Below are 57671 nucleotides of genomic sequence, written 5' to 3'. Positions count from 1 at the left end.
GACAGCACTGGGTCTTGCGTCATGGCATCAAAGAAACCGCCACGCTGGTCGAAACCTTCTGGTTCGCGCCCGAGAATAGTGCCCAAATCGAAGCGAAAACCGTCGATATGCATCGATTCCGCCCAGTAGCGCAGTGAATCCATCACCATCTGCAACACGCGTGGATGCGAGGTGTTCACGGTGTTGCCAGTACCGGTATCGTTGATGTAGTAGCGATGCTGATCCGGCAAGGTGCGGTAATAGGAGAAGTTATCGATGCCTTTGAACGACAGCGTCGGACCCAGTTCATTACCTTCCGCCGTATGGTTGTAAACCACATCGAGGATTACTTCGATACCGGCGTCGTGGAAGGCACGGACCATATCGCGAAAGCCCTGAATGCCACGCGGGCCAAAGTAGCGTGAGGCCGGGGCAAAAAACGCCAGTGAGTTATAGCCCCAGAAGTTTTTCAGCCCTTTATCAAGCAAATGCTGATCGTCCGGGAACCAGTGCACCGGTAGCAACTCAACCGACGTGACACCGAGGCTTTTAATGTACTCGACGGTGGCTTTGTTGCTCATGCCATCGTAAGTGCCGCGCATTTCAGGGGGCACTGCCGGGTTCAACTGGCTGAAGCCCTTAACGTGTGTCTCATAGATAACGGTCTGTGACCACGGGATAACGGGACGGTTACGGTCCTGCCAGTCAAATTCGTTGGGATCGATCACCCGGCATTTTGGCGTAAAGGGCGCGCTGTCACGTTCATCGAAAGTCAGGTCTTTATCTTCATGCAGCAGGTCATAAGCAAAATGCGCATCGTTCCACTGGATGTCGCCGCGCAGCTCACGAGCATAGGGGTCGAGCAGCAGTTTGTTGGCGTTGAATCGATGGCCGTTTTCCGGTTCAAACGGACCATGCACCCGGTAGCCGTAAAGTGCACCGGGCTGCAGGCCGGGAATGAAGCCATGCCAGACTTCATGGGTATTTTCCGGCAGATCAAAACGCGCGATTTCGTGCTGACCGCTCTCGTCGTAAAGACACAATTCCACACGCTCGGCGAACGCTGAAAACAGGGCAAAATTGACGCCCTCGCCATCATAATTTGCGCCAAGCGTTTGACCCGAACCCGCGATAATTTCTAAAGGCTTTGCGTTAGACATTCATTCCTCTCCATCCGATGAACAGAAATACAGGCTTGTTATTAACTGGCAATCAGCACCAGTGGCGCGTAAGGCGGTAAGTTATCTAAAGAAAGTTGTTCGTTAAGCGTTAAGGTTGCACCACTTAACAGATTGCGATAGTGCCGGTGGGCCAGCGACTCAGGTAAGGGAATGGACGTTTCAGCCCAGGAAGTGCCCTCCAGCATTAAACGAGGCGCCACAACGATGAGGCTGTTTTCACTGTCCTGTCGCGCATAGGCAATCAGGTGCTCTGGATGCGCGCCTGTGGCGTACAACGGTTGATAATCGCCGAAACGGAATAGCTGCGGCTTATCCAGGCGCAGGTGTAATAAGCATGCGATGACCTGCTGTTTGAGTTTGCCACTGCGCCAGTCAGAGGGCTGAGTGAAATCAGGACGGCTGCGATCAACAAGTTGCGCCTCCAGCACGGCGTAATCGGGCTCACGGCGGTTATCGGGATCGACGAGGCTGAAGTCAAGCGCTTCACTACCCTGATAAATATCCGGGACGCCTGGTGCGGTGAGCTTAATCACGGTCTGTGACAGGCTGTTAACCAGGCCGGTATCAACGAAAGGTTGAATGGCTGTGACAAAGTCCGTCAGGAATGCTGGATTTTCTGCGGAAAGCAGATGTTTTGCATATTCCAGCACCGCCTGTTCGTAGGCTTCATCGCCATCCGCCCAGTCAGTACGAAGCTTGGCTTCACGCAGCGCTTTCTCCACAAACGGTAAAAAACGTGCCTCAAGGGTACGCAACCCGTCGTGGTCATCTGGTCGTAAGGTCGTGGGCCACGCACCGGCCAGCGCCTGATACAGCATCCATTCTACCGCCGGTTCGGGGGCCGGGCCTTCGTTCAGGGTGAGCACTTTGGATTGATTCAGCTCCCGCCAGCGCGTGACGTTCTCTGCCCAGAGTGCGGGTGCTTCGCTCAGTGAATAGAGTCGGGCACGGGCATCTTCCCCACGTTTGGTATCGTGGGTCGACGTCGTCGAAAGTGCGTCGGGTTGATGATGCAACCGGGTTTGCATCTGCTGGTGGAAGTGTTCCACAGAGAAGGGATGCGGCAGCGGTTCCGCGCCGACTTCGTTGATGGCAAGGATGGCGTGATTACGAAAGAACAGTGTGTCCTCAACGGATTTTGCCATCAACGGGCCGGTGAGCTGCTGGAAGCGCGTGCGGAAATCAGCGGCATCCGGTTCACTTTGTTCCGAGACCGCACCGAGTAATATGGCCTGCAGGAAACTGAGTGCAGCGGGAAACGCACTGAACTTCACCGCTTCCAATACCTGTTGCAGAAGTGCCTCACCCGCCAATGGCATGCCCGCCGGGCGACCATAGGTGCGGTAAACCGGGAAGGCGATCAGCATCTCGCGCAGGGCGACATGCAACTCAGCTTCGCCAAAATTGCGCTGTTCTAAATGTGCCACCCCGGTCGCTATCGCCAGCAGACGTGAAAATTCACCGGCGAAGTTACGGTCAACCATCAATTCACGGGCGGCGCGCAGACCAGCACTGACATCATTCCGCTCTTCGGTGACGGCTTCATAGGCCAGATGCAACGCATCAATCTGGGTATCGTCGATCAACGCATGTGAAAGCGCGGCGATAAACTCATAGCCGGTGGTGCCGGAGATCGGCCATTCAGGCGGGATCTGCTCCTCTTCCGCCAGAATCTTCTCCACCGTGATATAGCAATCCTCACCTGCGGCTCTGCGCAAACGCTGAAGATAACCCTGCGGATCGGCCAGACCATCAATGTGATCAACGCGTAAACCACTGACTGCACCGCTGTGCACCAGATCCAGAATCAACGCGTGCGAGGCGTTAAATACCGCTTCATCTTCAACACGCACGCCAACCAGACCGGTGATTTCAAAGAAGCGTCGGTAGGAAAGGTCTTTACGCGCATCGCGCCAGTTGATCAACTGCCAGGGCTGCTGTTGATGCAATTCGGCAATCGCTGCGCGATCGTTAATGGCCAGCACCTCATCGGCACGACCTTGCCAACTGGCCGGCGTTAGCGGATAGAAGCTGTCGTAGTAAGCCAGCGCCGGATGGCCAGTTTGCGGATGGGGCTTAATGCTCAATTCGTCGTTTTGCAGCACGCGTTCAAAATCATCGCCGAGGAATGGCAACGTCAGGCGACGCGACCAATCAATATCGAAATAGCGCGCATACTGACTGTTTTCGCCATGCTCAATCACATCGCGCCACCAGGCATTTTCCAGTGATGCCGCCATATGGTTTGGCACGATATCCAGAATTAAACCGAGGCTGGCCTGCTGTAATGCCGCCGACAGTCGGTTAAAACCGTCACGTCCGCCCAGCGCAGGATCGATTTCATTGGCATCAGTGACATCGTAGCCGTGCGTGGAGTCCGTGGTGGCAGTGAAGATAGGTGAGGCGTAAAGATGGCTGATACCGAGCCGCTGTAAATAAGGCAGCAAAGCGATGGCGCGATCGAAGGTCATACCGTTGCGGAATTGAAGACGGTAGGTCGCTGAAGGAATCGTCATGCTTTTTCTCCCTGTGCCAGACGTACCACTATGGCATGTTGCGGCAACACATCGTTCTCCTGCGGCCAGGCAAAAAGGGTTTTGCCTGCCATGGTGGGTAAGGGTTGGGCCTGCTTACTGATATTCAGCGCCAATGAGAGTTCGCCCTGCGGGAACTGCCAACTCACCGCGATAAAACCTTTGGCCGTTTTCAGCACTTTGCCACTGTGACCGCCCGCCGTGGCGAGCAGCGGCACAATGTGGCGCTGACGCAATGCCAACAATTGCTGAGTGAACGCCAGCCAGGCTTTGCCTTTCTCACTTTCCAGTTTGCTCCAGTCGAGTTTCGAGCGGTTAAACGTCTCTTCCGCATTGGGATCGGGCACACTGTCGTCGTGGCCCGCATGGCCGGTAAACTCGCGGGCGCGTCCTTCACGTACCGCTTTAGCCAAATCACCATGAAAATCGGTGAAGAACAGGAACGGGTTGGTTTCGCCATACTCCTCGCCCATAAACAGCAGCGGGATATGCGGTGACAGTAACAGCGTGGCCAGCAGCACTTTGGTGCGGTCGGTGCCTGCCAGCGTGATTAAGCGGTCACCCTGCGCACGATTGCCGACCTGATCGTGGTTCTGGATAAAATCAACAAAGGCAATCGGAGGCTGTGCCGCACTGGGCACGCCGCGCCGTTGACCACTCTGAGGCGAGATTTCCCCCTGATAGGCAAAACCTTCAGTCAGAATGCGTGCAATCAGCTTTTCAGGAACTTCAGCGAAATCCTGGTAGTAGGCATGGGTTTCACCAGTGGCAAACACATGTATGGCGTTGTGGAAATCGTCATTCCATTCGCCGGTAAACAGCGGCGCATGGCCCTGTTTGTCACGCGGGTGCAGGAAGGTGACATTGCGCGAATCTTCCGTGGTGAGATGGATAGGGCGATCCGTGATCTCACGGCGGATGCGTTCAGCAATTTCAATCAACGCATGTTTGCTGGAGGTATCTTCGATCTGATCGATGGCATCAAAGCGCAAGCCATCAAGATGGTACTCCTGCAACCAGTAGAGTGGCGCTTCCACGATGTAACGACGTGCGGCATCAACATCATATGCGATGCCCGCGCCCCAGGGTGTCATGCGCTCTTTGTGGAAGAAATCAGGGGCCAGCAGCGGCAGATAGTTACCTTCCGGACCAAAGTGATTGAGCACAATATCGAGCACCACCGACAGGCCGTGTCCATGTGCAGCATCCACAAAGGCTTTGAAATCATCCGGCGCGCCGTAAGCAGAATGCGGCGCATACAACAGCACGCCATCGTAACCCCAACCGCGATTGCCCCCAAACTGCGACACCGGCAACACCTCAATCATGGTAATGCCAAGTGCTTTTAAATAGGGCAAGCGGGTAATCGCGGCCTGGAAAGTGCCTTCGGAGGTAAAGGTACCGATATGCAGTTCGTACACCACGGTTTCTTGCCAGGCGTGTCCATGCCAATCCGTGTGCTGCCATGCATAATGACGAGGATCGACTACCACGGAAGGGCCATTGACCCCGGATTGTTGCGCGCGAGCGGCGGGATCGGGCACCACCGTGCCATCCGCCAGTACAAAGTTGTAAGTCGCACCAGGTTGTATGCCGCCCAGTTGCCGTTGATACCAGCCATCGTCCGAGGCTGACATAAGATGATCGCCATCGGCGAGACGCAAGGTAATCTGTTGCTGACCCGGTGCCCACAAGCGGAATAGCACGCTGCCATCCGCCTGAATCTCAGCTCCCCAGGATTTCTTAAATGATCTGAATTCCATTCAATTGCCTCGTTTAACCCTCGCAAGGGCAATGGACGACATCAAGCGGTACACGTTCCGTTTAAAGATGCTGGCTGAGTACGATATACAGTGGGACGACACGAAAAGACTGAGAACAGATCATAGTCGATATTTTGCGCTTTTCTGGCGCGAACAGATGGGTTTAGGAAATTATCGACGCCTTACGCTTCGCTAATCAGGGAGGTGAATAGAAGAAAGGCGACCTGATGGTCGCCCCGAAGATTATGCTGGTTTGTGTTGCTGGACCTTGCGGCCGCGTTGCTTACGTAATTTATCAATCAGCTTATGCGCCTCCGCTTTGGTGGCGACAGCAGGTGAAGAGCCTTTCAGCGGTTTACGCGCGGTTTCACTCAACGTTAGCACGGTAATCAAGCCGACAATCCCGGCGCCCATCATGTAATAAGCGGGCATCATCGCATTGTGCGTGGTATCCACCAGCCATGCAGTGATTAACGGCGTAGTGCCGCCAAACAGTGACACGGAGAGGTTAAAGCCAATCGCTAATGCACTGTAGCGAATATCGGTGACAAACAGGGCCGGTAATGTGGCGGGCATGGTGCCGCTAAAGCAGGTATGCAATAAACCTAATATCGCCAGACCGGCAAATACCAACATCATATTGCCAGAACCAATCAGCATATAGCTGGGAATAGCCAGCAATATTAAGCCCAGAGCCCCTAAGCCAATGACCGGCTTACGGCCCATACGGTCGGTTAAATGTCCCCACATCAACGTCAATGGCATCATAATAAACATAATAACCATCACTAACATGAGCCCGGATAATTCACTCATACCCAATACGCCGGTTAAATAGCTAGGCATATAAGCAGTCAACATATAATTGGATACGTTAAATAACAGCACCAGGCCAATACATTTCAACAGCGGTTTACTCTGTACACGCAGCATCTGCAGCAAGGTCAGTTGAGGCTTATTGTGCTCAAGCTCTTCGCGCTTGTCCATGTGCTCTTTAAATGCCGGCGTCTCTTCCAGTTTCAGGCGAATATAGAGACCAAATAATCCCAGAGGTGCGGCCAGGAAAAAGGGAATACGCCAGCCCCAATCCATCATGGCTTGATGCGGTAATAGTGCAATCATGCCGGTGACCAGACTGGCACCGAGCAGATAACCCGCCAGTGTGCCGAATTCCAGGAAGCTGCCCATAAAGCCACGGCGCTTATCGGTGGAGTATTCCGCGATAAAGGTCGCTGCGCCACCGTATTCGCCGCCGGTGGAGAAACCCTGCACCAGACGTGCCACCAGCAACAGGATCGGGGCGGCAATGCCAATACTGGCATAACTGGGAATCAGGCCGATGCAGAAGGTGCCAATCGACATCATGATCATGGTGAAGGCGAGCACTTTCTGCCGCCCAAAGCGATCACCTAACGGCCCAAATACCATTCCCCCGATTGGGCGAACTAAAAACGCAGCGGCAAAGGTGCCAAAAGAGGCGATTAACTGCGCAGTGTTACTGGCACCAGGAAAAAAGACCTGGCCGATAATCACGGCGAGATAGCTATATACGCCAAAATCAAACCATTCCATGGTGTTGCCTAACGCAGCAGCACTCACAGCGCGTTTTAATAATTTTTTATCGATGACCGTAATATCATCAACGGTTAAGTCAGATTGTTTAGAAATCGTTCCGGCGCTCATAAACCTCCATGAGTAAAATTAGAGCGATCTTATAGCTTTCGCAGCCGAACAATTCACCTATGGAAATGAAAGCTATAAGAGGCTGAAAGGCGGACACCTTAGGTAAACTCTTTAAGATGTGCAAGTTTGTGACATATTTCCTTGCATTAAAGCGTAGCGATGAAGGTATATTCTGTCAAAGTGCCCTCAAGGTGAAATAATTGATTGTGTCGTGGTGGAGGGGGTGGGTTTTATTCAGCACTATATTATGCGGTGACACTATGCTAATGAGTTAATTATGCTACATTCATTCACGCTGCATAAGATTCAGCGGCACAAGGCGGGTGAAGGAAAATCATTTGAACAGCGCATTCACGATGGAGGTAAATACTGACCCTGTAACGAAAGCATGATGAGTAATATTGTCTTGATTTTGGACATCCGCTAACCGCTTTAACGCCGCTTCTGGCGTCGCTGCTTCGACCTCTTCATCTAACTTTTTATAGCCTTGTGAAATGAGTAAGACAGCGCTTTCAACATCAGAGCGTTCCAGTGTCGCAACGATTTGTTCTTTGCGATAAAAAATGAATTCTGGCATAGCACTTTCCCGGTTCAACCTGCGTGGCCCCTATTATAGTGCCGAATAGACATAAAATGTATCCGTGCACGCCGCCTGGCTAAGCCATCACTCATTTTACAGAAACATTGTCATCGCGTTTAATCACATCCAATCTTTAATTAGCTTCTCATAAAGATTTTCAGCGTCAGCCAACCGACTCAGCAGACAATATTCATCGGTTTGATGTGCCATCGTGGGTTCACCTGGACCGAGAATCATACACGGCGGATTGCCGAGTGCGGGCAGCAATAGCGACGCATCCGTAAAGTAAGGCACGACTTTGGCATCAAGTGGCCGATCAAACAGCGGTTGGCAATGGCGGTAAACGGATTGTACCCATTGGTTTTCTTCAGAACTCAACACCGCCGGCAGATCGACCAGGGTGGTGATCGTGACAGCCTCACCCAAGAGAGAAGCCAACTGCTGTCGTACTGTAGCGTGTTGCAAATTCGGTGCACTGCGAATGTCGACATCAAAAGCGGTGCGATCCGGAACGGAATTGATATTGAGCCCGCCCTCAATACGCCCAACATTCAACGTAGGCTGCTTCATTAATGGATGCGGTGCGCCGGGAGAAAAGTGGCGAATTTTCCCCAGCGCATCTGCGGCCAGATAAATGGCATTGATACCCAGTTCTGGCATTGCGCCGTGTGCCGTTTTACCGTGAGTTTCACAGCGCAGCCACAGTGCACCTTTATGGCCAATGACCGGATAGTTAGCCGTGGGCTCCCCAACAATCAATGCGCCGATTTCAGGCAAGTTGCCCGCTTCTATCAATGCCCGCGCACCATCACAGCCGGTTTCTTCCCCACCCGTAATCATCAACACCACGCCGCGGCCCGCTTGAATCGCCGCTTTGTGCTGCACGCAGGCGATGGCGAAAGCGGCTACCGCTGCTTTCATATCGCTGGCGCCACGGCCATACAGGCGATCGCCGTCGATATCGCGACCAAAAGGGTCGAATTGCCATGGCTGATTGCCCAGCGGGACGGTGTCGAGATGACCGGTAAACGCGAGCGGTTTTCCTGCGGAGGTTCCCGCTATACTGGCAATCAGGTTGAGCCGGTCCGAACCAAATTGCGTGAGCGCGATGTCAAAACCTTGCTCCGCGAGCCAGTCTGCCAGGAAATGCATGCAGTCGGCTTCATTGCCAGGCGGATTGATGGTGTTAAAGCCCAGCAGTTGCTGGGCGAGTTCAAGCGACTTTGGTGGCATATCAAGGGCGCTCCGTCAGCCAATCGAGGCAGTTCAGCCACAGTTGGCGATACCCTTTCCATTGGGAAAACGCTTCTGGTAACCAATGGGCGGACATATCGCTGGTCCAAACCAGAGAACGGCCATTTTGATACTCTCGGACTGCCAGCAAAGGATGAGCCGTACCCGCAACGGTGGCGATCAGTGTGCCTTCAGGCTGCATCTCCACCTCGTTATATCCCAGCAACCAGGGCCAATCGCCTGGAATATCCGCCAGCACTTTGTGTGACGTTGTCACCTCGGCGTAGCTGCCCTCCGGCGTTTCAATACGGTCATCCCAGGCGAGGCAGCGCACCGGCAGCACTTTTTCCACCAGCGTATTACGGTAACGAGCACCGCCATTGATGCCCTGGAAACTGTAATAGCCGCCAATCATCATCAGAGCCCCACCTGCTGCTACATAATCGTGGATTAGCTTAAGACGATTGGGCGTACGACGGCTTTTCAGCCACGTATCCGGATGCAAAAGCAAAGTATTGGCGCCAATATCAGAGAGGATGATCGCATCCCACTGCTGTAAGGCTTCAAGCTCCAGAGGAAACTCAGTGGCCGCCGCGTGGGCAGGCATATGTGTAATGGCATAATCGCTATCTTGTAATGCCGCCATAAAATCGACGGCGCCGCTATGCCAGGTGGCGGTGGCGAACTGATCAAAGCCTTTCACATGGGTCGAGGTACTGGTCCAGGATTCTCCAACCAGCAAAACGTTCTTCTGCATAACGCGTCTCCGTTTATCCGCCAAATACTCGCTGCGGATTACCAATCATTAAGGTTTCAAGTTGTTCACCGCTAACGCCATGACGTTTCAGGCGCGGGACGAAATGTTTGAGAATGTAGCCATAACCGTGGCCACCGTAACGCGTCAGCATGGTTTTCAGGAACACATCCTGCGACATCAAAATCTGCTGGATATAGCCGTCCTCTATCAGTTCGCAGATGGCGCGTGCGTTCTCTTCATCGGATGGCGATTGGGCAGATTCGTCGGCGTAGTAATAACTCATGCCAATCATGTCGTACTCCAGAAAAACGCCGCGTTTAGCCAGTTCTCGCTGGTAGGGTTTGTCCGCAAAGCTGGGGTTCATATGGCACAGCACGGTATGACGCAAATCAGCCCCTTCCTGCTCAAGAATATCCAGCACCTTATGACCGAGCCGCTCCCAGCCAGGTAAGTGCACCTGGATGGGGACGCCGGTTGCTGCGCTGGCGCGACCGGCAGCACGCAGTGACTTCTCTTCATCGGGGGTGAAGCGACTGGAAATACCGATTTCGCCGATCAAACCGGCAATGACGTCAGGTTTTTCATCTGCTCCACCGAGGTCATAGATGAGCTTGTCAGTCAGCTGCTCAACGCTGATGCTTTTGACCCATTCGGGATGTGAAGGCTCCAGATAAAGTCCAGTGCCCATCACGATGTTTAAACCCGTTAAGCGCGCAATTCGCTGTAATCCTTTGGGATCACGTCCAATACCGATATTGGTAGGATCCACCACCGTTTCACCGCCCAGTGCGCGGTACTTCATTAATTCTTCGATGGCGGTGTCAGTATCGAACAACTGGCAATTATCGCGGCTCATCAACGGATTCATCGACAGTTCGCCGAGGTTCTCCATCTTCACTGGCATTTCGGCAATGTGACGATCGCTGCAACAGCAGGGAGGCACCCATTTGCCAGAAGCATCCAGCAATATGTGCTCATGCATTAAGGTGACGCCCATTTTTGCCACTGGCATCGGACCGAGCACCGTCATCACCTGGCCGCTGCGTATGCCCACAGGAAGGGGATCTGCATGACGAAAAATTGATCCTTTCATTGGCTATCCTTTTGCGGGTGAACGAGCAGGGTTGAGGATGCGAGTATTGAGCCAAATCGCCAGTAAGATGATGGTGCCGGTCGCGATCTGCGTATAAAACGGCGAGATATGCGACAAGATCAGCCCATTCTGGATAATGGCAATCGACAATGCGCCCAACAGCGTGCCAATGATAGTGCCAAATCCGCCAAATAAACTGGTGCTGCCAAGGACTACCGCCGCAATCACCTGCAGTTCAAATCCCTCACCCTGATTGGACGATCCGCTGCCGAGACGCGCCGTGATAATCATGCCTGCCAGCGCGGCCGCCATACCGCTGAGGATATACACCTTCATGGTTACCGCTTTGGTATTAATGCCGCTACGGCGCGCGCCTTCTGCGTTGGCTCCGATGGCCGTAACATAGCGACCAAAACGCATGTGATTCAGCAAGACGTGCCCGGCCAACAGAATCACAATGCCGATTAGCGCAGGCATGGGAATGCCCAGCACCCAGGCGCGGCCCATAAAGGTGAACAGGCTGTCGGCGGGAACCGGAATCGAATACCCCTGGGTAACCAGCAGCGCAATACCGCGCACCACGGCCAGCGTGGCTAGTGTGACAATAAAAGCGGGTATCCCTTCAAACGCGATAAAGAAGCCGTTGATGGCTCCGACCAAACCGCCCAATAGCAGTCCACCGATCAACACCACAGGCCACGGTAGTCCCCAATTGTTGAGTGCAATGGCAGAAAGCGCGCCGACCAGCGCCAGTGTCGACCCTACAGACAAATCAATACCGCCAGTGGTGATCACCAACGTCATTGCCGTTGCGACTATCAGCAGCGGGGCGCTTTGCCGAATGATATTTAGCCAGTTAGTGCTGGTGAGAAAGTTACTGGTGATCAGCGAAAACACCACGCAGCAAAAGATAAAAAACAGCGCAATGCTCACCACGCCTGAGTGGTTATGCAGCAGGCGGCGGGGCAGCGAGTGTTGGATCATGCGTGAACTGCTTAGATTCATGATACTCATCCTGTTTCCTCAATGTGCTGCTGAATGCGCAGTGAATTTTTCACCCACGATCAGGTTAACGATGTCGCTGAGGCTGGTATCCGCCACGCGGCGATCGGCCACGTTGGTGCCTTCGTACATCACCATAATGCGGTCACACACCAGGAACAGATCCTGTAAACGGTGGGTAATCAGGATCACGCTCACCCCGCGCGCTGAAACACGACGTATCAGTTCCAGCACCGCCTCCACTTCAGCTACAGCGAGAGCGGCGGTAGGTTCATCCATGATCAGCACTTTGGGTTCGAACGCCGCCGCGCGGGCAATAGCAATAGCCTGCCGCTGCCCGCCTGAAAGATTGCGTACCAGCAGGCGCGTATCGGGAATGGAAATCCCAAGGCCTTTCAGCATTTCGCGTGCTTCTGCATGCATTTTGGTTTGATCGAGAAAGGGAATACCGAGCACGGATTTCATCGGCTCGCGGCCCATGAATAAATTCCCCGCCACATCAACCGTGTCGCACAGGGATAGATCCTGATAGACCATCTCAATATGACAGCGGCGTGAATCGGCAGGGTTACTGAAGTGCTGTTGTTCACCGTCGATGCGAATGGTGCCGCTGGTGGGGATTACGGCACCGGACAACACTTTGGTGAGCGTCGATTTGCCGGCACCGTTATCGCCAACCAAACCGAGTACTTCCCCTGGCGCAAGCTGAAGATTTACCCCGCGCAAAGAGCGAATCGAACCGTAGGTTTTGGTGATATTAACCATTTCAACCCGGGCCGGAAGAGCTTGTAATTGCTGCATTGGACAACTCCCATCAACACTTGTGGGAAATGTTTGCCCTGTTGGGAAAAGTGCATATCCGGCACGATCTACAATCTAGTAAACCGGTTTACCTACCAGATAAGTCTTTTGTTTTAACCAACAGAGCAAACGCTACAATGATATTTACTCGCCAGTGATGACATTGCAGCATCCATGCCAGCCTGCGTTGCAGGCACTTCACTTTCGGCTAACTTGTTGTAAATCATCACGAGTTTCGTGAACATCAAGTAAACCGGTTTACTCACTATAACGCGATTAAAAAAATCAGCTCACTTTTTGCGCCATTATTGTGCGCTTTTGCATCATTTTGGGACGCCGTTAACAAATCCAATAGAATCACGCCCAATCCATTCCACGGGCAAACGGGTTTCGTTCGGGATGCCGGTTTCATCATTGAGCAGGCGCAGCATAATATTCACCGCCGTATGTCCCAATTCGCGAGCAGGTTGGCGGATTGTGGAGATCCGTGGATGTGTCAGGTCGGTGTAATTGGCATCGTCAAAGCCCACCAGGGAGAGGGCGGCGGGAGCCTGCAAGCCGCTGGCGCGTAGACCATCTAGCAATCCCAGCACCAGATAATCACTGGCGGCAAACACGGCAGTGGGGCGTTGTGCACAGCTGAAAAGTTGTTTGAGCGCCTGCTGGCCAAATTCGCGCGCATAGTTGCCATACATCACCCATTCAGGAGGAATGGCTAACCCGGACTGTTGCATCGCGGAGCAAAAACCCTGATAGCGCTCGCGTACGCTCATCAGTTGTTCTGGCCCGCCGATGAAAGCGATCTGGGTGTGTCCGGCAGCAATCAATTGTTCCGTTGCCATACGTCCACCTTGCACATTGTCGGCAAACACTTTGGGCACCGTACTGCCGGGAATATCTTCATCCAGTAACACCACATGGCGCTGGCGCTGAATTTCCTGCCGTAGTACGCCGTTATCGGGACGGTTAGTGGTGAACAGCAGGCCATCAACCTGACGCGTATCCAGCCAGCGGATAAACTGCGCCTCCTTTTCCGGATTATTACGCGTGATACAAAGCACCAGACTATAGCCTCGCGCCGATGCTGCCTCTTCAGCCGCATCAGCCAGTTCAGCAAAGAATGGGTTGGTGATATCCGGCAATACCAATCCCAGGGTTTCACTCCCACCTTTACTCAGACGACGTGCCAGGCTATTGCCACGATAATCAAGGGTGTGAATCGCGCTTTCGATGCGATCAATGGTCTCCTGAGGCAGCACAATACTTTGGTTCATGTAGCGGGATACCGTGGCTTTTGACAGTCCCGCCAGTTTCGCGACATCCGATAACAATACGCGTTTTGTACTCATGAATTCCGCTCTCAATCCCCAGGTGGCTTATCTGTAACACAGTTAAGCGTGACTGATACAGTGCTTTCCTTTTTGCGTGGATGGATAAATAAACACTTGACAAAAAAATCGACTGGGAGAATTGTATAAACCGTTTACCGCAGTACCGGGAATAACTTCCCAACCTGATTCACACTATTTCACCCCGTACTCCCAGCGGATGGGATACCGAAATAGTTGAACCGGGTGGCATCAAAAACACAGCGTCAGGCCTGTGTTCTGTTTTATTTCATCGATATTTGCCAGCCAACATAACCTCTCAGCGCGAAAGCGCTGTGAAACGCTGATTATTATTTATTCCCGACGAGGAAAACATGATGTCATCTTTCACCGGAAAACTGCGTTCAATGGTTCTGGCCACAGCATTACTTTCATCAGGTTCGCTTTTTACATTAGCCCATGCCGCGCCCACTTATGCGTTAGTACAAATTAACCAACAGGCTCTGTTTTTTAATCTGATGAACCAGGGGGCTCAGGAAGCGGCTAAAGCCAGTGGTAAAGATCTGGTGATTTATAACGCAAACGATAATCCTGTGGCACAAAACGATGCCATTGAAAACTATATTCAACAAGGCGTGAAAGGCATCTTAGTCGATGCCATCGATGTTAACGGCATTATGCCGGCGATTAAAGAAGCAGCCGCAGCGAAAATCCCGGTGATTGCGATTGATGCTGTATTACCAGCAGGCCCGCAAGCGTCGCAGGTTGGGGTGGATAACCTTGAAGGCGGTAAAATCCTCGGTAAATATTTTGTCGATTACGTGGCAAAAGAGATGGGGGGTAAGGCGCGCTTAGGCATTGTTGGTGCATTGAACTCAGCGATTCAAAACCAGCGTCAGAAAGGGTTTGAAGACACCATTAAAAGTAACAGCAAAATTACTGTTGCTGATGTGGTAGATGGTCAGAACATTCAGGATAACGCGATGACAGCGGCGGAAAACCTGATCACCGGTAATCCAGACCTCACCGCGATTTACGCCACCGGCGAACCGGCACTGCTTGGTGCCATTGCGGCGGTGGAAAACCAGGGACGCCAGAAAGATATCAAGGTGTTTGGTTGGGATCTGACCGCGAAAGCCATCAGCGGGATTGACGGCGGCTATGTGACGGCGGTGCTGCAACAGGATCCGAAAAAGATGGGCGAAGAGGCGCTGAAAGCACTTAACGCCATCAATGAAGGAAAAGCTGTCAATAAAACGATTCTGGTGCCTGCCACCGTGGTAACCAAAGCGAACGTGGATACTTACCGTCCGCTGTTTAAATAAGTGCGTTGTTGCGAGAGGTGGCCGGAAGGCCACCGTTAAAGACCCACGGCCAGCAGTGCTCTGAGTTCACACTCAGTTGGAAAGGCTTTCAGTGTTCCGGTACGGCTCACGGTAATGGCGGCCGCCGCGCTGGCATGCTGCAGCGCGAGGGCATCGGGCGCGACACCGCGCAGTAAGGCCGAAGCAAGTAGCACCGCCAGGAACGTATCGCCTGCTCCGGTGCTATCTACGACCTGAATCGGTGTTGCCGGGCAAAAATGGTGTTGGGCATCGGTGATCAGTTCAGCACCTGCGGCGCCCTGAGTAATAACCAGAGTGGGGATACCAACAGGCTGCAGCAGTTCGGCTTCATGTTGATTGACCACGGCAATATCGACCAGCGGCCACAAATCGGCAAAGTCTGGGTTGGCGGGGGAAGGATTAAATACGGTGATGAGCCCATGATTTTTTGCCCAGCTAAAGAGGGCACGGGTCTTATCAACGGAGAAATTACCTTGCTGCAACAGAATATCGCCGGCTGAGGCATCCGCTAAATGCGCCAGGATAATATCCAGCGTTAGCGCTTCGGCTGCTGCCATGGTGGTAATAATCGCATTGTCGCCGTCGTGACTGGTAAAAATGATTGAGGCGTCACTATGTTCAGAAATACTATTTTGAGGATTTAACGTTAATTTTTCGCTTTGCATGCAATCGCGAATCCACTGGCCGTTAATATCGTTACCGGTGGCGGCTATTAATTGTGTATCGATACCGCAGCGGGAAATGACAATCGCCTGATTAGCGCCTTTTCCGCCGATATCTTGCGATGATTTTACGCCATGAATGGATACGCCTTTTTGTGGCAATTCATGAATGGACCAGGTTTCATCAACCACAATATTACCTGCAACATAGACACGCATAGGTTTCTCGTTAATAAGGTGAAAGAGATGGCTTCTATATCAGCAGAAAAAAGTAACGCGATACAAGATATTTTTTCACGTAAGAAAGCGGTGATTGGTGTTATTCATTGTGATGCCTTTCCCGGTGCGCCGAAATATCGCGGTAAACCTGTGAGAGATATTATCGATCGCGCCCTGCGTGACGCGGAAAACTACCTTTCAGGGGGCGTACATGGATTGATCGTTGAAAATCATGGCGATATTCCTTTTGCGAAACCTGAAGATATTGGTCCGGAAACAGCAGCATTCCTTGCGGTTATCACAGAAAAAATTCGCGAACGCTTTGGCGCACCGCTTGGCATTAACGTATTAGCCAATGCCGCTATTCCCGCAATTGCAACAGCATTGGCGGGGGGCGCGAGTTTTGTGCGTGTTAACCAGTGGGCGAATGCCTACATCGCTAACGAAGGCTTTATTGAAGGTGCGGCGGCCAAAGCGCTGCGCTATCGCAATCAACTACGTGCCGACCACATTCGTGTCTTCGCTGACAGCCATGTCAAACACGGCAGCCATGCCATTGTGGCCGACCGTTCCATCCAGGAACTGACGCGAGATGTCGACTTTTTTGAAGCCGATGCGGTGATCGCCACCGGACAGCGCACCGGCGACAGCGCCACGCTGAGTGAAATTGATGAAATCCGTGCTGCTACTGAATTGCCGCTGCTGGTGGGCTCGGGCGTTACCCCGGCTAACGTCTGCCAGATATTAGGGCGTACGCAAGGCGTGATTGTTGCCAGCACCATGAAAGTGGATGGCGTGTGGTGGAACGAGGTGGAGTTAGCGCGGGTAAAACACTTTATGTCCGTGGCGCAGGCCGCGCTGGAGGAGGCGTGATGCTCAGTTTTACCGATCAACTTCTCGAACAGCATCAGCAGGTGTGGCAAGAGATGCAGCAGCATCGATTTGTGCGGGATATCGAACAGGATCAACTGCCCGACAGCGTATTCAACCGCTATCTGGTGTTTGAAGGCAACTTTGTCGCCACCGCGATTGCCATCTTTGCGTTGGCTGTCAGTAAAGCGCCCGATATTCGGCAACAGCGCTGGTTGATTGGCGTACTCAACGCGTTGGTAGACACCCAGATTGCCTGGTTCGAAACGGTGCTGGCCAGGCGCGATATCCACCCCGAGGATTATCCCGATGACTTACCGGGCGTCACCACGTTTCGTGATGGCATGTTGCAAGTGGCGCAGCAGGGCAGCTATGCCGAGATCATTACGCTGATGTTTGGCGCCGAGTGGATGTACTACCACTGGTGCAAACGCGTCAGCGAGCAAAGTCAGCAGGATGCCGACGTCCGTCGCTGGGTCGATATGCACGCCGAAGAGGAGTTTCATCAACAGGCGTTGTGGCTCAAAGCCGAGCTGGATGCGTGTGCATCAATCCTCAGCATCGAGGAGAAACAGCGGCTCTCCACGCTTTACGGCACTGTGCTGCAATGGGAAATCGACTTCCACACTGCGGCCTATCAGGAGGGCGAAGATGAATAGCTGCTTCATTGAAGCGCGCAATATCTGTAAGCGATTTGGTGCATTAACTGCGCTAAGCCAGGTCAATTTATCGATCCATCGCGGCGAAGTGCTGGCGCTGCTCGGTGATAACGGTGCGGGGAAATCCACCTTCACCAAGGTGCTGTCGGGGGCCTATAGCGCCAGCGAGGGTGAACTGTGGATCGAGGGTAAAGCGGTGAAATTCACCTCGCCTCGTCAGGCTGCGGAACACGGCATCGCCACCATTTATCAGGAGCTGGCACTGGCGGAGAACCTGTCGATTGCTGAGAACGTGTTTCTCGGACGCGAACTCAAGCGCCGGGTACTGGGTATCCCTTTCCTGAAACGCCGCGCGATGCGGGAACAGGTCGATCAGCTATTGAAAGATCTGGATGCACACATCTCCGATGCCGACGCAGCGGTAGGTAGCTTGTCGGGCGGTCAGCGCCAGGCGGTGGCGATCTGCCGTGCGCTTAATCTCAACGCACAGTTAGTGATCATGGATGAGCCCACCGCGGCGTTGGCGGTGGCCGAAACGCAGAAGGTGCTGCAACTCACGCGTCGTCTGGCAGAACGCGGCTGCGCGGTGGTGCTGATCAGCCACAACATCAGCGATGTGTTTGCCGTGGCGGATCGCATGGTGGTGTTTCGTCGTGGTCGGAAAATTGCCGAACGCCGCCATGTCGACACCACGCCTGACGAAATCGTTTCACTCATTACTGGCGCGCATCCTGATGCGCGCGTCTTTGAAAACACCTAACACCAGGGGAAATTATCATGCGTCGAATTGCTACGGCTGTTTGTTCTCTGTCACTGCTGGTCTCGGGTTGTGCACTGGCGGCGGAAAAAGTCGCCTTTGTGCCGCAAATCATCGGCATTCCCTATTTCCAGGCCATGGAAGCGGGCGGTAAGCGTGCGGCAAAAGAGTTGGGCGTCGAGTTTGTCTACAGCGGGCCGGTAGACACCAACCCAATGGATCAACTGCAAATTGTGCAAAACCTGATTGCACAGAAAGTTAACGCCATTGGTATCAGCGTGCTGGATGCTTCCAGTATTGCGCCGGTAATGGCGCAAGCGAAATCCAGCAATGTGCATCTTTTCACCAGCGATAGCGACGCACCTGATAGCGGACGTCCGGTTTACGTCGCGCAGGCTACCGATGAAGGACTGGGTGACAGCATCATTGATGAGATGGTGAAGCGAGTGGGAGATAAAGGAAAAATCGGCATCGTCTCCGGGGAAGCCACTGCATCCAACCTTAATAGCTGGATCGGGTACATGCAGCAACGCGTGAAGAACAAATATCCCCACATCACGCTGCTTAAACCGCAGTATGCCGGCGGCTCTGCCAGTCGTGCGGCACAAATCACCACCGATTTGATGTCAGCGAATCCAGATATCAAAGGGGTGATCGCCATGGCTTCCACGACCTGTCCTGGAGTGGCGCAAGCCATCGAAAGCGCCGGTAAAAACGGCAAAGTGATCGGCAGTGGATTCTGCAGCCCGAACACTGCGCGGGCCTATCTGAAGAGCGGGGCGTTTGGCTACACCGTACTTTGGGATCCAGAAAAACTCGGTTATCTGACGGTGTGGGCAGGTAAGCAGTTGATCGATGGCAAAGCGTTTGCGGCAGAGAACAAAGTGCCCAGCTTTGCGGAACCGGTAAAGTTTGACAGTAAAACGGGGGTACTGCTGCTAGGCAGTCCGGCCGTGTTTACCAAAGAGAACGTCGATCAGTTCAATTTTTGACGGGGACACACATGCACATGACTTCACGGGAGATCGCCTTATTGGCGATCGCCTTGCTGGCTGTTGGCTGTTTCTCCTGGTTTTCGCCATGGTTTGCCACCGCGGACAACCTGCTCACCATCTTACGCAATAGCAGCGAACTGTTGCTGATCGCGCTGGGGATGACGTTGGTGATTGCCATGGGCGGGGTGGATGTGTCTGTGGGCGTAGTCATGGGGGTTGCAGCATGGGGCGTTGGGCAACTGCTGATGCTGCAGTTGCCCTGGCTGGCTGCGCTGGCGGGGCCGCTGATAGGCCTGCTTGCCGGTCTGCTCACCGCGCTGGTGGTGGTAATTGGGCGCATCCCGGCGATTGTGGGTACGTTGGGATTGTTTGGCGTCTGGCGCACGGCTTTGTTTGTGCTGCTCGGCGGGCAATGGTTATCCGGACTGCCCGATGATCTGACCCGTGGGCTAATGCACACGCTATTTGGTGTTCCGGTTATGGCATGGATGATCATGCTGGTCTGGGCGCTGGTTTGGCTAGCACTGCGCCATACGCCTTATGGATTATGGTTACTGGCAGCGGGGAATTCAGAAGAGAAAGCCAGGCTGGCAGGCATCCCGGTCACCCAGGTACGCATCGCCACTTTCCTGATTAGCGGTGTGCTTTGTGGCTTAGCCGCCACCTGCTATATCGCGACTTATCGCAATGTGGAAATGACGGTGGGCGGCAGCCTGGCACTGGAGGCAATCGCGGCAGTGGTGCTGGGCGGTACGCGCATTACTGGCGGTTCATGCAGTCTGCTCGGAACCTTGTTGGGCGTTTTGCTGCTGCGCATTCTGCAGAACGGTTTGCTATTGGTGGGTGTGCCCTCTTTATGGCAAACGGTCGTCACCGGCACCGTATTGCTGCTGGTGTTAAGCAGCGAGGCCGCCAGCGGTCGTGTACTGACATTCAGGAGGATGGCATGAAAATCATGCATAAATCGCCTGACCTCACCTTACTCGTCGCATTGTGGCTGCTACTCGGCATCGGGATTGTCTTCGCACTGCCGCAGATGTTGGCTTTATGGTCCATCACCTCAATCCTGCAGTTCGCTACGCTGCTTGCTCTGGTGGCATTGGGCCAATCGCTGGTGGTCATGGCGGGCGGTGGCGGTATTGATCTCTCGGTCGGGGGCAATGTGTCTCTCTCCGCTGTTATCGGCATGCTGGCGCTGCAACAGGGAATCAATCCGGCACTGCTTCCTGTGATTTGCATGTTGAGCGGAAGCGCCGCCGGAGCACTGAATGGCCTGCTGGTGGCGCGACTACGGTTATGGCCATTAATTGTCACGCTGGGCAGTTTTTACCTGTTTTCTGGCCTGGCATTGGCTTTAACCGGTGGTGCGGCTATCTCAGGCGTTCCGGTAGAACTGACGCAATGGGGCCGAGGGGCAAACTTCGCGATTCCTCTGCCGTTCCTGACCTGTGTCATCCCTGCCTTTTTTATAGCCTGGTTAATTCTGAGCAAAAGCGCATGGGGGAAATGGGTTTACGCCTGTGGTTTCAATGAGCATGCAACACGTCTGGTTGGCATACCCGTGGATCGTCTGCGCCTGCTGGTTTACTGCCTGAGTGGGCTGTTAGCAGGCTGCGCCGGATTCATCTCACTCAGTTGGTTAGGCAGCGCACGACCGGAAATCGGCGTCAACTTAGAACTGGAATCGCTCACTGCAGCGTTGCTCGGCGGTGTCGCCATTTTCGGCGGGCGCGGCAGCGTGGTCGGGGTATTGGCGGCGGCGCTGATGCTGGTGACCATTAAAACCTGCATGTTACAGCTGGGACTGAACAGCGTCTGGCAGCTCGGTGTGGTGGGCTTGTTATTGATCATCGTGTTAATGGCACAACGACTTTTCATCTATCGGAGGTAATTCATGAGCCTGACTGAAAAAATTGGCGCACACGTTGATGCCAGCGCCGAGCGCATCGCGCAGACGTTGTGCGACCTGATCGCTTTCCCCTCAATCGTCAAAGTTGACCCGCGTGAAGCTGGGCCGGGAGAGCGCGACTGCCAGCTTTACTTACAGCAGCGCCTCATCGCATTGGGTATGACCACCGACTTATGGGATCCCGATGGTCCGGCCTTGTATGCCCAATATGAAGGACGTCCCGGTGCGAATAAAGGTCGCACATTTGAGGGGCGTCCGAATCTTGGAGGCACGCTAGTTGGCGCGGGCGCCGGTAAATCACTGATGCTCACCGGGCATATTGATGTGGTTCCGCCGGGTCCGGCGGAGCACTGGCACAGCGACCCTTTCCTGCCGGTGATCAAAAACAACGCAGTCTACGGGCGTGGTGCGGTCGATATGAAAGGTGGCGTTGCCTGCATGTTGATGGCGGTGGAGTTATTGCAGGACCTCGGTATACGCCTCGCAGGAGACGTGGTCTTCACCACGGTGGTGGATGAGGAGATTGGTGGCATGGGTTCACTGGCGATGGTGGATCGCGGCTTCAAAGCCGATGCCGGTATTATGACCGAGCCGACAGCTAACCGCATTTCACCTATCTGTCACGGCATTCTCTGGGCTCGCATTATTCTTGATGGCATTGGCGGGCATGCCGAACTCACACCTAACAGCTGGGACAGCAGCGGGCCGGTCGATGCAGTGATGCTGTGTCGTCAGATGCTGGATGGGCTTGATGTTCTCAACCGTCGCTGGCAAACGCAGCCCGATAAAAATCATCCGCTGATGGAGATGCCGAACCAGATCATCGTTACGCAATTGAAAGTGGGCGAGCATCCAGCATCGATTGCCGGTCGGGCGGAGATCGTCATCGATGTGCAATATCTCCCTGCCGAAAAAGATGAGATGGGATTGGGCGGCAAGGTGAAACGCGAAATTGAAGAGCACGTGGCCAAAGTGTGTGCGCTCGATCCTTATCTGGCGAAGCACCCGGCAAAAGTGGAGTGGATTCTGGACGCGGACTGCGCGGAGATTCCTGCGGACCATCCTTTTGTTGAGGCTTTTCAGCATGGCGTCAATGATGCCGCGCTCAATCCGCAGCTGGCGGGATTTGGTGCGCATAGTGACATTGGTCTACCAAGCACACTAGGACAGACGCCCACCGTCAACTTTGGACCGGGCGATCCTGCCATGTCACACCAGCCAAATGAGCATGTAGCTATTGCCGATTTGGTGGCCTGCACCAAAGCCATAGCGCTGACGCTGGTGCGCTGGTGTGGTGTAGCCGAAAGCCAATAGTATTTTCCGCCCGTCTCCGTATTAATGACCTGCTTAGCATCCTAAGGGAGCGAAGCAGGTTTTTTCGTTTTAAAGACCTGTCTTCGATCACAATTCAATCTACAGTCACTGGCGATTTTGTGATTGGCTCCGCATCCCCAATCACAGGACAGTTTGCTTCGCAGCGTTTCTGATAGTTTATATTGTACAACCTGGTTTTACACAATAAAACAAAGCATCTTCTCCTGATAACCATAATCAGACCCTGCGAGGAAAGAATGACTGAACAAACCCTGAAACAGACGGCGGTCTCGGCGCTGGAACGCGAAACCATGCGTCGCGTGATCTGGCGCATCCTGCCGTTCCTGGTGGTGAGCTATCTGGTGTCTATTATCGATCGCGGCAATATCGGCATGGCCGCTCTCCAGATGAACGAGGATCTTGGTCTGAGCAAGGCCGCCTTTGGTTTCGCCAGCAGTCTGTACTTCGTGGCGTATTTCCTGTTTGAGGTGCCCAGTAATCTGGCGATGCAGAAGGTCGGCGCGCGCTTGTGGATCCCGCGCATCATGATCAGCTGGGGCATAGTTTCAATGTGTATGGCACTGGTGGAAACCTCTTCGTCTTTATATGTGCTGCGTTTTTTACTTGGTGCGGCTGAAGCCGGCTTCTTCCCTGGCGTGGTGTTGTATCTGACCTGGTGGATCCCTGCGCGTTATCGCGCGCGTATTATTGCCTCGTTTATGGTGGCGATCCCGCTGGCGAACTTTATCGGCTCACCGCTTTCTGGCTTGATACTCACACTCGACGGATGGATGGGACTGCGCGGCTGGCATCTGCTGTTCATTATTGAAGGATTGCCTGCCGTATTGCTCGGTATTGCCGCCTATTTTGTCCTGAGCAATCGCCCACACGAAGCGCGCTGGCTTAGCGGTGAGCAGAAGCAGTGGCTGGAATCCACGCTGCAGGCCGAGCGTCAGCAGCAAAAAAACATCGGTCATATCTCTACCTGGCAATTACTGAAGCACAAGCATATCTGGCTGATGGCGCTGATCTATTCTGGCGCATCATCAGCTGGCACCACCCTCAGCGTCTGGTCACCTCAACTGCTGAAATCATTCCATCTTGATAATCTCACCACCGGAATGCTCAATGCGATTCCTTATGGTTTGGCGTCGATATTGATGATTGTGTGGGGACGAAGCTCAGACCGCACAGGCGAACGACGCTGGCACACAGCATTAACGTTGTTCATGATCGCTGGAGGGATTTTCGCCGCGTTTGTCAGCCTTTCGTTACCGGCAACCATTATTATCATGTGCCTGATTCTGGTCGGCGCTTATTCCATGAAAGGGCCATTCTGGGCACTGGCAGCGGGCTGGATGAACAGTCAATCCGCTGCGGCAGGGCTGGCGGCGATAGGGGCGATCGCCAACCTGATTGGTGGCGCGGTGATGGTCAATGCTTACGGCATCATCGATGAAAAGACCGGTAGTCACACTTTGGCACTGTTGCCTCTGGCTGCGCTTTGCCTGGCAGGGGGGATTGCAGTAGTGCTGATGGGGCGTAATCTTTCGCAAGGCCAGAAGGCGGAAGGTCGCTTGTCGAGTCACTCATCCTGAACTGACTCAGTGTGAGACTTCCGGGCACACTGTGGTGAGCCCGGAAGCTATCTGACACAACGATCAGTTATCGGTTGTCAGTGCGTCTTCACCGTATTGCGCACTGCAAAACGGCTTTGATGCACCCAGTTTTAAAGAGAGTCGTGCGGCACTCTGGCTCATTTGCTGCGTCAGGCCATCATCACGGCGCGATTCCACCAGGCGCGAGGCCGGGCCGGTTAACGCTAAGGCAGCAATCAATTTATCGTTCACGCCAAATACCGGCATCGCGAAGGCGGCGGTGTGCGGATCACGTGCGCCTGAGGTATATAACGGCAGGCGTGGATGCTTATCAAACAGGGCTTCATTGAGCCCCCAGAAGCGCAGCACCTGACTAATCGCAGACTGATCGAGCGGGAAAATCGTGCCGGGCAAACGGCTGTGTCGTAATCCTTCCGAAGCCTCGGCGCGGAATAAGCACATGCGCTGGCCGCCTTCAATCACATACCAACTAGCACTCTCATGGGTAGCCAGCGCCAGTTGTTGCAGCTCGGGCTGTACCACGCTGGCCAGATGAAAAGATTGCTCATACAACTTGCCCAGATACAGCAAGCGTGGTCCCAGTCCATAGCTCCCATTTTCATGGCGCACCACGTAGTTCATTCGTTCGAGAGAATTCATCAGGCGATAAACCGTGGTTTTGTGGTAACCCGACGCCTGCGACAACGCAGTCAGCGTCAGGCTATCGTCGCCTGGACGGAAACAGTCCAGTAGCGCTAGCGCCTTCTCCACCGCAATAACGCCTTCATTTCCCATGCATTCCTCCTGTTTTGAACGACAACGAGTGTACCTGAATTTTTGTGAGTCACCTCGTGTTTACGTCACAAACGCCGTTAAGGCTATGGCTAAATCTGCCTCGCCCTGGCTATAGTTGTTTTATATTGTACACACATGTTTTACAGAGTAAAACAAAGCGAGGAAGAGATGAGCATTCACACTACTGCAATGATCCAACGAAATATCAGCCGCGTGACCCCGGAAGAAGTGCAACAAGCGGCTGAGTATCAGGCGGCGATCCTGGCTGATGTTGCCGGTCGTCGCGGTACGCTGCACGGCAGAATCAAACCGCTTTCACCAGAGATGAAAGTGGCGGGTCCAGCCATCACCGTTGAGGTACGTCCGGGTGACAATCTGGCCATTCATGCTGCACTGGCGATTGCCCAACCGGGCGATGTGATTGTGGTGGATGGCAAGGGCGACCTCAGTTGCGCGTTGCTGGGGGAGATTATGGCGACCCAGGCAGAGGCTTCCGGCATCGCGGGCATCATCATTGATGGCGCAGTGCGAGATGCCGATATGCTGAGCAAGCAGTCATATCCGGTGTTTGCTGCGGGATTGAATCCTTGTGGCCCCACCAAACTGATTCCGGGGCGCGTTAATCATCCTATTTCCATTGCCGGAGCTCAGATTCAGGCCGGTGATTTGGTGGTGGGTGATGTTGATGGCGTGGTGGTGATACCGCGTAATGAAGTACAGGCCATCATTGCCTTAGCGAAGAAAAAACTGGACGGCGAAACCCAGCGCATTGCCGCTATCCGAGCTGGCGATACGCGCGCGCCATGGCTTGAGAACGCACTGCGCCAGGCAGGTATGCTGGCAGAAGGGGAGACACTGTGATGGCTAAAGCCCCTGTCATTCTGATTACCGGCAGCGATCTGGCTGCCGACGCGGTAGCCATACTTCGTGAGTTTGAGTTGGTCTTTGCGGGAAAACAACCCACTGAGACGCAGTTGATTGACCTGTGCCACCAGCACAATCCGGTGGGGATTCTGGTGCGTTACGGCAAAATCAACGCCGCCGTGATGGATGCCGCACCGGCCTTGCGGGTTATCTCCAAACACGGCAGTGGTATTGATGTCATTGACCAGCAAGCCGCCGCCGCACGCCAGATTCGTGTCTGTTCTGCACCGGGAGCTAATGCCGCGGCTGTGGCGGAACATACCTGGGCAATGATATTGACCTGCGCCAAATCAGTGTTGCCGCTCGATGCGCGCCTGCGTGCAGGATTCTGGGATAAATCGACACACAAATCGATTGAGCTGGAAGGACGTGTATTAGGGTTAATTGGCTTAGGTGCGATCGGCAGTCGCGTCGCTCGGATCGGAAATGCATTGGGCATGCGGGTCGTGGCTTATGATCCTTTCGCGCGTGAATTACCACCGGCCTGTGAATCGGTTAATAGCCTTGAATCACTGCTGGCACAGGCTGATGTGGTGTCGCTGCACTGCCCACTGACAGAGTCCAATCGTGAAATGATCAATGCCGACACGCTGGCGAACTGCAAGCCCGGCGCAATTCTGGTTAACACCGCGCGCGGCGGGTTAATCAACGAGGCGGCACTCGCTGATGCGCTGCAATCCGGCAAGTTACATTGGGCAGCATTGGACAGTTTCAGCACTGAGCCGCTGACCGCGCCGCATCGCTGGCAGGGCATCAGTAACGTGATCCTTTCTCCGCATATTGGTGGCGTGAGTGATGCTTCGTACATCCGCATGGGAACGGTGGCGGCACAGAATATTTTGCAGACGCTGGCAGATACGCCGCTGGAAGAGGGTGTGTCCCCATGATCAGTCTGACTCAACCGGAAATCCGCCAGGCCGAGGTGTTCAGCCGCTTGCCCGACCGATTCAGAAAACCCGATCCGGCGAATGCCTGGTCAGCCGCCAATCGCGGTGGTCAGGCTGTTGACTCCTTCCTGGAAGGGCCTGTCTGGCATCCTTCTGGCTGCCTTTACGTCACCGATATCCCATACGGCAGAATCTTTCGGGTGGATAGGCAGGGCGAGTGGGAGTTGATCGTTCAGTATCAGGGCGAGCCCAACGGCATGAAGTTGCTGGATGAGGACACGTTGCTGATCACCGATTACCAAAACGGCTTGATGAAACTCTCCCTTAAGGACCGAAGCGTCACGCCATGGCTAACGCGTCGCAACAGTGAGAGTTTTAAAGGCGTCAACGATCTGACGTTTGACCGTCAGGGCAATCTCTATTTCACCGATCAGGGGCAAACGGGTTTGCACGATCCGACGGGACGCGTATACCGCTTATCGGTGGATGGGCGTCTCGATTTGTTGCTGGATAATTGCCCTAGCCCAAACGGGCTGGTGCTATCGCCGGATGAGAGTCTGCTGTATGTAGCGATGACGCGCGGAAATTGTATCTGGCGCGTACCGCTGCAAAAGGACGGTTCGGTGAGTAAGGTCGGGCAGTTTTTCACTTCACACGGCCCAAGCGGACCCGATGGACTCGCCATCAACACCGAAGGCGAATTGCTGATTGCCAATCCCGGATTAGGCCGTCTGTGGTTATTGAATGCGATGGCGGAACCCATCCAAATCATTATCAGCCCAGCGGGTCGCTCAACCACCAATGTCTGTTATGGCGGAGCCGAGCGCCGGCGACTGTTTATCACCGAGTCGGTCACTGGCTCAATCCTGACCTGCGACATGGCTGTTCCCGGTGCCGCGCTGTCAGCTCGTTCCACTCCAGCAAGCTAACAACAACAGGTGCCACAGAGCACCATGGAGCATCGCATGACCCTGCATACCTTACCTGACGCCATGCCAGGCGCGCCCGCTGCGCCTGAGAACACCTTGAATCCTCAAGAGTTGGATCGCAGCGAACACGCGGCGGCTAAAGCATTCAGGCGAATCCTGCCTTTCATCTTTATCTGTTACGTGATCAGTTATCTGGACAGGACCAATGTCAGCTTTGCCGCGCTGGGTATGAATGCCGATCTAGGGATAACGGCGGAGCAGTTTGGTTTTGGCGCAGGGATGTTCTTTATCGGTTATTTCCTGTTTGAGATCCCCAGTAATTTGATTATGCAGAAAACCGGGGCACGCATCTGGATTGCGCGCATCATGATTTCATGGGGATTGATTTCGATGGCGACGGCGTTCGTGACGGGGCCGATCAGCTTTGCCGTCGCGCGTTTTTGTCTCGGCATGGCTGAAGCAGGCTTTACGCCAGGCATCTATCTGTTTTTCACTTACTGGTTTCCCGGCACCTGGCGAGCAAAAATCACTGCTGCGTTTTTGGTGGGCATCCCGGTGGCAAACATCATCGGTGCCCCTATTTCGGGGGCGCTGATGCAGATCACCAGCCATGAACACATCCGTAACTGGCAGTGGTTGCTCTTGATTGAGGGCGTGCCAGCCGTGTTGCTTGGCATCGCGTGTTTGTTCTTCCTCGACGATAAACCGGCTAAGGCGAAATGGCTGACTGACGATGAAAAAAGCCTGTTGCAACGCAGATTGGATGAAGAACAACAGCGCATCGCCGCCAAACATGGCGACAGCATGCGGCACGCGATGCTTAATCCGCTGCTGTGGCTGCTGGCATTGATCAATTTTTGTGGGATAGTCGGTTCGATTGGTGTCGGCTTGTGGATGCCACAGATCATCGAACAGATGGGCGTCAGTCACACAGCGACGGGTTTTCTCACTGCTTTACCGTATGTTTGCGGGGCACTCAGTATGTTGTTCTGGGCACGAAGAGCAAACCTTTCACCACATCGCATTCGTTGGATCAGTGGAGCATTAGTGATGGCTGCCATTGCGTTATCTTGCAGCGCGGTGGTGTCAGAGCCGGTGCTAAAAATGCTGGCACTTTGCATCACTGTCAGCGGCATCCTGGCCTTTCAGGCATCGTTTTGGGCGCTGCCATCGGGTTTTCTAACCGGCAATGCCGCAGCGGCTGGGTTGGCCGTGATTGTTTCAGTGGGCAATCTGGGCGGTTTCTTTGGCCCTTCACTGATTGGATACGTTAAACAGATGTCAGGCGGCTTTATGTGGGCACTGTTAGCAGTATCGGCAATATTGCTATTCGGCGCACTGGCGGTGGCTCAGGTTCGCGATCCTTACAAAAACGCCTCATGAATGACACAAGATTGCCGCACCCATCAGGGCGCGGCAAGGTAACTTAGGTGCCGGTATGGCTCTGATATCCCACCGGGTTACCGTTGTCGTCAAACACCTCATAAGTCACGCTCTCACCCACCTGAACCGGTTGCGCTATTGGGAGAGTGACCGAACCAAACGGCGCCACCAGCACATCATCCACTTTAAGCTTATTGGCCATCTGTAATCTTAAGCTCATATACCACGCCGTTGGATTCTCTAGTGTTAGCTGGCGTTCGTGCACGATAAAACGCAGCTTCTGCACATCTTCAGGCTGAGGCACGCCCAGCGCCGCCGGTCGGATAAAAACCTTAAGCCGCAATCGCAACGGCAACAGGATTTTTTGTTCGGCGCTGCCTGTTTGCCTGCTCAGCGCGGGAATCTGATAAATATTCAGCCAGTAAAGGCTCTCACGATCCTCCGGCAACGACTGGCGTGAGGTGAGCACCAGACGAATTGCACGCTGCTCATCAGGTGCGAGTTTCATCATCGGCGGCATGGCAAAAATGGGTGCACTGCTCAATTCCGGGGACTGCATCAAATCACCGTCATCGCTCCAGATTTGCACCACAGATGGGGATTCCGCGCCATTTTTGAGGTTCAGAGTCTGGCTGCTTTCACCGGCATTGAAAACGAGGCGTGTTCTATCCACATTCACCACGGCCATGGCGTGAGCAGCGAATAACAGGCTGCTCAATGCCAATGTGTTACTGAAAACTGACCACCACTTGCAACTGCGCATTGACTGTCCCTGCTGTTACTGTTTGTCCACTTATGGCTTCGAGCGAAGCCAAAAAATCACCGCTGTAAATATTGCTGCTACCGGAAGAGACCAGCGAGGTGAGATCCGTATAGGCATACCAGCCGCGCGTATTCCCGGTGCCGGTGCTGGCGAGGTTAGGTAATAAGTTAATGGCAGAACCACTGGCGTTATAAATTTTGATGCCCACACCCGAGGCCACGCCGCTGCTGCCATATTGATTATCCAGCAGCCAGGTCAATCCGCCGCCGCTGGTGGTCAAACCCAACTGTGTCGCCTGTGACACCGCATTGGGCTGATTCACCAGCAAGCCCATCGCGACATTGGCGGCAGTGCTGGTGGATGTGCTGGTGCTGGACCGCGCGCCCGATTCGCACTGCAGCGAGATCGAAAACGGTACCTGACTGCTACCGCCTGCTTTGAGCGCGTTCACGCTGATGGTTGGCAGCAGCACCACAGAGGGGTAGTTCTGGACTTCACACAACGCGCCCCGCACATAGGTCACGTTGCGATACGTACTCCAGGCGGCGGGCCAGTTGCCGTAAAACCCGTACCAATAGCTGGCGCTGTCCTGGCCTACTGCCAGACTGTTGGTGTCCAGACCTGGGCCTTTAAAAGCAGTATAGCCGCGCGGCTGCGTCCAAAGATCGCTATAGCGGTTATCGCCATTGGCGTAATAGCTGGTTGAACTGATTTTGAACATCTCGTACAGCACGTTGCTAAACGCGCTGGCCGGAATATAAAGGTAGGTGCCGTCAGAGTACCAACTGTCGGCGGTAAACTGGCGTGACTTCCAGTAGCGGCTGTAATACTCACCGGTGGTCAGATTGGTCATGCGCACTGCCACGTTTTTCGCCACATCGTAATAAGCGCCGCTAACCTCGCTGCTGGCATACATGCCAGCATAGGCGCTGTCACCGTTGGTGGCGTACATCTCATACAAACTGCCCGCATCTGCCACCGCACAGCGGTAGAGGATCTGATTCGGGCTGTAAGCGGTGTTGCTGGCGGAGGTGAGAAACGAACCGACTGAACTGGCCAGCAAAGAGCCTGCGGGCTGAAAGGATGTGCCGCTGTTGATGCTGATCACCGATGGCAAACCCAGGTTGCCTGAACAGGTATCACAGGCACCCGTCCAGGACGATGCGGTATAGCCGGCTGCCAGAGCGGCGGCTGAAAGCGATGAGGTGCTGGTGACTTTGATGCAGTTTGCCCATAACGTCAGCGGCAGCATCAGCAGCACAACGAGGAGATATTTAATTTTCACGAGTTATAGCGTCCTGCAAATACCATTGAGGAGGATAAGCGCCTGTTGCGTCTTTCCGGTGATTTGATAATTGACGGCGCAGCGTTGGGTTTTGCCATCCCAGCTGATTTGCAGACTGCCGGAGTCATGCGGAACGCGTGCGTAAAGCTGGTTTCCCTGACCGACAACACCAATCACAGTGTTGGAGGCATCACGCACTTCGGCGCCCATCGGCGGTGCCATCCCCTCGGTGGTATTCAGTGAAATCAACACCGCGGTGCCGCGTAAGGTGGCAAAACTCACCTGACTCACGGCACCGGCATAAGGAACCACACGCTGGCTTCCGCCGTTTAACTCAGCATCGGCGCGCATGTGCAACGTATCGAGGCTGACCGTGTTTTCACGATAAGGGGTGAGCGAGGGCAGCAGCGCATAACCGTTGTAGTCAATGACGGCTCCTTGTCCGTTTTGTACCGCTGCACCTTGGGCGCCCTCGGCATGGATCAACGCGAACGTATCGCTGGTGTAAGGCCCCGCAGTGAGACCGCCACGATGCAGCAGTAAAGTGCCAGACGTACCTAAACCGACCTGCCGATAGTGATCTCCCTGGCCGTAGTTGGCGCGGACTGCGCCAAAACGGGTGTTTTGCTGCAGGTTGCCCCCAAAGGAGCTCGCTTCTCCGTTGACGCCATTGCGGTAATGCTCAGTTCCTCCGTAGAGCGAATAGGAGAAATCGCGCTGTTCGCCTGCCGAACCTGTTAGTGTCGCCATCGAAGACTGGCTCTGTTTTGACTGGTTGTAGTTGTAGGCCACAGATGAAAGACCCGCACCCCAGTTAAGCGGTACTGAAATATTCACTGAAAGGGTATTTTCGCTGTATCGCTGCTGGCGGCTGCTGTCGAGGTTGTCGTTGACGCTCAGGTTAAATTGCTGGGTATTCCACCAGGTGCGTTGACGCGCCACATTGATACCGTAACTGATATTGCGCCAGCTGTTGCTATAGCCGAACTGCAACTGGGTGATGCGTGACTGGTTGTTGTAATAATCGGCGGTGCTGGCGCTTAAACTGACCAGGCCATACGCATCCATTGACTGGCTGAGTGTCGCCGATAAGCGATTACGCTGGTTGAGCGAGTCTGAGTAGTAGTTGATGTCCGCTTGTTGCTGGCGTCGAACCCCTAAAACATCCTGAAGGTCGCGAAATCCACGAGTCGAATATCGATAAGCGGCCAGCACCAGGTTGGTGCCAGTTTGAAAGGTTTTGCTATAACTCAACTCGGCACGCCAGCCGGAGGTGCGCTGGTCATTTTCGGCCTTAGCCTGGGAAAACGTGGTGTTCAGACCCATCGCACCGATTCCGGTTGCCCAGACACCTCCCAGAAGCCACGCCTGGTAATCTTCCGCCAGCCGTGAACCGACGGTTGCCGTCAAACTATTACTGACGCCGCGCTGCATCACGCCCTCAAAAAAAGCGTTATTCACAGCGTAATATTGGCGCACACGACCCAGCGCCAGCGAGTAATGCCAGTTGCCCGGACGCACCGAATCAGGAACCGAGGAGTAGGGCACCGTGAAGGTAGCGATTTTACCGTTGGCTTCAATCACCTCTACTTCAAAATCTCCCTGACTGCGGGTGTTGTTCAAATCATCAATGATAAACGGGCCAGGCGGCACCACGGTTTCATAGATCACCTTGTTCAACTGTTTTACAATCACACGGGCGTTAGATGAGGCGATGCCTCGAATTTCAGGGGCATAACCGCGTCTGCCTTGCGGCCACATACGTTCGTCAGTGGCGAGTTTTACGCCATTAAACGGCAGGCTGCCAAACAGCGAGCTGTCTGTGTAGCTATCGCCAAGGGAAAGCTGGCTATTGATCGACGTCAGTGGCCGTTGCACCCAGGTTCGTACCTTGTTGTAGCGATAGCTGCTGCCACCCACACTGCTGCTGAGATAGCGAAGATTGCCCTGATGACGCAGCTGCCAGTTGGCGACATTGGTGCCTGCGGTGATCCCGCTCCACAGATATTGATAGCGGTAGGCGGCCGCGCTGTTTTCCGTCCAGGTGTAATTGGTGTTGTGGCGCAGGAATAACGCGGTCATCCCGCCATCCCACTGTTCGGGCGGAATATAACCACGCGGCGTGCGCTTAAGCGCTGACAGGGGCAGCGTGATATTCAGGCGTAACGCGGCGGCATCAAAAGCCCAGCTCCCTTGTGGCGTCCAGTCAGCAAGCGGGGCGCACTCGCGATCGATTGGCTCTGCTGGAACCTTTTTTAACGGCAACATTTTCACCAGCGAAAAGGGCAAGCATGGCTCGACCTCTTTTCCTTGTGCCGGGGGCAAAAATTCCAGCTTCACGCTGGATGACAAGAGGGCATTATTGACATAAACATCGACCAGATAATGCCCCGCGGGCAACTCGCTTTGGTTGAATTGCGCGATGTTCTGACCGAAGGCTGAGCCTTTAAACAGCGACGGATCGAAATAATATTCTTCACTGTGCACGGCTGTTGAGAAATAGAATGAAACGGTCAGAAAGAATAAGGGGAATTTCAATTCATTGGGAGTTGATGGGGTAATTTTCACTTATTCTGGCTCCCTGATCGTTAATCGCGTCGAGTCTGACGCTGCCTACACCCTGTAAGCGTTGTTTGGTATGACTGAACCAGCAGGTATGCATAGAGAACGGGGCAACCATTACAGGTTCACACTCAAAATTTTTTCCCGCGATACGCAGGGAAATAGCGACGAATGAAGCATGCCAGGGCTGCGCATTATCGATCTGTAATCCGCTGCCTTTTTGGGGATCGATTAGAGTGCGGACTTTAATACCCGATAAAATATTGCCCGGTTTGCCTATTGCCGCCGGGCGATAAAACAATTTCACCCGATTGCGCAGCATGACCGTCATGGCATTCTTATCGGCGGCAGCCTGTGATGCGGGCGGAATTTGCAGCATGTTAAACCAGTAAACGGACTCTCGATCCTGAGGCAGTTTGTCTGGCTGGCTGACGACAATACGCGCGACCTGCCCTGATTTCGGCTGAATACGAAACACCGGCGGCGTAGTGATAAAGGGCACGCGATTAATCTGCTGTGGTTTGGCATCCATATCACCATCATCAAACCAGGTCTGAATAACATAGGGAATGCTATCGTCGTTTTTAAATTGAATATTGATGGAGCTGACCGGTGCCGGATAAATGATCCGACTGCCCAGCAGCGTGACGCTTGCTGCTGCCGAGGCTGACATCACGCTGATAAATAACGCGCCCAGGGCATTGCGTAAATACATACAGACAATCTCATGGCATGCAGCGCACGCCCGGATATCCGAACGTACGCTGATTAATTATTACTGGTAAGTCACCGCGTATTGTAATGAAGCAGCCACGGTTCCGGCAGCGGCGACACCATTGGCATAATATTGCGCGTTATAAGTGGCCGAGGATTCGGTCTCATCGGCGGCAAGCGTCAGGTCGCCATCACCGGTATAGCCGCCCGTCAGGTTAATCACCGCGTCTTTACTGTCCACCAGTTGGACCTCCACATTTTTTGCGGTGCCGGTGTTCGTCAGGTTGCCATTGGCCGTCACGTTATTGCCGACAAATACCGTTGAAATTTTTGTTGAGGAAGCTGAGTTGCCGGTACAACCGGTCAAACCTACGGTAAAGGCGGTTTGTCCGGCGACATCACCGCTGGCAGCCAGATCGGATTTACTCACAGTTGGCATCAGCACCACCGGTGAGGCCGCATTGCCATTCACCGAGATGGAACAGGTTTCATCAGCCACTTCACCCTGGAAATTAATGGTGTTATCGGACGCTGCAACGGCAGAAGTCGAGAAAAGGGCACCGGTGATAACCAGTGAAAGCAGTGTTTTATGTGTTTGCGTCATTTCGTGTAATCCTTTTACTTAGTGACCCGAGATCAGCTGATTAAGGCTGGTACCGGTCTTTCGTCGAATCGAATCTTTGATGTTGTAAATTTTTTTCATCTCATGGTTCATTGCTATCGAAATGGCAGAAAGTGAATTCCCTTTTAAGGCTAAATCCAGAAAGGTTACTTCCTCATTCGACAGTGCATTAACTCTCCTTGTTGCGCCTCCTTTTAAACCATAATAGGTACTGTTAATCACCTTCTTGATATCCTCTAACCGGTCTTCACAATAAATAACGGAGTGGATTCCCTCTCTCTTTATCCAGTGTGCAGCCAGAGCGGCCAGCGGTCGATCGGAGACCAAAACGATCGTCAGCCCGGTGGATTTCAGATAATCAATCCAGTTTTTATTGGTGAGATAACGTAAGTTTTCTCGCGAAAAATCAACGAATATACATCCCCGGCAAAACACACTTTCATAGCGGCCAGCGACTAATGAAAGTACACCTTTAATCAGGAAATGATTGTTCCCCGGCCAAATCGCAATTTTTTGTATTGGACAGCGATTAAGAATGTCGTTGTTTCGGTTCGTCAGCTGGCAGCCATATTTGCAACTGGCACAGCGTAAGTCCTCTCGTGTGGTATTTTTCATAACAAACTCATCCGCTCCTGTAAGAGCTGCGGATATCCTGGCAGGATAATTGTTTTTATTCAACGAGTTAAGAAAATCAGTCATTTCTTACCCTCAGAAAAGTCTTAGGTTGTACGGGATGGTGATTTTTAAAATTCCATTGTCTTTTCTCAACTTGGCATGATCGTCATCGTTTCATACCCCTATAGAGTTAAGAACTTTCTAAATCCCCCAGGATTAATGGTGAAAATCGGCTTTTGGGATCAAAATTTAGATAGCATTAATTGCTAAATAATTGAATGTTCGTCAGTGTTGAGCCTGATTATCTTTGGTGTGAAAAGTGAGATTCCAGGATTTTTAATTTTTATTTGATGTAATGAAAACTGCCTCTGGTCTGTGGGTTGTGATGCGGCGAGGTAATTGAGTAATGAAGTTCACCTTACGGAAGGGGATATTTATTTCTCTTAGGATTATTCTTACACCTAATGCAGGGTGGATTTGATCTTAAAATGTCCGCGCGGAGAAGATTTTTACATATCATTAGCAATCTTGTGACCGCTTTGATTAGTACGCTTAATCAAAGCGGATGAGGGTTCAGCTTACTGGCTATGATTTATCTACGGAATATTTTATTCGGCTAAATCAATTGTTAATGTCTGGTGTTTATTTAATTGATAAAAAACGACTGTGCATTTAGGAAGACCAGGCGACAAATATTGTCTGGTTGAGGTTACGTTGTGAATTAACGCTGAATTATGAGTCGGGCCAGCGACATTCGTCACTCATGGTTTGTGCCAGTGCGGCGGCAGCATGGGAGAGCTGGTGCTGTTTCAATCGCAAAATGCCCACTCGCCGCTCAATCTGCGGCGAGACCAGCGGCACGCATACCGCGCCGAGTTCTCGCATCTGCTGAATACAAAGAGCAGGCACCGCGCTGGCTCCCAAACCGCTGGCGACCATTTTGCCCACGGTGACCAATTGATGACTTTCGTAAGCGACGTCGAGTCTTCTGCCGGCCTGTGCCAGTGACTGCTCAAGCAGCAGACGCACCGCTGATGGACGCTGCAAGGTAATGAAATCCAGATGCAGCAGTTCTCGCCAGCTCAGCTGTGGCTTATCCGCTAACGGGCTATCAGCGGGCACCACGGCAACAAAGCGGTCGCTACCCAGCGGGGTGAAGTGCAGCGCATCGGCCAGTTCGGGTTCAAAGGCGACACCCATCTCCACGCGCCCCTCCTGCACCATCTCCAGCACGGTTTCATTGATCACGTCATGCACCGCGATATTGACGCCTGGATAGCGCTGACGAAAAGCCTTCAGCACCGCAGGCAGCAAGTTGCCAGCAAAAGAGGGCATGGCGGCAATCGACACTTTCCCCAGTTGCAGCGTAAAACGCAGATGCATCGCCTCTTCGGCATTTTCCCAATCCGCCAGCAGCCGTCGCGCCATCGGAAAAAAGATCTCGCCTTCCGGCGTCAGTGATACGTGGCGGGTGGTGCGCATAAACAACGGTCCGCCCAACGCTTCTTCTAATCCGCTGATCGCCAGGCTCAGCGCCGGTTGCGAAATCGCCAGACGTTCGCTGGCCTGGGCAAAACTCAAAGTGTGAGCGACCGCTAAGAACGCGCGTAACTGCTTGATAGTCATTTTCATTTTGCTTTTTGTTAACTTTATGTAAAACAACGATTAACAGAATATTAATAAGAAAAGTAAATGAAAGGCCAATAAAAACAAAATTAACAAATCATTTTTGTGACGCGAGGATGGCTTTATTCGGTGAGCTGAGGAGATGTACAGCAATGGCAGGATTAGACAAACGCGTCACCAGTTATCAGCAGGCGCTGGCTGGATTGCAAGACGACATGACGCTGCTGGCGGGGGGATTTGGCCTGTGCGGCATTCCAGAAAATCTCATCGCCGAAATTCGTCAGCAGGGCATTAAGGGGCTGACCGTGGTCTCGAATAACTGCGGGGTCGATGGTTTTGGCCTCGGGCTGCTGCTGGAGAATCGGCAAATCAAAACCATGATCGCCTCTTACGTCGGTGAGAACGCGCTGTTCGAGCAGCAAATGCTGAGCGGTGAGCTGGAAGTGATTCTCACGCCGCAGGGGACGCTGGCGGAAAAAGTGCGCGCAGGCGGCGCGGGTATCCCCGCATTTTATACGGCCACCGGCTATGGCACGCCCGTGGCAGAAGGCAAAGAAGTCAGAGAATTCGATGGGCGCCACTACATTCTGGAACAGGCGATTCGTGGTGACTTCGCCATCGTCAAAGGCTGGAAAGCGGACTGGTACGGCAATGTGATCTATCGCCACACCGCGCAGAATTTTAACCCACTGATGGCGATGGCTGCCCGTGTCACTGTGGTAGAAGTTGAAGAAATTGTGGCACCGGGTGAGCTGGATCCGGCGGCGATCCATACACCGGGTATTTATGTCGATCGCCTGATTCAGGGGAACTTCGAGAAACGCATTGAGAAACGCACCCTGAGTGAAGGAGGCGCACATGCTCACGCGTGAACAGATGGCGCAGCGCGTGGCACAGGAGCTACGCGATGGTGATTACGTCAATCTCGGCATTGGTATGCCGACGCTGGTGGCCAACTACGTACCTGAGGGCATGGACGTGATGATGCAGTCGGAAAACGGTTTGTTGGGCATGGGGGCGTTTCCCACCGAAGCCGAACTGGATGCCGACATGATCAATGCCGGCAAACAGACGGTGACCGCAAGAAAGGGTGCGGCAATCTTCGATTCGGCACAGTCTTTCGCCATGATCCGCGGCGGCCATGTTGATCTTACCGTGCTGGGCGCGCTGGAAGTGGACGTCAGCGGCAACATCGCGTCGTGGATGATCCCCGGAAAAATGGTCAAGGGCATGGGCGGCGCGATGGATCTGGTGGCGGGTGCGGAAAACATCATCGTGATGATGACGCACGCATCAAAGCATGGCGAATCAAAACTGCTGTCCGAATGCACTTTGCCGCTTACCGGCGTCGGCTGTATTCGTAAAGTGATCACTGAACTCGGCTGGCTGGAGATTGAAAAGGGCGCTTTTGTGCTGCGTGAGTATGCGCCGGGCGTCACGCTGGATGAGATCCGTGCAAAGACAGCCGGGCAATTACGCATCGCCGATGATGTCCGTGAAATGCGTTTTTCCCAGGAGGCATCATGAACGAATGTGTAATTGTGGCAGCCACCCGCACGCCCATCGGCCGTTTTCACGGTGCGCTGGCGTCTCTGACTGCAGCGGAGCTGGGCCAGCAGGTGATCGCCACACTGCTGAAACAAACCGCGCTCGATCCTGTGCTAATCGATGAGGTCATTATGGGGCAGGTACTCACCGCCGGATGCGGGCAAAACCCTGCGCGCCAGGCGGCTGTGGCGGCGGGTGTGCCTTACAGCGTGCCAGCCAGCACGCTGAACATGGTGTGTGGCTCGGGGCTGAAAGCGGTAATTCAGGCCGCGCAAGCCATTCAAAGCGGTGCCGCCGAGATCATTATCGCGGGCGGTCAGGAGAGTATGAGCCAATCCCCTTATTTGCTGCCGGATGCGCGTAGCGGCTGTCGTTTGGGTCACAGTCAACTGATGGACAGCGTGATCCACGATGGTTTGTGGGATGCGTTTAACGACTACCACATGGGGATCACTGCCGAGAATCTGGCCGACGAATACCACATTAGCCGTGCCGATCAGGATGCCTTTGCCTTGCAATCCCAACAGAAAGCGGTGGCGGCACAGCAGCAGGGCGCCTTCCGCGCCGAAATCACGCCCGTCACGGTGGCGCAGGCTAAAGGCGAGACATTGGTGATCGGTGAAGATGAACAGCCACGCGCGGACAGTTCAGCAGAGCGGCTGGCGCGTTTGCATCCCGCCTTTAAAAAGGACGGCAGCGTGACCGCAGGTAATGCTTCCAGCCTGAATGATGGCGCGGCCGCCGTGCTGTTGATGTCAGCATCACGCGCCGCTGCTCTAGGGTTGCCGGTGCTGGCGCGATTGACCGGGAGCGGCATGGCCGGTGTGGATCCGGCGGTGATGGGTATTGGCCCGGTGGCTGCCACCAACAAAGCCCTGAAACAGGCTGGTTGGACGCTGGATCAAGTGGATTTGATCGAAGCTAATGAAGCCTTTGCCGCGCAGGCTTTGGCGGTAGGCAAAGCGCTTAACTGGCAGCCGGAACGGGTCAATGTCAACGGCGGTGCCATTGCGCTGGGGCATCCGATTGGTGCCTCCGGCTGCCGCATTCTGGTGACGCTCATTCATGCCTTGCAGCAGCGTGAGCTGAATCGCGGTTTGGCAACGCTGTGTGTGGGCGGCGGCATGGGCGTCGCGCTGGCGGTTGAACGCCCGGATTGAGGCGGACCGATTCAAATTTTTGGCAATGTCTTTACCTTCAACCCTACAAAATAATAAGGAAGCAACATGAGTGTCGTTATTGCCCTCGCTGCGCTTGGGTTGCTGATGTTAGCCGCCTATCGCGGCTATAGCGTAATTTTGTTCGCCCCGATTGCCGCGCTGTTAGCGGTGCTGTTAACCGAACCGGCTGCGGTCGCGCCGGTGTTCAGCGGTCTGTTTATGGAAAAGATGGTGGGCTTTGTGAAGCTCTACTTCCCGGTGTTTCTGCTGGGTGCCATCTTTGGCAAGTTGATTGAGCTATCCGGCTTCTCACGCTCGATCGTCACGGCGGCCATTGCGCTGCTGGGGCGTCGCCATGCCATCCCGGTGATTGTACTGGTGTGCGCACTGCTGACGTACGGCGGCGTGTCGCTGTTTGTGGTGGCCTTTGCCGTTTATCCGTTTATCCGTTTGCCGCAGAACTGTTTCGTCAGAGCAATATCCCTAAGCGCTTGATTCCGGCAACGGTGGCTCTGGGTGCGTTCTCCTTCACCATGGATGCACTGCCCGGCACGCCACAAATCCAGAACATCATTCCCGGCAGTTTCTTCGGCACTAACGCCTGGGCTGCGCCATGGTTGGGGTTGATCGGTTCACTCTTCATTATTGTGGTGGGCTTACTGTGGCTGGATCGGCAACGCCGTCGGGCACAGGCCAACCAGGAACCCTATGGCACTAACCTGAAGAATGAGCCAGAAACGGCAGAAGATGTTCGCTTGCCGCATCCGCTGATCGCCATTCTGCCGCTGATTCTGGTCGGGGTGCTCAATCTCTGCTTCACCTGGTGGATCCCGTCGTGGTACGGCGCGCAGAGCAGCGTCACGCTACCGGGAAATCCCACGCCGATTCTCACCGATATTAAGAAAACCACCGCGATTTGGGCAGTACAGGCGGCGCTACTCAGCGGCATTCTGGTGGTGCTGATTTTTGGCTGGCGCAACATTCGCGGTCGTCTGGCAGAAGGCAGTCGTACGGCGGTCGCCGGTGCGTTACTGGCGGCGATGAATACCGCCTCCGAGTACGGTTTTGGTGCGGTAATCGCTGCGTTGCCGGGCTTTGTCGTGCTGTCTGGCGTGCTGCAGGCGATTCCCAACCCGCTGCTCAATGAAGCGATCAGTATTACCGTGCTGGCGGGGATCACCGGTTCGGCATCGGGCGGGATGAGTATTGCGCTGGCAGCGATGGCAGAACACTTCGTGCAGGCGGCGCAGGCCACGGGGATTCCGATGGAAGTGCTGCACCGCGTGGCGGCGATGGCCAGCGGCGGGATGGACACACTGCCGCACAACGGCGCAGTGATCACCTTGCTGGCGATCACGGGGTTAACGCATAAAGAAGCGTATGGTGGCATCTTCGCCATCACCATTATCAAAAGTCTGGCCGTGCTGTTTGTGATTGGGGTGTTTTACCTCACCGGCATTGTCTGAAGGAGGATGAATCGATGCAATTAACGGGAAAAGTGGCACTGGTGACCGGGTCTACCAGCGGTATCGGATTAGGTATCGCGGAGCAACTGGCACTAGCGGGCGCCACGGTGATACTCAACGGTTTTGGCGAAGTGGAACACGCGAAAGCGATTATCACGGCCACCGGGGCAACAGTGGACTATCACGCGGCAGACATGTCCGATCCGCACCAAATCGCCGCGATGATTGAGTGGGCAGAGGCGCACTATGGTGCGATAGATATTCTGGTGAACAACGCCGGTATTCAGTACACCGCGCCGGTGGAATCTTTCCCGGTAGAGAAGTGGGATGCGATTATTGCCATCAATCTCTCTTCGGTGTTCCACACCAGTCGCGCCGTTTTACCCGGTATGCAGGCACGTCACTGGGGGCGCATCATTAATATCGCCTCTGTGCATGGCCTGGTGGCATCGAAAGAGAAAGCCGCCTATGTCGCTGCGAAGCATGGGGTGGTAGGGCTGACAAAAGTGATTGCGCTGGAGAACGCGCAATCACCGATCACCTGCAACGCCATCTGTCCGGGCTGGGTGCTAACGCCGCTGGTGCAGCAGCAGATCGATAAACGCATTGCAGCCGGCGAGGATGCCGAAACCGCGCGCCTGGCGTTATTGTCAGAAAAACAACCTGCTCAGGCGTTTGTTACACCTGAGCAGTTGGGAGCATTGGTGCTGTTTCTGTGCAGTGAGGGCGGTGCGCAGGTGCGCGGCGCGGCCTGGAACATGGATGGCGGCTGGCTGGCGCAGTAATGCATCACGGCTTTATCCACGCGGCAATACACTCTTTCATCACGCGCAGGCGCTCATCCAGCGCCGCTTTGGCACTGAGATCCTGCTGGTAGATAATCGACAGTGTTGACTGATTGATCAGATAGAAAAAGCCCAGCGCGGAGATATTGATGTTGAGTTGCATCACATCGATATCCTCGCGCACGTTTCCTTCGGCGCGTCCTCGTTGCAGCAATTGCTGGGTGATACTGCTCCAGCTCTGATTAATCTGCACGGTGATGTCAGAATCTTTGAGATGCCGCGCCTTGAGCTGATTTTCACTGTTGAGCAGGCGAATGAACTCGGGGTTTTTCAGGTAATAGTGCCAGGTAAACTCCACCAGCTGCAAAATTGCCTGATCGGCGGGGAGGTGATCGAGCATTAAGGCTGCTTCCTGCTCGCGAATGTCACGATAGGCTTCTTCCAGCACGCGGGTAAACAGAATGTCTTTGTTAGTGAAGTAGTAGTAAATCAGTTGCTTATTGGCATGAGCGCGTTCGGCGATGCTATCAACGCGTGCACCGTCGAATCCTTTCTCAGCGAACTCTGCGCGCGCGGCCATCAGTATCCGCACCTGCTTATCCGTGACATCCTCAATGTTACTCGCAACACGATCAACCAAAGCAGAATCCCCACATATCACTGTTTTACTGAGCATTATAGTGCCTCTTTTTGCGCATAAAACAAGGGCAAAAGATTTTCAACTAACTAGTTGGTTATGTGAATTCGATCAAAGTCAGGTCTCTTTCTGCCCATTATAGTGACGTCATCAACCAGTTAGTTGATTGATTATGAATCAGCGAACGGCGGAGCGTTGAAATAGATGTTGAACGTGTTACTTCCATCACAAACGACTTTGAGGTGAATACATGGCGCAGATTCCAGTGGGCATCATCATGCACGGCGTGACCGGGCGAATGGGTAAAAATCAACATCTCATCCGTTCGATTGTGCAGATTCGGCAGCAGGGCGGTGTCGCGCTGGCCAATGGCGATCGATTGATGCCCGATCCGATTCTGATTGGCCGCAACGCGGAAAAAATGGCTGCACTGGCGCGAGAGTTTGGTATCGAACGTTGGGGAACCAACATTGATGAAGCACTGAATAATCCGCATGACATCATCTTTTTTGATGCCGCCACCACGCAAGCACGTCCGGCGTTGCTGAAGAAAGCCATCAGCAAGGGGAAACACGTCTATTCGGAAAAGCCGGTAGCGATGGGGCTGGATGATGCGCTGGATCTATACCATTTCGCACAAGAAAAAGGCGTGTGTCACGGCGTGGTGCAGGACAAGCTATGGCTGCCGGGTCTGCAAAAGCTGCGTTTGCTAAATGAATCCGGCTTCTTTGGTCGCGTGTTATCGGTGCGCGGTGAATTTGGCTACTGGGTATTTGAAGGCGATCGCCAACCGGCCCAACGTCCATCCTGGAACTACCGCAGCGAAGATGGCGGCGGCATTATCCTCGACATGATTTGCCACTGGCGCTACGTCATCGACAACCTGTTCGGTGAAATCAAAAGCCTGAGTTGCATCGGCGCAACCCACATTCCACAGCGCTGGGATGAACAGCAGCAACCTTATGACGCCACGGCGGATGACGCGGTGTACGCCACCTTCGAACTGCACAACGGCGCGATTGTTCAGATCAACAGTTCATGGTGCGTGCGCGTGCGGCGCGATGATCTGGTGACATTCCAGGTGGATGGCGTAAACGGTTCAGCGGTGGCTGGCCTTAGCGATTGCTTCACGCAGGCTAGCGTCAATACGCCGAAGCCGGTCTGGAATCCGGATATCCGTCAAACCCATAACTTCTTCGATGACTGGGCCAGCGTGCCGGATACCCAGGTCTACGACAATGCATTCAAAGTGCAGTGGGAGCTGTTTTTACGCCACGTCTGGGGCGAAGGGGAGTATCGCTGGGATCTGCTGGAAGGAGCCAAAGGTCTGCAACTGGTCGATCTGGCTCTGAAAAGCTGGAAAGAGCGTCGCTGGGTTGATGTGCCATCGCTGGATCGCTAAGGAGCCGAACATGAGTCGTCCCCATTCCGAACAGCTTTCGCTCAACACGGCGACCGTGCGCCAGCAGTGGGATTTACGCCAAATCATTGAAGGTTGTGCGCGCCATGAGATTCGCGGCATCTCGCCGTGGCGCGATCAGGTAGCAAACATCGGTTTAGCAGAAGCGGCGCGGCTGATTCGTCATCACGATCTGCGGGTGAGTGGCTACTGCCGGGGCGGCATGTTTCCCGGCGTTGATCAGCAAGCACGCCAGGCGACCCTGGCCGACAACCAGCGAGCGGTGGATGAAGCGCTGGAACTGGGCGCAGAGTGCCTGGTGCTGGTGGTCGGCGGTTTGCCGCCAGGTTCGAAAGATCTGCCGGGGGCGCGACAGCAAGTGCGTGATGGACTCAGCGCTCTGCTGGAGTACGCCCGCGCGGGCGGCATGCCGCTGGCGATTGAACCGCTGCATCCCATGTACGCGGCGGATCGTGCCTGCATCAACACGCTGAAACAGGCTAACGACCTCTGCGATGAGCTGGGCGACGATGGACTGGGGATTGCCGTCGATGTCTATCACACCTGGTGGGATGCTGAGTTTTATCAGGAAATCGCCCGTGCGGGTCTGAAACGGCTGCTGGCGTTTCATATCTGCGACTGGCTAACGCCCACGAGGGATCTGCTGGAAGATCGCGGCATGATGGGCGATGGCGTTATCGATATTCGCGCCATGCGGGAAGCGGTAGAAGCTCAGGGTTATCGCGGATTACATGAAGTGGAAATTTTCTCCCGCCTGAACTGGTGGACTCAGGATCCAGATGAGGTGCTTAAGACCTGCAAGGCTCGCCATCTGGCGCACGGTTAACCGTATCTGACAGAGCTGAAAAGCTGTTTTCGTCGGTCACAGACATTGTCGAGGAAAAGATGAATACAGATACCCGCAAAATGATTCTGGTCACCGTGCTGTGCGGCCTTGGCTACATGATGTACTCGGTGGATCGCATGACGGTGTCATCAGCCATCGGGCTGATCGCTGGAGAGTTTGGTCTCGGTAAAGCGGAGAGTGGCATTCTGCTCTCCTCCTTCTTTTTTGGCTTCATCGTCTTTCTGTTCATTTCCGGCATTATCGCCGACAAGTTAAGCGGCAAACCGGTATTAATTCTCGGCCTGATGATGTTTTCACTGGCGACACTGTTAACGGGTGTCGCCGGCAGCATGACCAGCCTGATTTTTTACCGCGTGATGACGGGGGTAGGTGAGGGCATCTTCTGGCCAGCCGCCTCGCTCGAAGTGGCCAACGTGACCAGCGAAAAACAGCGCACCACGGTGATGTCACTCTACTGGATGGGGTACCCGATTGGCGGCTTCCTCGGCACATGGATGGGCGCCATGCTCGGTCCGATATTTGGCTGGCGCGTGGTGTTCTACGTGGCAGGCGCGATGGGCATGCTGGTGGCGCTGTTGTATCTGGTGCTGGTGAAAAATGATCGTAAACCTGCCGAGTTGATTGCACGCCAGGCGGCGGAGAAAGTGCCATTAAGAACCTTATTTCGCCATGCGCCGGTGCTGTTGATGGCCGCGTTCTATTTCGTGCTGCTGGCAGGCTGGTGGATTGTGCTGCTGTGGGCACCAAGCTATTTGATGCAGGTGAAAAATCTGTCGATTGGCACTGCAGGCACCATCGCCAGTTTGTTGGGCATTACCGGTGCGCTCGGCGGCTTTGTGCTGGGGCGCTACTGCGATAAGGGCGATTTTAAACGTCGTCGCACCATTCTGATGACCATTACTTTTATCAGCGGGCTGGTGATGGCCGCCATGGCATTCAATCTTTCGGTGCCGTTGGTGATTGTGCTGGTGCTGATCCTCGGTTTCCTTGGCTATCCGATTACACCCATTGTTCTCTCGCTCACTGCTGAACTGGTGCCGCCTTCTCTGCGTGGTTCAGCCATCGGCTTTGTGATGAATATGGGAATGGCGGCGGGCGGCATCTCGCCGATTGTGGCGGGTTATTACGCGCAACATTACACCTTGCAACCGGTCTGGCTGGTCGCCGCCTGCGTCATTATCTGCAGCAGCCTGGTGTTGCTGGGGGTGCGTCGCCTGCCTATCGGAAGCCACAACAGTTCGCAGAATGTGATGCCGTCCGGGCATCTGGCAAAACACTGAAATAAGGAACAGAACCATGTCTGTGAGCAATAAAGTGCGTTTACTGGATCGCAACGGTCAGCCCTACAGTTACATCATGCAAGGTGAGCGCCACTGGAGCGTACCGGCGAAACCGGTATTTAACCGCGACGTTTATGCCGCTGCACATGTGGTTGCCGACCCGCAGCGCATGCAAAATCCGCATAGCGATATGGCGATTGACTGGGACAGCACGCTGGAATATCGCCATCATTTAATGTCGCTGGGATTGGGCATCGCGGAAGCCATGGATACCGCGCAACGCGGCATGGGGCTGGATTGGCCAACCGCGCTGGAGCTTATAAAACGCAGCGTTGAGCAAGCGAAAGCTTATCCGGGGGCACGGGTCGCCAGCGGGGCTGGCACCGATCATCTGACGGACTTTTCCCAACTAACCCTACAGGATGTGATTGCCGCGTATGAGCAGCAAATCTCAGCAATCGAAGCCTGTGGCGGCCGTATTATCTTAATGGCCAGTCGCGCGCTCGCCGCCATTGCTAAAGGGCCAGAGGATTACATCACCGTTTACAGCACGCTTCTGCGCCAGGTGCGTGAGCCAGTTATTTTGCACTGGCTGGGGGACATGTTTGATCCTGCACTACGCGGTTACTGGGGCGGCGCGACGATTCACAGTGCAATGGAGGTTTGCCTTGCGGTGATTCGCGAAAATCAGGCAAAAGTGGAGGGGATAAAAATCTCTCTGCTGGATAAAGATCGTGAAATAGAGATGCGTCGCCAGCTGCCGGCTTCCGTCAAAATGTATACCGGCGATGACTTTAACTATCCCGAACTGATCGCCGGGGATGAGCAAGGTTTCTCGCATGCGCTGCTGGGCATTCTCGACGGCATTGCACCGGCCGCCACCAGCGCACTGCATGCTTTGGCGCAGGGCGATCGCGCCTCCTTTGAACGGATACTGGCACCGACAGTGCCGCTGGCACGGCATTTGTTCTCGGCACCCACTCAGTACTACAAGTCGGGCATCGTGTTCCTGGCCTGGTTGAATGGCCATCAGAAGCATTTCACCTTGCTGGGCGGCATGCAGAGTGCGCGCAGTCTGACGCACTACTCTGAAGCCTTTAGACTGGCGGATGAGGCTGGTTTGTTGAATAACGCGGATGTGGCTGCTGAACGCATGTGGTCGCTGGCGAAGTTGCACGGTATTTGAATATTTTGAGGGCGGTTGCGGCCGCCCAGCTACCACATTTGATCGACAAAAGTCCCTTCTTCTGCCCGCGATTCCACCTTCCTGCATGTCATAAGAATCCCCTATAAACAGAAAAGTCACTATTTAACATTGAGTTATATGTCATTTAACAAAACTGTGACATTGCACAATATACATATAACATATTATGTTTTATAAATACTGACATAACATTACAGTCAAGGTTCTGGAGGCGTTGATGAGTACTATCCCGTCAGGAAATACCCGCAATACAACCGAGCATGAAGAGCGAAAATTCAAACGATCGATCGGTTTGATGTCCAACTTCTCATTGGGTTTTACCTATTTATCCCCTCTCACCGCCGTCTACTCCCTGTTTGCTCTCGCCATGACGTTGGCCGGTCCGCCCTCTATCTGGTGGATACTGATTGCGGCAGGAGGGCAACTTCTGGTGGCAATGGTATTTGGTGAAGTGGCGTCACAATATCCGATTACCGGTGGTTTATATCCGTGGTCGCGTATTTTATGGGGCAAGAAATATGCGTGGATTGCCGCCTGGGTTTATCTCTGGGCGCTGGTGGTGACCATCACCTCAATCGCCGAATACAGCTCAACCTTTGTTGCCTCGTTATTAGGCTATGAGCAAACGGCGATTAATTTACTGATGACGTCGGTGGTGTTGCTGTTAATGATGATGGCCATCAACCTCTCCGGAACTAAAAACCTGGCACGCGTGGCGCGTATTGGTTTCTGGTGTGAAATTGTTAGCGTGATTGCGTTGGGTATCTATTTACTGTTGTTCCATCGCATGCAGCCAATCAGTGTGATCTTTGATTCGATGGGTGTGAATGCCAGCAGTGGCTACATGGGTGCCTTTATGTCGGCGTCATTGCTCGGTCTGTTTATGTTCTTCGGTTTTGAAGCCTGCGGTAACGTGGCGGAAGAAGTGCAGAACGCCAGCCGGAAGATTCCTGTCGCGATGATTCTGAGCATTGTGTTTGGCGCGATTTCGGCGGTGATTTCGGTATTGGGTTATCTGTTGTCCTATCCTAATCTGCACGACATTGTGTCGGGCAAAATCCAGAACCCAATCCCTGAGATTCTGAATAACGCGTTGGGGCCGATGGGGGAGAAGATCTTTATCGTGGTGGCGGTGATTGCCATGCTGTCATGCATCCTTTCACTGCAGGCAGCCCTCAGCAGACTGCTGTTCTCTTTCTCGCGGGACAAGATGCTGCCCGGCAGCAACTGGATGGCGAAAATTTCCAAACACGATGTGCCCGACAACGCCATGATTGTCAGCTGTGCCTTACCGCTGTTGATTTGCATCTGGGTTTACTATCAGCCCGATAACCTGGCGCGAATTACCGCCTTTGCCGTAGCGGGGATCTATATCTCCTTCCAGATGGTGGTCTTAGCGGCACTGCGTAAACGTCTGCAAGGGTGGAAACCGCAGGGAGAATGGAGTATTAGCCGCTGGGGCATGTGGGTCAATATTCTGGCGCTGATGTACGGGATGAGCGGTATTTATTTACTGGTGCAGCCGGGCGAGGGCAGCTTCGTCGATAAATGGATTGTATTAATCGGCTTATTTATTGTGGTGGGATCAGGTGCGCTGTATATGTTTATTGCCAGACCTTATAACCAGAAAAGCAATGAACAGCATTATGATCTGAGTGCAATCAAAGAATAATCGTTACGGGTGAGGGTCACCTCACCCCTTTCAAGCATTTCATCTCTCTTTTCACTCCATCGCCGATACCATGCGAAGGGAGCGGCGTGTCTGACATATTGAATAGGAATTATTATGAGCCTGAATTCAAGAAAAAAGACAAATTTATCCATCTGGCAAGTGATTATTATTGGTATCGCCTATATGACGCCGATGACGGTATTTGATACCTTCGGCATTGTCTCAAAATTGACTGAAGGCCGTGTGCCGTTAGCTTATTTACTGGCGCTGGCAGCGGTGTTATTTACCGCACTGAGTTATGGCCGCATGGTGAAACTCTATCCGAGTGCGGGTTCGGCCTATACCTACGCACGCAATGTGTGCGGTAACAATGTGGGTTTTCTGGTGGGTTGGTCATCGCTGTTAGATTATATTTTTCTGCCGATGATTAACTCACTGCTGGCAGGCATCTATTTGCAAACGTTGTTGCCCGCCATTCCACCGTGGATCTCTATCCTCGCTTTCACCACGTTGATTACCTATATTAATTGCTGCAACATTAAAATTTTGGCCAACGTTAATTTTCTGTTTGTCGGCATGCCGGTTATTTTGATGGGTGTGTTTGTTTACCTGGTGGTTCACGATCTGGATACCGCCTACGGCACTGGCCGCGTTTTAACGGTCACGCCGTTGTTCAATGGCAATGCCAGTATTCTCCCGCTAATTAGCGGTGCTGCCGTACTCTGTTTCTCCTTCCTCGGTTTCGATGCTGTGACCACGCTGTCTGATGAAACAGACAGACCAGAGAATGTTATCCCCAAAGCGGTGTTTTATACCGCATTAATCGGCGGCGCGATTTTCTTCCTCGCGGCATGGTTTATTCAGCTTTACTACCCCGATAACGCCATGTTCAAAAATCCGATGGAAGCGATGCCGGAAATTGTTTTATACGTGGGTGGCCGATTCTTCCAGACGCTATTTCTGCTGGGTATTTTATTGAACACCGTGGCTTCTGCGCTCGCCTCGCACGCCAGTGCGGCACGACTGCTGCATATTATGGGGAAAAACAATCCGGTTACCGCGCCGGTATTTGGTTACATCCATCCGAAAACGCGTAATCCGCTCTACTGCGTATTATTAACCGGCTTTATTTCGCTCAGCTCGATCTTTTTTGATTTAGATACTGCCGTTTCATTAATTAGTTTTGGTGCGCTGGTGGCGTTTAGCGCCGTGAACCTTTCAGTTATCGTGAAATTCGTTTTTGTCGATAAACAAATCAGTACCTTCAGTGATTTGTTCAGAAATATGGTGCTGCCGGTGTGTGGCCTGGCGTGTGTGGCGATGATGTGGGTCAACCTCGATCATGATGCCTTTATGCTGGGATCTATTTGGGCGGTGTTAGGGATTAGCTGGATTATTTACTGCAGTGTTACCCAACGTGAAGTGATGATTTCCGAGTGAAAAAGTAGTGCAACTCACAGTGAATCTTCCTGTGGTGCGATTAACGAACCGAGAATAATCGATGAGCAGACAGCCTGATTTAATTAAACCTGTATTAATGCGTGATGCAAAATTTTCGCGACCGAGTCAGACCGCCATCAATGGCGACTGGAACTGGGTCAGACAGTGTGATGAAACAGAGAATATCGATCCGGGAAATCCGGCCAATTACTACGAGTCGACGCTTGCCCCCTGGACAACATTTGCCCCGCTGGAAGGTGATAAAGTGTGTGAATTCGTAGTCATTGGTGGCGGGTTGCTGGGGGCCTCGACGGCGCTGCATCTGGCAGAAGCCGGTATCGAAACGGTACTGCTGGAAAAAAACGCCATTGGGTCGGGTGCGTCTGGACGTAACGGCGGGCAACTGACACCGGGATTGGCCCGATGGGAGGCGGAGTCAATGCTGGATAATCTCAGTATCGATGAAGCGAAGCGCCTGTGGCATTTCACCTCAACCGAAGCCATGTCGCTGATTGATGATATCGCCAGCCGCTATCACCTCGATCTGGATCGTCAACGCGGGCACATTACCGCCGCCATTCATCCCGGCCATATGAATGCGCTGGTGCAGGCGGCGGATGCGCGTCGCTTTCTCGGGGATGACCATGTGGCGGTGTTAGGCGGCTATGAGTTGCAGGAGCATATCAAATCCGATGCCTATTACGGAGGCGTGTTAGACGACCTTGGCGGACAGATTCACTCTCTGGCGCTCAACCGCGGTCTGATTTACGGCTTTGTGCTGAATGGCGGCCAGGTTCATGAGCAGAGTGAAGTGATACGGATTGAGGAAGTCGGGAGTGTGACGCGCGTTCACACCGCCGCAGGTGTGATTACCGCAACCAAAGGCGTGGTGATTGCGGTTCATGATGCGACACATACTTTGCTGAACGAGAATAACGCCACCACCATTCCTTTCTATACCTATGTCGGCGTCACGTCGCCCGTCAGCGGCGGCTCAAAAACCCTTCTGCCCACTGGCAAACCTGTGTATGACACCCAGTTGCAGATAGATTATTACCGCCCGGTGCGAAATGAGCGTCTGCTGTTTGGGGGACAGGGAACGGGCATGCGCTGGGACGATACCCGCACGGTCGATTACCTGACATCACGCTTGCGGGCGGTTTTTCCCGAGCACGAAGAGCTACAGCTCGATTTTGCCTGGAGCGGTACCACGGATCTCACCCTCAATGGTGCCACCGACTGCCGTAAAGGCGGCAAGAACGGCAAGATCTATTCGGTGCATGGCTGGAGTGGGCATGGCATCGCGCAGACAGTACGCATTGGCAAGGCGATTCGTGATGATATCGTTAATGCCAACAGCGATTTTTCAATGCTGACGGCGATTAAACACACACCGTTAATGATTGGCAGAAAACTGGCTCCGGTGGCCATTCCGCTGGCGAAGACGCTACTCGGTATTAGCGCCAAACTGGCACCGGGTAAAATGATTTCGTTTTAATCAGCACCCTGCCGCTAAGGGCGGCAGGGTTTTACAGGAAATAAATTTTGCAAAAGCCGTTTTGCGTGATCTGATAAGGTGCATCGATATTTAGCAACGAGCCGGTGCGATAGTGCAAATGGCTGGAAAATATCACGCGATTTTCGCTATTGGTCATAACAACCTTGCTGCTACTTTGCTTCACAATAGGCAATAAGGCTTCCTCAATACGGCTGACTAATATATCTACCGCTGCCACGCCCACCATATTTCCGTCAATCACCACAGGAGACGCGGCTGTAATGGTATACGCTGAGGTGCAAACATAATCCACATACGGGCCGTGTAAACAAACGTCCTCGGCATCGGGCGTATTTTTAAACCATTCAAAGGTACTAAAATCCAGCCGCTGCTGCGTGGCCTGATCGAGATCTAAGCAGGATTGTTGATTGCTCTTCGGGTTTTTAAACCACCATTCGAGGAACCAGTAGGGTTGAGCAAGGTTTTCTGTTGCCAGATGGCTGGCAAAGCCCGCGCCAGAGCAAAACTGACTCTCCAGCAGGATTTTTTCGATTGAAGGGTAGAGACTTTTACGCAGGCTACTCTCACGCTGTTTATCAGATGCGATGCCCGCAACGGGAATCGTGGCAAGGGTCTGATTAACGTAAGCAGAGAGATGTTTCGTCGAGAGCGTCACCGCAGCGAATAGCGCTTCCAATGTATTCACGATCCGCTCTTGGTTATTGACATCACTCACTCTTCTCTCCTCACATAATCTCTTTAAAGCTTATTTTATATTCAATGAGTTTTGACGTTAATTCATTAATCAGCGCACTCGCCAGATTAACCGCAGCCAGTTCATCATGACCGCGAAATGCGGTCAATAACTTGCGATAAATATCGACAGTAGTGTGATGAGCCGCATCTGACTTATATAAAAGTGTGACCAGAGACGCCCATTCAGATTGGATAATCAACTCCTGGCTGGCAATTCTCGCCGACTGCGAATTCGCAGCAATCGTCAACAAACAACGCATATCTGCCTGGCTGCGCATTTCTGCGCTGGATGCCTGCTCCAGGATATCCACAAATTGCGTGAGCGTGGCGATGTCGCTGGCCGTCATGCGGGTGGACGCTAATCTTGCGGCATGGCAGAAAATCGCACAGTGCCATTCACCCAAATCAGACAGATATTCCGTGCTGATCAAATTGAACGGATGTTGACTCGATGTCTGCTTATCGATGCTGTTGGCAACAAAACTGCCACCGTTTCGCCCGCGCACGGTGTAAACCAGACCGTTGGCGCGCAGGGTGTTCAGCGCTTCGCGAATCGTGATGTGTGAGACGCCCATCATTCGGGCCAAATCCGCTTCATTCGGCAGTTGCTCATTGGCTTCAAGTAAACCTGAAACGATAGCGTTGGCCAATCGCTGCACGATTTGATCGGAACGACTGGACTGCCCAATAGGGGAAAAAATCACTGCATGAGTAATCATAGTCCTCGTGATTTCTTATTCGTGTTGGGGAGGCAAGATGCACATTCATAACATAAAACATCCACATTGGAAACAATGAGTTGCCTTATCTGGTTGCGACGGAAAACCGTGATAAGCAACGCAATCAGCAGCTTAAACCAACAGCTGCTCAAACAGCCTCTTACGGATCTGTGAACCCGCAAATATGCGAGTGCAATCAAATTAATGTGAAAGAAACGTTGCCTGATTTGTGATCATAATGATAAAACCTAATATGTTATATGATTAAAGGAGCCTGTCGCATGCGTAAGATAAAACACTTTATCAATGGAGCCTTCTGTGAGGGTTCTGGCAGTGAGACTTTCGAACTGGTCAGCCCGGTGAGCGGTGAAGTCTATGCATTATCCCCCCTTGCTAATGAAGACGATGTCAACGCGGCCTATACCGCCGCTAAAAGTGCTTTTCAAATCTGGAAAAAGAGTACGCCAGGTGAGCGCCAGCGCGCGTTGCTGCATCTGGCGGATGCGGTCGAGCAGAACTGTGAGCGTATCGTTGATATCCAGAGCGAGGAGACCGGTCAGTTAAAGCACTTTATCCGTCAGGAAGAGATCGCTGGTTCCTGCGATGCGATTCGCTTTTTTGCCGGTGCCGCCCGCTGTCAGGAAGGAAAAGCCTCGGGTGAATATATGGCGGGCTTTAACTCCACCATTCGCCGCGAGCCGCTGGGTATCGTTGGCCAGGTCACGCCATGGAACTACCCATTTATGATGGCGGTATGGAAGATCGCCCCTGCGCTGGCAGCGGGAAACACAGTGGTGTTAAAACCCAGTGATACCACACCACTCAGCACCTTGCTGCTGGCCGAGTTGGCGGCTCCATTCTTCCCGCCAGGTGCCATCAATGTGGTGTTAGGTAAAGCCGCGAGTGGCTCGCTGGTGGTGTCGCATACCGATGCTTCGCTGGTGTCAATCACCGGTTCGGTACGCGCCGGTTTACAGGTGGCGGCATCAGCGGCAGCCAATCTGACCAAAGCACATCTGGAACTGGGCGGTAAAGCACCGGTGATTGTGTTTGGCGATGCTGACGTAGACAAAGCGGTGAAAACCATTTGCGCCGCTGGTTTCTTTAATGCCGGTCAGGACTGCACTGCCGCTACGCGTATTCTGGTTGAAGAGGCAATTTATCCCCATTTCCTCGATAAATTAGTCAGTGAAGCGCGCAGTCTGCGTTTCGGCCAGCCTGATGATACCGACGCTTTTTATGGTGCGCTCAACAGCCAAAATCAGCTGGAACAGGTGAAAGGTTTTATCGCCCGTCTGCCTGCGCACGCGCGCGTTGAAACCGGCGGCAAAGCAGGTAACGGACCTGGCTTCTATTTCGAACCCACCATTATTTCCGGGCTGCAGCAGAAAGATGAGGCTATCCAGCACGAGGTGTTCGGACCGGTGATGACGATTCAATCTTTCACGTCTGAAAGTGAAGCGTTATCGATGGCGAATGACGTGGAATACGGTCTGGCGGCCAGCGTCTGGACGCGCGATCACCGTCGGGCGCAGCTATTTAGCCGTGAACTCGATTTCGGCACGGTCTGGATCAACAACCATATTCCTCTCTGTGCGGAGATGCCGCATGGCGGATTTAAAAAGTCCGGCTATGGCAAAGACCTTTCTGCGTATTCCTTAGAAGAGTACACCCGCATTAAACATGTCATGAGCGACTTATCTTAACGGTGGAGAATCAACATGAAAAAGATCGCAATGGTGGTGGCACTGTTTGTTTCTTCCAGCTGTTTTGCCAGCCAAACACCGCTGGAGGTGGTGAAAGAGTATATGGGCGCATGGAATCAGCATAATGCCCACAAGGCCGGAACCTACCTGGCAAAAGATGTGATCTATTATGACGCGGCCGTCGGCACTCCGGTAAAAGGCAATAGCGATGCCGAGAAAAATGTTATTAAAGCCTTTATTGATGGTGTGCCGGATTTGAAATGGCAGATGATCGGTAAACCCGTTTATAACCATGACATTGTGGCTTTCGAATGGATGTTCTCCGGCGTCAACAACGGTGAATGGGCGGGTAGTCCGGCAACCAATAAACCGATTAAATTCCACGGCGTTTCATATATTAAAGTGAACGAGGGTAAAATCACTTATCAAGGTGATTATTACGACTCGAAGAAACTCGACGAACAATTAAAGTAATTATTAATAAATTGAATCCATGCCTGAATATTTACGGCAGGCATCGTATCGCTTGAACAGAAGGTTCGAACAATGAAAAACTCTGATTTTAATCAGCGTCGTCAGCGTGCTACCCCACGCGGCGTGGGCGTCATGTGTGATTTCTATGCGCAGCAGGCGGACAATGCCACGATCACGGATGTAGAGGGCGCGGAATATATCGATTTCGCCGCCGGCATCGCCGTATTGAATACCGGACATCGCCACGCCAAAGTGGTAGAGGCGATTGAGAAACAGCTGGCACAGTTTACCCATACCGCCTATCAAATTGTCCCCTACGAGAGTTATGTCGGTCTGGCTGAAAAAATCAATGAGCTGACGCCGATTGAAGGCGAGACCAAAACCGCATTCTTTACCACCGGTGCAGAAGCGGTGGAAAACGCGATTAAAATCGCCCGTTGTCACACCGGACGCCCTGGCGTTATCGCATTCGGTGGCGGTTTCCATGGCCGTACCTACATGACCATGGCGCTGACCGGAAAGGTTAAGCCTTATAAAATCGGTTTTGGTCCATTCCCCGGTTCGGTGTTCCATGCCGTTTATCCTTCAGAAGCACGCGGTATCAGCGTGCAGGACAGCATTCGTTCGTTAGAGTCGCTGTTCCAGTGCGATATCGATCCACAGCAGGTTGCCGCAATAATCTTCGAACCGGTGCAGGGTGAGGGCGGGTTTAACGTTGCGCCTGCCGAATTTGTCGAGGCGCTGCGTGACATCTGCGATCGACACGGCATTGTTTTGATCGCCGATGAAGTGCAAAGCGGTTTTGCCCGTACTGGCAAACTGTTTGCCATGCAGCATTATCATCATCAGGCCGATCTTATGACCATGGCGAAAAGCCTGGCGGGCGGGATGCCACTCTCCGCCGTGGCCGGTAAAGCTGCCATCATGGACAGCCCGCTGCCGGGTGGTCTGGGCGGGACCTATGCGGGTAATCCTCTCTCCATCGCCGCCGCCCATGCGGTGATTGATGCCATCAGTGAAGAAAAGCTGTGTGAACGTGCAGTTCATCTGGGAGCCAAACTGCGTTCGGTGCTGGAGAGTGCCGTAGAAACTTGTCCGGCACTGAGCGATGTGCGGGGTGTGGGTTCGATGATTGCCGCTGAATTCAGCGATCCTGCCACCGGTGCGCCTTCTGCGTCGGCAGCTCAGGCAGTGCAAAAGCAGGCGCTGGCGCAAGGCTTGCTGTTGCTGACTTGCGGGCCGCATGGCAACGTCATTCGTTTCCTTTATCCGCTCACTATCCCTGATGCACAGTTTGATAAAGCGCTGATGATGGTGAAAGACGCATTACAGGCTGCAGTTTAAGCACAGCGGTGTGAGGTCGGTGTCTAAAACGGCTGCATCATGCACGAAAAAAAGCCCGCCATTGGCGTAATGCCGATCAGTTAAGACAAAAATGATCGGTTGAACGATCCGGCAGTTCTGCAAGAATCCGTAATCTCTCAGGGATTACGGATTTTTTTATGCTTCTCAGTCAGGCTCTCGATATCGTTCATAAGTTTACGCCTCAGGAATTCTCGAGGCTTTCCGATCTCCTTTCTCCTGAACTCATTGACGAGTGTCTCGCTGATACCGGGACAGTGACGTTACGAAAGCGCCGTTTATCGATGGAAATGATGGTCTGGGCTGTAACCGGCATGGCACTTTTT

Annotated in this window: 51 protein-coding genes and 1 pseudogene (1 of these 52 running past the window's edge); 29 read left to right on the top strand and 23 right to left on the bottom strand. The window is 53.4% G+C overall.

Annotated features, from left to right (window positions below; all coding sequences use genetic code 11):
- From glgX to FD744_RS00210, 11 genes are all read right to left on the bottom strand, one after another.
- Positions 1-1139, bottom strand: partial view of a glycogen debranching protein GlgX gene (gene glgX, locus FD744_RS00260; RefSeq protein WP_160866839.1) — the 5' portion only. The gene continues 937 nt to the left of window position 1, outside the view; the window shows 1139 of its 2076 coding nt (coding positions 1-1139); the start codon lies at positions 1137-1139; the stop codon falls past the left edge of the window.
- A gap of 41 nt (positions 1140-1180) precedes the next feature.
- A complete protein-coding gene (gene treY / locus FD744_RS00255) occupies positions 1181-3676 on the bottom strand; it encodes a malto-oligosyltrehalose synthase (RefSeq protein WP_160866838.1) in 2496 nt (831 codons plus the stop codon).
- Entirely contained in the window at positions 3673-5457 is a 1785-nt protein-coding gene (gene treZ / locus FD744_RS00250; RefSeq protein WP_160866837.1) for a malto-oligosyltrehalose trehalohydrolase, read from the bottom strand. Before treZ ends, treY begins: the two co-directional genes overlap by 4 nt.
- A gap of 243 nt (positions 5458-5700) precedes the next feature.
- Positions 5701-7140 carry a glycine betaine/L-proline transporter ProP gene (gene proP, locus FD744_RS00245; RefSeq protein ID WP_160866836.1) on the bottom strand — a complete coding sequence of 480 codons (1440 nt, stop codon included), beginning with the start codon at positions 7138-7140 and terminating at the stop codon, positions 5701-5703.
- 334 nt (positions 7141-7474) lie between these two features.
- A complete protein-coding gene (locus FD744_RS00240; protein ID WP_160866835.1) occupies positions 7475-7717 on the bottom strand; it encodes a hypothetical protein in 243 nt (80 codons plus the stop codon).
- 123 nt (positions 7718-7840) lie between these two features.
- Complete coding sequence (locus FD744_RS00235) at positions 7841-8953, bottom strand: M20 family metallopeptidase (RefSeq protein WP_160866834.1); 1113 nt, start codon at positions 8951-8953, stop codon at positions 7841-7843.
- A 1-nt stretch (position 8954) separates the two neighbouring features.
- The gene (locus tag FD744_RS00230) at positions 8955-9710 is read right to left on the bottom strand and encodes a glutamine amidotransferase (RefSeq protein WP_160866833.1); all 756 of its coding nucleotides are present in this window, start codon (positions 9708-9710) and stop codon (positions 8955-8957) included.
- A 13-nt stretch (positions 9711-9723) separates the two neighbouring features.
- On the bottom strand, positions 9724-10803 hold the full coding sequence (locus FD744_RS00225) for a phosphotriesterase (protein ID WP_160866832.1): 1080 nt from the start codon (positions 10801-10803) through the stop codon (positions 9724-9726).
- 3 nt (positions 10804-10806) lie between these two features.
- Positions 10807-11808 (bottom strand): ABC transporter permease, encoded by a 1002-nt coding sequence (locus FD744_RS00220; protein WP_160866831.1) that lies wholly within the window; start codon positions 11806-11808, stop codon positions 10807-10809.
- 18 nt (positions 11809-11826) lie between these two features.
- On the bottom strand, positions 11827-12570 hold the full coding sequence (locus FD744_RS00215) for an ATP-binding cassette domain-containing protein (protein WP_160867175.1): 744 nt from the start codon (positions 12568-12570) through the stop codon (positions 11827-11829).
- Positions 12571-12929: 359 nt separating this feature from the next.
- Positions 12930-13955 carry a LacI family DNA-binding transcriptional regulator gene (locus tag FD744_RS00210; protein ID WP_160866830.1) on the bottom strand — a complete coding sequence of 342 codons (1026 nt, stop codon included), beginning with the start codon at positions 13953-13955 and terminating at the stop codon, positions 12930-12932.
- Positions 13956-14308: 353 nt separating this feature from the next.
- On the opposite strand from FD744_RS00210, the gene FD744_RS00205 reads away from it, so the two are divergent.
- Positions 14309-15259, top strand: coding sequence for a substrate-binding domain-containing protein (locus FD744_RS00205; RefSeq protein ID WP_160866829.1), 951 nt, complete (start codon positions 14309-14311; stop codon positions 15257-15259).
- Between the two features lie 35 nt (positions 15260-15294).
- Here FD744_RS00205 and FD744_RS00200 read toward each other — a convergent pair whose 3' ends face one another.
- A complete protein-coding gene (locus FD744_RS00200; RefSeq protein ID WP_160866828.1) occupies positions 15295-16161 on the bottom strand; it encodes a PfkB family carbohydrate kinase in 867 nt (288 codons plus the stop codon).
- A gap of 27 nt (positions 16162-16188) precedes the next feature.
- Here FD744_RS00200 and FD744_RS00195 point away from each other — a divergent pair, with 27 nt between their 5' ends.
- The 8 genes from FD744_RS00195 to FD744_RS00160 all read left to right on the top strand — a co-directional run bounded on the left by FD744_RS00195 (position 16189) and on the right by FD744_RS00160 (position 24263).
- Positions 16189-17034, top strand: coding sequence for a BtpA/SgcQ family protein (locus FD744_RS00195; RefSeq protein ID WP_160866827.1), 846 nt, complete (start codon positions 16189-16191; stop codon positions 17032-17034).
- The gene (locus tag FD744_RS00190; protein WP_160866826.1) at positions 17034-17690 is read left to right on the top strand and encodes a TenA family protein; all 657 of its coding nucleotides are present in this window, start codon (positions 17034-17036) and stop codon (positions 17688-17690) included. The genes FD744_RS00195 and FD744_RS00190 overlap by 1 nt, the downstream gene beginning before the upstream one ends.
- A complete protein-coding gene (locus FD744_RS00185; protein ID WP_160866825.1) occupies positions 17683-18450 on the top strand; it encodes an ATP-binding cassette domain-containing protein in 768 nt (255 codons plus the stop codon). Before FD744_RS00190 ends, FD744_RS00185 begins: the two co-directional genes overlap by 8 nt.
- Before the next feature lie 17 nt (positions 18451-18467).
- On the top strand, positions 18468-19439 hold the full coding sequence (locus FD744_RS00180; RefSeq protein ID WP_160866824.1) for an autoinducer 2 ABC transporter substrate-binding protein: 972 nt from the start codon (positions 18468-18470) through the stop codon (positions 19437-19439).
- 11 nt (positions 19440-19450) lie between these two features.
- The gene (locus FD744_RS00175; protein ID WP_160866823.1) at positions 19451-20392 is read left to right on the top strand and encodes an ABC transporter permease; all 942 of its coding nucleotides are present in this window, start codon (positions 19451-19453) and stop codon (positions 20390-20392) included.
- A complete protein-coding gene (locus FD744_RS00170) occupies positions 20389-21333 on the top strand; it encodes an ABC transporter permease (protein ID WP_160866822.1) in 945 nt (314 codons plus the stop codon). Before FD744_RS00175 ends, FD744_RS00170 begins: the two co-directional genes overlap by 4 nt.
- 3 nt (positions 21334-21336) lie before the next feature.
- Positions 21337-22665 carry a M20 family metallopeptidase gene (locus tag FD744_RS00165; protein WP_160866821.1) on the top strand — a complete coding sequence of 443 codons (1329 nt, stop codon included), beginning with the start codon at positions 21337-21339 and terminating at the stop codon, positions 22663-22665.
- A gap of 257 nt (positions 22666-22922) precedes the next feature.
- Positions 22923-24263: an MFS transporter gene (locus FD744_RS00160; protein WP_160866820.1), complete on the top strand. Its 1341-nt coding sequence runs from the start codon at positions 22923-22925 to the stop codon at positions 24261-24263.
- A 63-nt stretch (positions 24264-24326) separates the two neighbouring features.
- Here the strand turns inward: FD744_RS00160 and FD744_RS00155 are convergent, their stop codons facing one another.
- On the bottom strand, positions 24327-25058 hold the full coding sequence (locus FD744_RS00155) for an IclR family transcriptional regulator (RefSeq protein WP_034822708.1): 732 nt from the start codon (positions 25056-25058) through the stop codon (positions 24327-24329).
- A gap of 168 nt (positions 25059-25226) precedes the next feature.
- Between FD744_RS00155 and FD744_RS00150 the strand changes: the two genes are divergently transcribed.
- From FD744_RS00150 to FD744_RS00135, 4 genes are all read left to right on the top strand, one after another.
- The gene (locus tag FD744_RS00150; protein ID WP_160866819.1) at positions 25227-25919 is read left to right on the top strand and encodes an RraA family protein; all 693 of its coding nucleotides are present in this window, start codon (positions 25227-25229) and stop codon (positions 25917-25919) included.
- Positions 25919-26869: a hydroxyacid dehydrogenase gene (locus tag FD744_RS00145; protein WP_160866818.1), complete on the top strand. Its 951-nt coding sequence runs from the start codon at positions 25919-25921 to the stop codon at positions 26867-26869. Before FD744_RS00150 ends, FD744_RS00145 begins: the two co-directional genes overlap by 1 nt.
- Positions 26866-27798 carry an SMP-30/gluconolactonase/LRE family protein gene (locus FD744_RS00140; RefSeq protein WP_160866817.1) on the top strand — a complete coding sequence of 311 codons (933 nt, stop codon included), beginning with the start codon at positions 26866-26868 and terminating at the stop codon, positions 27796-27798. The genes FD744_RS00145 and FD744_RS00140 overlap by 4 nt, the downstream gene beginning before the upstream one ends.
- 63 nt (positions 27799-27861) lie before the next feature.
- Positions 27862-29181, top strand: coding sequence for an MFS transporter (locus tag FD744_RS00135; protein WP_306439517.1), 1320 nt, complete (start codon positions 27862-27864; stop codon positions 29179-29181).
- Between the two features lie 43 nt (positions 29182-29224).
- Here the strand turns inward: FD744_RS00135 and FD744_RS00130 are convergent, their stop codons facing one another.
- The 7 genes from FD744_RS00130 to FD744_RS00100 all read right to left on the bottom strand — a co-directional run bounded on the left by FD744_RS00130 (position 29225) and on the right by FD744_RS00100 (position 37374).
- Positions 29225-29944 (bottom strand): fimbrial assembly chaperone, encoded by a 720-nt coding sequence (locus tag FD744_RS00130; protein WP_160866815.1) that lies wholly within the window; start codon positions 29942-29944, stop codon positions 29225-29227.
- Positions 29910-31196, bottom strand: coding sequence for a fimbrial usher protein StbD (gene stbD, locus FD744_RS00125; protein WP_202403365.1), 1287 nt, complete (start codon positions 31194-31196; stop codon positions 29910-29912). The genes FD744_RS00130 and stbD overlap by 35 nt, the downstream gene beginning before the upstream one ends.
- Before the next feature lie 36 nt (positions 31197-31232).
- The gene (locus FD744_RS00120; RefSeq protein ID WP_373424342.1) at positions 31233-33797 is read right to left on the bottom strand and encodes a fimbrial outer membrane usher protein; all 2565 of its coding nucleotides are present in this window, start codon (positions 33795-33797) and stop codon (positions 31233-31235) included.
- Positions 33769-34506, bottom strand: a complete 738-nt coding sequence (locus FD744_RS00115) for a fimbria/pilus periplasmic chaperone (protein ID WP_160866813.1) — start codon at positions 34504-34506, stop codon at positions 33769-33771. Before FD744_RS00115 ends, FD744_RS00120 begins: the two co-directional genes overlap by 29 nt.
- Before the next feature lie 60 nt (positions 34507-34566).
- A complete protein-coding gene (locus FD744_RS00110; RefSeq protein ID WP_160866812.1) occupies positions 34567-35109 on the bottom strand; it encodes a fimbrial protein in 543 nt (180 codons plus the stop codon).
- Between the two features lie 18 nt (positions 35110-35127).
- Positions 35128-35826, bottom strand: coding sequence for a LuxR family transcriptional regulator (locus tag FD744_RS25470; RefSeq protein WP_237449301.1), 699 nt, complete (start codon positions 35824-35826; stop codon positions 35128-35130).
- A 648-nt stretch (positions 35827-36474) separates the two neighbouring features.
- Complete coding sequence (locus FD744_RS00100; protein WP_160866811.1) at positions 36475-37374, bottom strand: LysR family transcriptional regulator; 900 nt, start codon at positions 37372-37374, stop codon at positions 36475-36477.
- Positions 37375-37520: 146 nt separating this feature from the next.
- Here FD744_RS00100 and FD744_RS00095 point away from each other — a divergent pair, with 146 nt between their 5' ends.
- From FD744_RS00095 to FD744_RS00075, 5 genes and pseudogenes are all read left to right on the top strand, one after another.
- Complete coding sequence (locus FD744_RS00095) at positions 37521-38240, top strand: CoA transferase subunit A (protein WP_034822730.1); 720 nt, start codon at positions 37521-37523, stop codon at positions 38238-38240.
- Entirely contained in the window at positions 38227-38895 is a 669-nt protein-coding gene (locus FD744_RS00090) for a CoA transferase subunit B (protein WP_160866810.1), read from the top strand. The genes FD744_RS00095 and FD744_RS00090 overlap by 14 nt, the downstream gene beginning before the upstream one ends.
- Positions 38892-40076 carry an acetyl-CoA C-acetyltransferase gene (locus FD744_RS00085; RefSeq protein WP_160866809.1) on the top strand — a complete coding sequence of 395 codons (1185 nt, stop codon included), beginning with the start codon at positions 38892-38894 and terminating at the stop codon, positions 40074-40076. Before FD744_RS00090 ends, FD744_RS00085 begins: the two co-directional genes overlap by 4 nt.
- Positions 40077-40142: 66 nt before the next feature.
- Positions 40143-41542, top strand: a pseudogene (locus tag FD744_RS00080) (GntP family permease).
- Positions 41543-41556: 14 nt separating this feature from the next.
- Complete coding sequence (locus tag FD744_RS00075) at positions 41557-42327, top strand: 3-hydroxybutyrate dehydrogenase (protein WP_160866808.1); 771 nt, start codon at positions 41557-41559, stop codon at positions 42325-42327.
- A gap of 4 nt (positions 42328-42331) precedes the next feature.
- Here FD744_RS00075 and FD744_RS00070 read toward each other — a convergent pair whose 3' ends face one another.
- A complete protein-coding gene (locus FD744_RS00070; protein WP_237449300.1) occupies positions 42332-42967 on the bottom strand; it encodes a TetR/AcrR family transcriptional regulator in 636 nt (211 codons plus the stop codon).
- 247 nt (positions 42968-43214) lie between these two features.
- Between FD744_RS00070 and FD744_RS00065 the strand changes: the two genes are divergently transcribed.
- The 7 genes from FD744_RS00065 (at position 43215) to FD744_RS00035 (ending at position 52328) form a co-directional block, all read left to right on the top strand.
- Positions 43215-44366: a Gfo/Idh/MocA family protein gene (locus FD744_RS00065; RefSeq protein WP_160866806.1), complete on the top strand. Its 1152-nt coding sequence runs from the start codon at positions 43215-43217 to the stop codon at positions 44364-44366.
- A gap of 10 nt (positions 44367-44376) precedes the next feature.
- Positions 44377-45210, top strand: coding sequence for a sugar phosphate isomerase/epimerase (locus tag FD744_RS00060; protein WP_160866805.1), 834 nt, complete (start codon positions 44377-44379; stop codon positions 45208-45210).
- A 59-nt stretch (positions 45211-45269) separates the two neighbouring features.
- Positions 45270-46511, top strand: coding sequence for an MFS transporter (locus FD744_RS00055; RefSeq protein ID WP_160866804.1), 1242 nt, complete (start codon positions 45270-45272; stop codon positions 46509-46511).
- 16 nt (positions 46512-46527) lie between these two features.
- On the top strand, positions 46528-47697 hold the full coding sequence (locus FD744_RS00050) for a dihydrodipicolinate synthase family protein (protein ID WP_160866803.1): 1170 nt from the start codon (positions 46528-46530) through the stop codon (positions 47695-47697).
- Between the two features lie 238 nt (positions 47698-47935).
- Entirely contained in the window at positions 47936-49390 is a 1455-nt protein-coding gene (locus tag FD744_RS00045; protein WP_160866802.1) for an APC family permease, read from the top strand.
- 114 nt (positions 49391-49504) lie between these two features.
- Positions 49505-50830: an APC family permease gene (locus FD744_RS00040; RefSeq protein ID WP_160866801.1), complete on the top strand. Its 1326-nt coding sequence runs from the start codon at positions 49505-49507 to the stop codon at positions 50828-50830.
- 61 nt (positions 50831-50891) lie between these two features.
- Positions 50892-52328 carry an FAD-binding oxidoreductase gene (locus FD744_RS00035; RefSeq protein WP_160866800.1) on the top strand — a complete coding sequence of 479 codons (1437 nt, stop codon included), beginning with the start codon at positions 50892-50894 and terminating at the stop codon, positions 52326-52328.
- A gap of 31 nt (positions 52329-52359) precedes the next feature.
- Here FD744_RS00035 and FD744_RS00030 read toward each other — a convergent pair whose 3' ends face one another.
- The gene (locus tag FD744_RS00030; RefSeq protein WP_160866799.1) at positions 52360-53064 is read right to left on the bottom strand and encodes a cache domain-containing protein; all 705 of its coding nucleotides are present in this window, start codon (positions 53062-53064) and stop codon (positions 52360-52362) included.
- Positions 53065-53074: 10 nt separating this feature from the next.
- Entirely contained in the window at positions 53075-53803 is a 729-nt protein-coding gene (locus FD744_RS00025) for a FadR/GntR family transcriptional regulator (RefSeq protein ID WP_160866798.1), read from the bottom strand.
- Positions 53804-54084: 281 nt separating this feature from the next.
- Between FD744_RS00025 and FD744_RS00020 the strand changes: the two genes are divergently transcribed.
- The 4 genes from FD744_RS00020 to FD744_RS00005 all read left to right on the top strand — a co-directional run.
- Positions 54085-55509: a gamma-aminobutyraldehyde dehydrogenase gene (locus FD744_RS00020; RefSeq protein ID WP_034827467.1), complete on the top strand. Its 1425-nt coding sequence runs from the start codon at positions 54085-54087 to the stop codon at positions 55507-55509.
- Positions 55510-55524: 15 nt separating this feature from the next.
- Positions 55525-55983: an ester cyclase gene (locus tag FD744_RS00015; protein ID WP_160866797.1), complete on the top strand. Its 459-nt coding sequence runs from the start codon at positions 55525-55527 to the stop codon at positions 55981-55983.
- A gap of 72 nt (positions 55984-56055) precedes the next feature.
- Positions 56056-57327, top strand: coding sequence for a 4-aminobutyrate transaminase (gene puuE / locus FD744_RS00010; RefSeq protein ID WP_160866796.1), 1272 nt, complete (start codon positions 56056-56058; stop codon positions 57325-57327).
- A 158-nt stretch (positions 57328-57485) separates the two neighbouring features.
- Positions 57486-57671, top strand: a 186-nt coding sequence (locus FD744_RS00005; RefSeq protein ID WP_202403350.1) for a transposase domain-containing protein, incomplete at its 3' end; no start/stop codon positions are given.

Origin of the sequence: Pantoea sp. Taur (assembly GCF_009830025.1) — a bacterium.
Lineage (GTDB): Bacteria > Pseudomonadota > Gammaproteobacteria > Enterobacterales > Enterobacteriaceae > Pantoea > Pantoea communis.
This window is presented reverse-complemented; position numbering and strand designations above follow the sequence as displayed.

Coding starts and splice junctions, on each gene's coding strand:
- treY (WP_160866838.1), bottom strand. CDS start 3,676: ATGACGATTCCTTCAGCGACCTACCGTCTTCAATTCCGCAACGGTATG.
- treZ (WP_160866837.1), bottom strand. CDS start 5,457: ATGGAATTCAGATCATTTAAGAAATCCTGGGGAGCTGAGATTCAGGCG.
- proP (WP_160866836.1), bottom strand. CDS start 7,140: ATGAGCGCCGGAACGATTTCTAAACAATCTGACTTAACCGTTGATGAT.
- FD744_RS00240 (WP_160866835.1), bottom strand. CDS start 7,717: ATGCCAGAATTCATTTTTTATCGCAAAGAACAAATCGTTGCGACACTG.
- FD744_RS00235 (WP_160866834.1), bottom strand. CDS start 8,953: ATGCCACCAAAGTCGCTTGAACTCGCCCAGCAACTGCTGGGCTTTAAC.
- FD744_RS00230 (WP_160866833.1), bottom strand. CDS start 9,710: ATGCAGAAGAACGTTTTGCTGGTTGGAGAATCCTGGACCAGTACCTCG.
- FD744_RS00225 (WP_160866832.1), bottom strand. CDS start 10,803: ATGAAAGGATCAATTTTTCGTCATGCAGATCCCCTTCCTGTGGGCATA.
- FD744_RS00220 (WP_160866831.1), bottom strand. CDS start 11,808: ATGAATCTAAGCAGTTCACGCATGATCCAACACTCGCTGCCCCGCCGC.
- FD744_RS00215 (WP_160867175.1), bottom strand. CDS start 12,570: ATGGTTAATATCACCAAAACCTACGGTTCGATTCGCTCTTTGCGCGGG.
- FD744_RS00210 (WP_160866830.1), bottom strand. CDS start 13,955: ATGAGTACAAAACGCGTATTGTTATCGGATGTCGCGAAACTGGCGGGA.
- FD744_RS00205 (WP_160866829.1), top strand. CDS start 14,309: ATGATGTCATCTTTCACCGGAAAACTGCGTTCAATGGTTCTGGCCACA.
- FD744_RS00200 (WP_160866828.1), bottom strand. CDS start 16,161: ATGCGTGTCTATGTTGCAGGTAATATTGTGGTTGATGAAACCTGGTCC.
- FD744_RS00195 (WP_160866827.1), top strand. CDS start 16,189: ATGGCTTCTATATCAGCAGAAAAAAGTAACGCGATACAAGATATTTTT.
- FD744_RS00190 (WP_160866826.1), top strand. CDS start 17,034: ATGCTCAGTTTTACCGATCAACTTCTCGAACAGCATCAGCAGGTGTGG.
- FD744_RS00185 (WP_160866825.1), top strand. CDS start 17,683: ATGAATAGCTGCTTCATTGAAGCGCGCAATATCTGTAAGCGATTTGGT.
- FD744_RS00180 (WP_160866824.1), top strand. CDS start 18,468: ATGCGTCGAATTGCTACGGCTGTTTGTTCTCTGTCACTGCTGGTCTCG.
- FD744_RS00175 (WP_160866823.1), top strand. CDS start 19,451: ATGCACATGACTTCACGGGAGATCGCCTTATTGGCGATCGCCTTGCTG.
- FD744_RS00170 (WP_160866822.1), top strand. CDS start 20,389: ATGAAAATCATGCATAAATCGCCTGACCTCACCTTACTCGTCGCATTG.
- FD744_RS00165 (WP_160866821.1), top strand. CDS start 21,337: ATGAGCCTGACTGAAAAAATTGGCGCACACGTTGATGCCAGCGCCGAG.
- FD744_RS00160 (WP_160866820.1), top strand. CDS start 22,923: ATGACTGAACAAACCCTGAAACAGACGGCGGTCTCGGCGCTGGAACGC.
- FD744_RS00155 (WP_034822708.1), bottom strand. CDS start 25,058: ATGGGAAATGAAGGCGTTATTGCGGTGGAGAAGGCGCTAGCGCTACTG.
- FD744_RS00150 (WP_160866819.1), top strand. CDS start 25,227: ATGAGCATTCACACTACTGCAATGATCCAACGAAATATCAGCCGCGTG.
- FD744_RS00145 (WP_160866818.1), top strand. CDS start 25,919: ATGGCTAAAGCCCCTGTCATTCTGATTACCGGCAGCGATCTGGCTGCC.
- FD744_RS00140 (WP_160866817.1), top strand. CDS start 26,866: ATGATCAGTCTGACTCAACCGGAAATCCGCCAGGCCGAGGTGTTCAGC.
- FD744_RS00135 (WP_306439517.1), top strand. CDS start 27,862: ATGCCAGGCGCGCCCGCTGCGCCTGAGAACACCTTGAATCCTCAAGAG.
- FD744_RS00130 (WP_160866815.1), bottom strand. CDS start 29,944: ATGCGCAGTTGCAAGTGGTGGTCAGTTTTCAGTAACACATTGGCATTG.
- stbD (WP_202403365.1), bottom strand. CDS start 31,196: ATGCTGCCGCTGACGTTATGGGCAAACTGCATCAAAGTCACCAGCACC.
- FD744_RS00115 (WP_160866813.1), bottom strand. CDS start 34,506: ATGTATTTACGCAATGCCCTGGGCGCGTTATTTATCAGCGTGATGTCA.
- FD744_RS00110 (WP_160866812.1), bottom strand. CDS start 35,109: ATGACGCAAACACATAAAACACTGCTTTCACTGGTTATCACCGGTGCC.
- FD744_RS25470 (WP_237449301.1), bottom strand. CDS start 35,826: ATGACTGATTTTCTTAACTCGTTGAATAAAAACAATTATCCTGCCAGG.
- FD744_RS00100 (WP_160866811.1), bottom strand. CDS start 37,374: ATGAAAATGACTATCAAGCAGTTACGCGCGTTCTTAGCGGTCGCTCAC.
- FD744_RS00095 (WP_034822730.1), top strand. CDS start 37,521: ATGGCAGGATTAGACAAACGCGTCACCAGTTATCAGCAGGCGCTGGCT.
- FD744_RS00090 (WP_160866810.1), top strand. CDS start 38,227: ATGCTCACGCGTGAACAGATGGCGCAGCGCGTGGCACAGGAGCTACGC.
- FD744_RS00085 (WP_160866809.1), top strand. CDS start 38,892: ATGAACGAATGTGTAATTGTGGCAGCCACCCGCACGCCCATCGGCCGT.
- FD744_RS00075 (WP_160866808.1), top strand. CDS start 41,557: ATGCAATTAACGGGAAAAGTGGCACTGGTGACCGGGTCTACCAGCGGT.
- FD744_RS00065 (WP_160866806.1), top strand. CDS start 43,215: ATGGCGCAGATTCCAGTGGGCATCATCATGCACGGCGTGACCGGGCGA.
- FD744_RS00060 (WP_160866805.1), top strand. CDS start 44,377: ATGAGTCGTCCCCATTCCGAACAGCTTTCGCTCAACACGGCGACCGTG.
- FD744_RS00055 (WP_160866804.1), top strand. CDS start 45,270: ATGAATACAGATACCCGCAAAATGATTCTGGTCACCGTGCTGTGCGGC.
- FD744_RS00050 (WP_160866803.1), top strand. CDS start 46,528: ATGTCTGTGAGCAATAAAGTGCGTTTACTGGATCGCAACGGTCAGCCC.
- FD744_RS00045 (WP_160866802.1), top strand. CDS start 47,936: ATGAGTACTATCCCGTCAGGAAATACCCGCAATACAACCGAGCATGAA.
- FD744_RS00040 (WP_160866801.1), top strand. CDS start 49,505: ATGAGCCTGAATTCAAGAAAAAAGACAAATTTATCCATCTGGCAAGTG.
- FD744_RS00035 (WP_160866800.1), top strand. CDS start 50,892: ATGAGCAGACAGCCTGATTTAATTAAACCTGTATTAATGCGTGATGCA.
- FD744_RS00025 (WP_160866798.1), bottom strand. CDS start 53,803: ATGATTACTCATGCAGTGATTTTTTCCCCTATTGGGCAGTCCAGTCGT.
- FD744_RS00020 (WP_034827467.1), top strand. CDS start 54,085: ATGCGTAAGATAAAACACTTTATCAATGGAGCCTTCTGTGAGGGTTCT.
- FD744_RS00015 (WP_160866797.1), top strand. CDS start 55,525: ATGAAAAAGATCGCAATGGTGGTGGCACTGTTTGTTTCTTCCAGCTGT.
- puuE (WP_160866796.1), top strand. CDS start 56,056: ATGAAAAACTCTGATTTTAATCAGCGTCGTCAGCGTGCTACCCCACGC.